Origin of the sequence: Archangium minus (assembly GCF_044360475.1) — a bacterium.
GTDB classification, from domain to species: domain Bacteria; phylum Myxococcota; class Myxococcia; order Myxococcales; family Myxococcaceae; genus Archangium; species Archangium minus.
Genome location: NZ_CP043494.1, coordinates 2,870,382 through 2,927,496, shown reverse-complemented (window position 1 = coordinate 2,927,496; position 57,115 = coordinate 2,870,382). Strand labels below are relative to the sequence as shown.

General features: G+C 66.2%; 49 protein-coding genes and 1 pseudogene (2 of these 50 only partly in view). 19 read left to right on the top strand and 31 right to left on the bottom strand.

Annotated features, from left to right (window positions below):
• A protein-coding gene (locus F0U60_RS12075) for a TonB-dependent receptor (RefSeq protein ID WP_395818269.1) crosses the window boundary here: on the top strand, positions 1–991 show its 3' end. Its footprint begins 1,109 nt before the window's first position; only the last 991 of its 2,100 coding nucleotides appear in the window; its start codon lies off the left edge, out of view; it ends in the stop codon at positions 989–991.
• 27 nt (positions 992–1,018) lie between these two features.
• Here the strand turns inward: F0U60_RS12075 and F0U60_RS12070 are convergent, their stop codons facing one another.
• The 3 genes from F0U60_RS12070 to F0U60_RS12060 all read right to left on the bottom strand — a co-directional run bounded on the left by F0U60_RS12070 (position 1,019) and on the right by F0U60_RS12060 (position 3,874).
• On the bottom strand, positions 1,019–2,173 hold the full coding sequence (locus F0U60_RS12070) for a DUF1624 domain-containing protein (protein WP_395818265.1): 1,155 nt from the start codon (positions 2,171–2,173) through the stop codon (positions 1,019–1,021).
• Positions 2,174–2,343: 170 nt separating this feature from the next.
• Positions 2,344–2,742, bottom strand: a complete 399-nt coding sequence (locus tag F0U60_RS12065; RefSeq protein WP_395818263.1) for a VOC family protein — start codon at positions 2,740–2,742, stop codon at positions 2,344–2,346.
• A 52-nt stretch (positions 2,743–2,794) separates the two neighbouring features.
• The gene (locus F0U60_RS12060; RefSeq protein WP_395818260.1) at positions 2,795–3,874 is read right to left on the bottom strand and encodes a hypothetical protein; all 1,080 of its coding nucleotides are present in this window, start codon (positions 3,872–3,874) and stop codon (positions 2,795–2,797) included.
• 220 nt (positions 3,875–4,094) lie between these two features.
• Between F0U60_RS12060 and F0U60_RS12055 the strand changes: the two genes are divergently transcribed.
• The 4 genes from F0U60_RS12055 (at position 4,095) to F0U60_RS12040 (ending at position 7,319) form a co-directional block, all read left to right on the top strand.
• Positions 4,095–4,718 (top strand): hypothetical protein, encoded by a 624-nt coding sequence (locus tag F0U60_RS12055; protein WP_395818257.1) that lies wholly within the window; start codon positions 4,095–4,097, stop codon positions 4,716–4,718.
• A gap of 63 nt (positions 4,719–4,781) precedes the next feature.
• Positions 4,782–5,432, top strand: coding sequence for a tetratricopeptide repeat protein (locus F0U60_RS12050; RefSeq protein WP_395818254.1), 651 nt, complete (start codon positions 4,782–4,784; stop codon positions 5,430–5,432).
• A 94-nt stretch (positions 5,433–5,526) separates the two neighbouring features.
• Positions 5,527–6,555: an NUDIX domain-containing protein gene (locus F0U60_RS12045; RefSeq protein WP_395818251.1), complete on the top strand. Its 1,029-nt coding sequence runs from the start codon at positions 5,527–5,529 to the stop codon at positions 6,553–6,555.
• On the top strand, positions 6,555–7,319 hold the full coding sequence (locus F0U60_RS12040; RefSeq protein ID WP_395818249.1) for a DeoR/GlpR family DNA-binding transcription regulator: 765 nt from the start codon (positions 6,555–6,557) through the stop codon (positions 7,317–7,319). The genes F0U60_RS12045 and F0U60_RS12040 overlap by 1 nt, the downstream gene beginning before the upstream one ends.
• 3 nt (positions 7,320–7,322) lie before the next feature.
• Here the strand turns inward: F0U60_RS12040 and F0U60_RS12035 are convergent, their stop codons facing one another.
• The 7 genes from F0U60_RS12035 to kdgD all read right to left on the bottom strand — a co-directional run bounded on the left by F0U60_RS12035 (position 7,323) and on the right by kdgD (position 16,827).
• Positions 7,323–8,561, bottom strand: coding sequence for a sulfatase-like hydrolase/transferase (locus F0U60_RS12035; RefSeq protein WP_395818247.1), 1,239 nt, complete (start codon positions 8,559–8,561; stop codon positions 7,323–7,325).
• Between the two features lie 59 nt (positions 8,562–8,620).
• Positions 8,621–10,084, bottom strand: a complete 1,464-nt coding sequence (locus F0U60_RS12030; RefSeq protein WP_395818244.1) for an FAD-binding oxidoreductase — start codon at positions 10,082–10,084, stop codon at positions 8,621–8,623.
• A 137-nt stretch (positions 10,085–10,221) separates the two neighbouring features.
• Entirely contained in the window at positions 10,222–11,466 is a 1,245-nt protein-coding gene (locus F0U60_RS12025) for an OprO/OprP family phosphate-selective porin (RefSeq protein WP_395818241.1), read from the bottom strand.
• 18 nt (positions 11,467–11,484) lie between these two features.
• Positions 11,485–12,840 carry a glucarate dehydratase gene (gene gudD / locus F0U60_RS12020; RefSeq protein WP_395818238.1) on the bottom strand — a complete coding sequence of 452 codons (1,356 nt, stop codon included), beginning with the start codon at positions 12,838–12,840 and terminating at the stop codon, positions 11,485–11,487.
• A gap of 43 nt (positions 12,841–12,883) precedes the next feature.
• A complete protein-coding gene (locus tag F0U60_RS12015) occupies positions 12,884–14,221 on the bottom strand; it encodes an MFS transporter (protein ID WP_395818234.1) in 1,338 nt (445 codons plus the stop codon).
• A 65-nt stretch (positions 14,222–14,286) separates the two neighbouring features.
• On the bottom strand, positions 14,287–15,897 hold the full coding sequence (locus F0U60_RS12010; RefSeq protein ID WP_395818231.1) for an aldehyde dehydrogenase (NADP(+)): 1,611 nt from the start codon (positions 15,895–15,897) through the stop codon (positions 14,287–14,289).
• A gap of 15 nt (positions 15,898–15,912) precedes the next feature.
• Entirely contained in the window at positions 15,913–16,827 is a 915-nt protein-coding gene (gene kdgD / locus F0U60_RS12005) for a 5-dehydro-4-deoxyglucarate dehydratase (protein WP_395818228.1), read from the bottom strand.
• Between the two features lie 276 nt (positions 16,828–17,103).
• On the opposite strand from kdgD, the gene F0U60_RS12000 reads away from it, so the two are divergent.
• Positions 17,104–18,051 carry a LysR substrate-binding domain-containing protein gene (locus tag F0U60_RS12000; RefSeq protein ID WP_395818225.1) on the top strand — a complete coding sequence of 316 codons (948 nt, stop codon included), beginning with the start codon at positions 17,104–17,106 and terminating at the stop codon, positions 18,049–18,051.
• A gap of 99 nt (positions 18,052–18,150) precedes the next feature.
• On the opposite strand, the gene F0U60_RS11995 is transcribed toward F0U60_RS12000, so the two are convergent.
• The 7 genes from F0U60_RS11995 to F0U60_RS11965 all read right to left on the bottom strand — a co-directional run bounded on the left by F0U60_RS11995 (position 18,151) and on the right by F0U60_RS11965 (position 29,861).
• Positions 18,151–22,710 carry a pilus assembly protein PilY gene (locus F0U60_RS11995; protein WP_395818223.1) on the bottom strand — a complete coding sequence of 1,520 codons (4,560 nt, stop codon included), beginning with the start codon at positions 22,708–22,710 and terminating at the stop codon, positions 18,151–18,153.
• Between the two features lie 11 nt (positions 22,711–22,721).
• Complete coding sequence (locus F0U60_RS11990) at positions 22,722–23,219, bottom strand: hypothetical protein (protein WP_395818220.1); 498 nt, start codon at positions 23,217–23,219, stop codon at positions 22,722–22,724.
• Between the two features lie 402 nt (positions 23,220–23,621).
• The gene (locus tag F0U60_RS11985; RefSeq protein ID WP_395818217.1) at positions 23,622–25,340 is read right to left on the bottom strand and encodes a cobalamin-dependent protein; all 1,719 of its coding nucleotides are present in this window, start codon (positions 25,338–25,340) and stop codon (positions 23,622–23,624) included.
• An 82-nt stretch (positions 25,341–25,422) separates the two neighbouring features.
• Positions 25,423–26,553 carry a hypothetical protein gene (locus F0U60_RS11980; protein ID WP_395818215.1) on the bottom strand — a complete coding sequence of 377 codons (1,131 nt, stop codon included), beginning with the start codon at positions 26,551–26,553 and terminating at the stop codon, positions 25,423–25,425.
• Between the two features lie 207 nt (positions 26,554–26,760).
• Entirely contained in the window at positions 26,761–27,558 is a 798-nt protein-coding gene (locus F0U60_RS11975; protein ID WP_395818212.1) for a hypothetical protein, read from the bottom strand.
• Positions 27,559–27,584: 26 nt separating this feature from the next.
• Positions 27,585–28,373: a hypothetical protein gene (locus F0U60_RS11970; RefSeq protein ID WP_395818209.1), complete on the bottom strand. Its 789-nt coding sequence runs from the start codon at positions 28,371–28,373 to the stop codon at positions 27,585–27,587.
• A 585-nt stretch (positions 28,374–28,958) separates the two neighbouring features.
• A complete protein-coding gene (locus F0U60_RS11965) occupies positions 28,959–29,861 on the bottom strand; it encodes a DMT family transporter (RefSeq protein ID WP_395818207.1) in 903 nt (300 codons plus the stop codon).
• A gap of 137 nt (positions 29,862–29,998) precedes the next feature.
• On the opposite strand from F0U60_RS11965, the gene F0U60_RS11960 reads away from it, so the two are divergent.
• Entirely contained in the window at positions 29,999–30,706 is a 708-nt protein-coding gene (locus F0U60_RS11960; protein ID WP_395818204.1) for a hypothetical protein, read from the top strand.
• 86 nt (positions 30,707–30,792) lie between these two features.
• Positions 30,793–31,575: a 3-oxoacyl-ACP reductase FabG gene (gene fabG / locus F0U60_RS11955; protein ID WP_395818202.1), complete on the top strand. Its 783-nt coding sequence runs from the start codon at positions 30,793–30,795 to the stop codon at positions 31,573–31,575.
• A gap of 16 nt (positions 31,576–31,591) precedes the next feature.
• On the opposite strand, the gene F0U60_RS11950 is transcribed toward fabG, so the two are convergent.
• Entirely contained in the window at positions 31,592–32,395 is an 804-nt protein-coding gene (locus F0U60_RS11950) for a hypothetical protein (protein ID WP_395818199.1), read from the bottom strand.
• Positions 32,396–32,598: 203 nt separating this feature from the next.
• Here F0U60_RS11950 and F0U60_RS11945 point away from each other — a divergent pair, with 203 nt between their 5' ends.
• Positions 32,599–33,465, top strand: a complete 867-nt coding sequence (locus F0U60_RS11945; protein WP_395818196.1) for an SDR family oxidoreductase — start codon at positions 32,599–32,601, stop codon at positions 33,463–33,465.
• 21 nt (positions 33,466–33,486) lie between these two features.
• Here the strand turns inward: F0U60_RS11945 and F0U60_RS11940 are convergent, their stop codons facing one another.
• A complete protein-coding gene (locus F0U60_RS11940; protein WP_395818193.1) occupies positions 33,487–34,725 on the bottom strand; it encodes a hypothetical protein in 1,239 nt (412 codons plus the stop codon).
• Between the two features lie 265 nt (positions 34,726–34,990).
• Here F0U60_RS11940 and F0U60_RS11935 point away from each other — a divergent pair, with 265 nt between their 5' ends.
• The 4 genes from F0U60_RS11935 to F0U60_RS11920 all read left to right on the top strand — a co-directional run bounded on the left by F0U60_RS11935 (position 34,991) and on the right by F0U60_RS11920 (position 41,082).
• Entirely contained in the window at positions 34,991–36,790 is a 1,800-nt protein-coding gene (locus F0U60_RS11935) for a family 16 glycosylhydrolase (RefSeq protein WP_395818190.1), read from the top strand.
• 223 nt (positions 36,791–37,013) lie between these two features.
• Entirely contained in the window at positions 37,014–37,676 is a 663-nt protein-coding gene (locus tag F0U60_RS11930) for a glutathione S-transferase family protein (protein WP_395818187.1), read from the top strand.
• 349 nt (positions 37,677–38,025) lie between these two features.
• Positions 38,026–39,693: a M57 family metalloprotease gene (locus F0U60_RS11925; protein ID WP_395818185.1), complete on the top strand. Its 1,668-nt coding sequence runs from the start codon at positions 38,026–38,028 to the stop codon at positions 39,691–39,693.
• A gap of 789 nt (positions 39,694–40,482) precedes the next feature.
• Complete coding sequence (locus F0U60_RS11920; RefSeq protein ID WP_395818182.1) at positions 40,483–41,082, top strand: hypothetical protein; 600 nt, start codon at positions 40,483–40,485, stop codon at positions 41,080–41,082.
• Between the two features lie 119 nt (positions 41,083–41,201).
• Here the strand turns inward: F0U60_RS11920 and F0U60_RS11915 are convergent, their stop codons facing one another.
• From F0U60_RS11915 to F0U60_RS11905, 3 genes are all read right to left on the bottom strand, one after another.
• Positions 41,202–41,348: a hypothetical protein gene (locus F0U60_RS11915; RefSeq protein ID WP_395818179.1), complete on the bottom strand. Its 147-nt coding sequence runs from the start codon at positions 41,346–41,348 to the stop codon at positions 41,202–41,204.
• An 18-nt stretch (positions 41,349–41,366) separates the two neighbouring features.
• A complete protein-coding gene (locus tag F0U60_RS11910) occupies positions 41,367–41,792 on the bottom strand; it encodes a hypothetical protein (protein WP_395818177.1) in 426 nt (141 codons plus the stop codon).
• Between the two features lie 96 nt (positions 41,793–41,888).
• Complete coding sequence (locus tag F0U60_RS11905) at positions 41,889–43,358, bottom strand: ester cyclase (RefSeq protein ID WP_395818174.1); 1,470 nt, start codon at positions 43,356–43,358, stop codon at positions 41,889–41,891.
• Positions 43,359–43,448: 90 nt separating this feature from the next.
• Here F0U60_RS11905 and F0U60_RS11900 point away from each other — a divergent pair, with 90 nt between their 5' ends.
• Entirely contained in the window at positions 43,449–43,850 is a 402-nt protein-coding gene (locus F0U60_RS11900) for a winged helix-turn-helix transcriptional regulator (protein WP_395818171.1), read from the top strand.
• Between the two features lie 648 nt (positions 43,851–44,498).
• Here F0U60_RS11900 and F0U60_RS11895 read toward each other — a convergent pair.
• A complete protein-coding gene (locus F0U60_RS11895) occupies positions 44,499–45,050 on the bottom strand; it encodes a TetR/AcrR family transcriptional regulator (protein ID WP_395818168.1) in 552 nt (183 codons plus the stop codon).
• A 105-nt stretch (positions 45,051–45,155) separates the two neighbouring features.
• On the opposite strand from F0U60_RS11895, the gene F0U60_RS11890 reads away from it, so the two are divergent.
• Positions 45,156–46,091: an NmrA family NAD(P)-binding protein gene (locus F0U60_RS11890; protein ID WP_395818165.1), complete on the top strand. Its 936-nt coding sequence runs from the start codon at positions 45,156–45,158 to the stop codon at positions 46,089–46,091.
• Here the strand turns inward: F0U60_RS11890 and F0U60_RS11885 are convergent.
• Complete coding sequence (locus F0U60_RS11885) at positions 46,007–46,333, bottom strand: SDR family oxidoreductase (protein ID WP_395818162.1); 327 nt, start codon at positions 46,331–46,333, stop codon at positions 46,007–46,009. The two genes, F0U60_RS11890 and F0U60_RS11885, sit on opposite strands and share 85 nt — an antisense overlap.
• Between F0U60_RS11885 and F0U60_RS11880 the strand changes: the two genes are divergently transcribed.
• The gene (locus F0U60_RS11880) at positions 46,332–46,586 is read left to right on the top strand and encodes a hypothetical protein (RefSeq protein ID WP_395818160.1); all 255 of its coding nucleotides are present in this window, start codon (positions 46,332–46,334) and stop codon (positions 46,584–46,586) included. The genes F0U60_RS11885 and F0U60_RS11880 overlap by 2 nt on opposite strands.
• A gap of 2 nt (positions 46,587–46,588) precedes the next feature.
• Here the strand turns inward: F0U60_RS11880 and F0U60_RS11875 are convergent, their stop codons facing one another.
• Positions 46,589–47,527, bottom strand: coding sequence for a LysR family transcriptional regulator (locus F0U60_RS11875; RefSeq protein ID WP_395818158.1), 939 nt, complete (start codon positions 47,525–47,527; stop codon positions 46,589–46,591).
• A gap of 99 nt (positions 47,528–47,626) precedes the next feature.
• On the opposite strand from F0U60_RS11875, the gene pcaD reads away from it, so the two are divergent.
• On the top strand, positions 47,627–48,433 hold the full coding sequence (pcaD, locus tag F0U60_RS11870; protein WP_395818155.1) for a 3-oxoadipate enol-lactonase: 807 nt from the start codon (positions 47,627–47,629) through the stop codon (positions 48,431–48,433).
• A 388-nt stretch (positions 48,434–48,821) separates the two neighbouring features.
• Positions 48,822–49,040, top strand: a pseudogene (locus tag F0U60_RS11865) (NAD(P)-binding protein); the annotation flags it as partial.
• Between the two features lie 381 nt (positions 49,041–49,421).
• On the opposite strand, the gene F0U60_RS11860 reads toward F0U60_RS11865, so the two are convergent.
• The 4 genes from F0U60_RS11860 to F0U60_RS11845 form a co-directional block, all read right to left on the bottom strand.
• Positions 49,422–49,703 carry a hypothetical protein gene (locus F0U60_RS11860; protein ID WP_395826044.1) on the bottom strand — a complete coding sequence of 94 codons (282 nt, stop codon included), beginning with the start codon at positions 49,701–49,703 and terminating at the stop codon, positions 49,422–49,424.
• A gap of 393 nt (positions 49,704–50,096) precedes the next feature.
• Entirely contained in the window at positions 50,097–51,113 is a 1,017-nt protein-coding gene (locus F0U60_RS11855; protein ID WP_395818152.1) for a hypothetical protein, read from the bottom strand.
• Positions 51,114–51,419: 306 nt separating this feature from the next.
• On the bottom strand, positions 51,420–51,734 hold the full coding sequence (locus F0U60_RS11850; protein WP_395818149.1) for a hypothetical protein: 315 nt from the start codon (positions 51,732–51,734) through the stop codon (positions 51,420–51,422).
• A gap of 1,063 nt (positions 51,735–52,797) precedes the next feature.
• Positions 52,798–53,580: a PPC domain-containing protein gene (locus F0U60_RS11845; protein ID WP_395818147.1), complete on the bottom strand. Its 783-nt coding sequence runs from the start codon at positions 53,578–53,580 to the stop codon at positions 52,798–52,800.
• Positions 53,581–54,324: 744 nt separating this feature from the next.
• Between F0U60_RS11845 and F0U60_RS11840 the strand changes: the two genes are divergently transcribed.
• Positions 54,325–54,606 carry a hypothetical protein gene (locus F0U60_RS11840; protein ID WP_395818144.1) on the top strand — a complete coding sequence of 94 codons (282 nt, stop codon included), beginning with the start codon at positions 54,325–54,327 and terminating at the stop codon, positions 54,604–54,606.
• A 16-nt stretch (positions 54,607–54,622) separates the two neighbouring features.
• Here the strand turns inward: F0U60_RS11840 and F0U60_RS11835 are convergent, their stop codons facing one another.
• On the bottom strand, positions 54,623–54,802 hold the full coding sequence (locus F0U60_RS11835; RefSeq protein ID WP_395818141.1) for a hypothetical protein: 180 nt from the start codon (positions 54,800–54,802) through the stop codon (positions 54,623–54,625).
• Positions 54,803–55,074: 272 nt separating this feature from the next.
• Positions 55,075–57,115 carry the 3' portion of a glutamine amidotransferase gene (locus tag F0U60_RS11830; protein WP_395818139.1) on the bottom strand. Its footprint extends 245 nt past the window's final position, so only the last 2,041 of its 2,286 coding nucleotides appear in the window; the start codon falls outside the window, past its right edge; the stop codon is at positions 55,075–55,077.

Genomic DNA, 57,115 nt, shown 5'->3' with positions numbered 1-57,115 from the left:
CGTCGAGTGGGGCGTGGACTACCAGTTCCAGGACAACCTCCACCAGCGCTACCTCACCCGCGAGCGCGAGCGCGCCGAGCGCCCGGTGCGCGACCAGGCCTTCGGTCTCCACACCTTCGGCTCGTACCTGCAGGCGCGGGCCTGGCCGCTGGACACGCTCAAGCTCGTGGCCGCCCTGCGGGTGGACGGACTGGCGGGCCACTTCCACGATCGGCTCAAGGCGAAGGAGTATGGCATCAACGACGCCGGCCCCATCTGGCAGCCCAAGCTGAGCGCCATCTTCACCCCGCTGTACGGCCACAACCTGTACGCCAACTACGGCCGCACGTTCCAGACAGGGGTGGGCATTGGCGCCTACCAGACCCAGGCCGAGCCCCTGGCCCCCTCCCTCAACGACGGCTGGGAGGTGGGTTACAAGAGCAGCCCGTTCTCCTGGCTCACCGGGCGCGTGTCCTACTGGCAGCAGTACGCGAGCAACGAGGTCCGGCTCAAGTTCGACAACTCGGGCGACTCGGAGAACGTGGGCCAGACGATGCGTCGGGGCTTCGACGTGGAGCTCAACCTCCAGCCGCTGGAGCCGCTCCTCGTCTGGGGAACCTTCAGTCGCCACGTCTCCGAGCAGGTGGAGCCAGGGCCGGCCTTCCCCGAGCGCAAGGGCAAGGAGCTCAACAACGTGCCGGACTTCAGCGCCAAAGCGGGCGTGGACTACCGGCCTGTGCCTGCCCTGCGCACCTCGCTCTGGATGTACGCGCAGGGGAACTACTACCTGGACAAGGAGAACGCCCTGGGCCAGTACGGCGACTACCTGACGCTCAACCTGGACGTGTCCTATGAGGTGACGTCCTGGCTCCAGGTGGCAGCCCAGGTGAAGAACCTGCTCGGTACTCGGTACTACTCCTCCATCTGGTACCGGGACTTTGAGGGAAGCGCCGTCCTCTACAACCCCGCCGACGGGCGCTCCTTCTACGTCTCCACCACGGCGACCTTCTAGCGGTCGAAGTGCCTCAGGCCCCTCGTTTCACAGGTAGCTCATCCAAGCGCTTTGGGTCCGCGCCTTGACTCCCACGAACCAGCGGCAGGCGAACCACAGCGGAAGTGAAACGAGCACGGCCAGCACCCACAGCGAGAGAACATTCGGCACGCTGAAGAGCGACCCCTGATTGGGACCGAAGAGGGCAAGCGCCACGTTGTTGAGGCTGTGCAACAGATAGAGGTGGACCAGATAGAAGAACAGCGGGGCCGCGCCGAAGGTGGTGAGCAGTGTCTGGAGCCCTGACGGCAGACGCTCCAGCGCCGCGAGCAGCAGAGCCCCCACCCCCAGCGTCAGCAACAGGAAATCCAGCGAGGGGGGATACTTGGTCAGGTTCAGGAACGAGATCAGGGTGAAGAGCGGCGTTGCGCCTTGCGTCCAAGGAACGGGCTCTCCATACCCATTGGCCAACCGCAGCAGGACGAAGAGCGTCAACGCCGCCAGACCCAGGGCGTACAACCTGAACCGGCGGGCCTCCGGGCTGAGCTGACGGGTGAACCAAGGGCCCAGCCCATGGCCCAGTGCGATGACTCCGATCCAGGGGAGGACGGGATAGGACGTGCGCGCGCGGGCGCCCCAGGGCAACTCGATGAAGCTGCGATCGTGGAGGATCGCCCACAAGGTGCCCCCCGGTGTCCCCGCCTCAACCTCGATGGGATCCAGCAGGTTGTGTCCAAAGACGATGGCCAGGCCCACGCCTATCAGCACCGGCCTCGGCAGCCACAACAGTCCAGCCAGCGCGATCATCGACAGACCAATGGCCCAGATGACCTGGAGGAAATAGGTCCGCGGGGTGAGCGAGAACGTCCAGGCGAAATTGACGAACGTGAGTTCCAGCAGGACGAGGAACAGCCCACGCTTCAGCAGGAATTCGGAGGCGGCCCGCCGTCCGCCCCGGCGCTGACCGTAGAGCCACGCCGAAAGCCCGGTCAGTGCGACGAACACCGGCGCGCACAGGTGAGCGGTGAGTCGGGTGAAGAAGAGGCTGGGCGGAGTGGTCGCCACGTTGACGGGATCGCTGACCTGCGCGTGCAGGTAGAAGAACTCGCGCGCATGGTCGACGAGCATCAGCAGCATGACGAAACCGCGCAAGGCGTCGATGGTGACGATCCGTCGCGCTGGAGCAGCCTCAGCCTGCCCCATCACCCTGGCTTCCGTTGGCACTCTCTCGCCCCTTTCGCAGCGGAACGTTGCAACAGCACACCCGCGGCCTATGGGCCGGAGGGGGGCCGTGTCGAGCGCGTCGCGCCGTCCCCATGCGGGGCAGAAGAGCGCTGCTGAAAGGGGCTATAAGGGCCGTCCCAGGAGCTCCGTCAGAGCGGCTGGACAACTTCGATCAAGTGGCCTTCTACATCGGTGACAAAGGCCACCTTCAACCCGAGGTCAGCGGCGGTATAGGCAGGCTGAGCCACTGCGCCGCCGGAGGCTTTCGCACGCTCGACGAAAGCCTCGATATCGTCCGTCATGAACCCGAGGATGACCTCGTCGTTCGTTGGCTTTGGGGCTTCAAGGAACTTCAGCAGGACGAGCGTCGCGCCCCCATCGTGACTGGGCGCAAAGAGGATCTCCCGAATCTTCCGGCCTGCGATGGCCGCATCCACACGCCCTGTCTCCACCAAGCCACACACGGACTTGTAGAAGGCAGCTGACGCCTCGAGGTCGTCGACGAGGAGCTTCGTAAACCCGAACTTCGTGTTCGACGCACTTCTCAAGACACTCTCCTGGTTGAGGCCGTCACTGCCATGTTCAAGTCGCGGAGGGAACTCAGGCCGCGGTACGAAGCCGCGACACTGGCGCCTCTGGCGGATAGATCGTTGGACGACCGATGTCGTACGCCGAGTTGATGGTACGAATGAACACGGGATCATGCAGCGGATCCGTAGGCGTCTCGACATGGATGCCCTTGGAACGTACGTCTTTGATCAGCGTGTCGAAGACCTGATCGAAGGTGAGGTCCGCGGTGTGGTCCATGTTCTTCTTCAGCTCCGCGAAGTCCTCGAACACCTCGGCCGACCAGTGGACCAGGAAGCGCAGCTCGTCCGTATGGTAGCGCGCGATCACCGCGTCACCGGTCTTCACAACCCAGTGGTCGCGACTGCTGGGGTCTCCGGCGAACACGCTGGAGAAGTCCAGCCCCGCCGGGAACTGCTGCTCAACGGGCCCATTCGCCTCACCGCGATGGACCATCATCTCGTTCTGCACGAGAACGCCGCGGTTGTAGATCGGCGGCTTCAGGCGCTTGGGTGCCGCGCGCGGCCCGTCGGGCCAATAGGTGAACCCGCTACTGGGGTCATACGAGAACCAGGTGATGACCTGGGCCATCTTGATGAGGTAGTCGCGGAAGAGCCCCGACTTCCCCATGACGCTGCAGAGCCAGGTCGGCGAGTTCTCGTAGCGGACGCCGCGGAAGCTGGGCGAGTCCAGGTGCCCAGGGTCCGTATTGCCGCACGGGCCGTTCACATTGAAGAGCATCATCTGGGGCTTGGCATACCTGGCTCCCCAGTAGCTCTTCGCTAGCTCCAGGAACTTGTCGTTGTAGAAGCAGTCACTGATTTCAGGAAAGAGGCAGGTCGAATAGTTCGCGTAGAAGTTACGGAACGTGGGCGACAGGAACATGTCGAGCGTCGGGGTCACGCCCTCCGGAACGCCACCCGCGGAGGTCGCGATGAGCTCCTCGGCGGAGGCAAAATGCTGCGCGATGATCAGCTTGTGTGGCCCGCTGCTCCGCACCACCCCTAGCAAACGCTGCAACTGGTCCTGCGTATAGACGTTGTCCAGCTCGCGCGGCGGAGCCACTGGGCGAAGGATCCGTGCCAGATCATCTTTCTGTGCGTCACTTAGCATCACTTTGCTCCTTGGAATCTCCGTCGAGCCGCTTCATCGGCGACCACGATGATTTGTTATTAAGATTTGTCATTGAGGAGCGTGACGCACAACCAACAATGCCCGGCGGGACGCCGCTTACTCGACACGCGCCCGCAGGTGTCGAGGAAGTCCGCCCACAAGGAGCACGCTCAGCCGGCGAGCATGTAGGCCAGCGGACCTTGTACAGTGTGCTCCTGCCATGTACCTCCTGACGAACTACGTCCCCCACCTTCGAGAAGAGTTCCCGCTCCTCCCGTTGGACGCCGCGCCCTGGAACATCGTGGCGAAGCTGCCCCTGGCGCTTCCGCAGTTCCTTCAGCAGTTGGACCTCAAGGACTACGAGGACAGGGCAGGCGTCTACATCCACCGCTCCGCCCGAGTGGAAGACGGGGCGATCCTCAAGGGACCGGCGCTGATCCGCGAAGGCTGCTTCATCGCCGCCCATGCCTACCTGCGCGGCGGCGTCATCCTGGGCCCTCAGGTCACAGTAGGCCCGGGGTGTGAGCTCAAGACCAGCATCATCTCCAGCAAGTCGGTGCTCGCTCACTTCAACTTCGTCGGCGACAGCATCATCGGCCGGGGTGTCAACCTGGAAGCCGGCGCCGTGGTTGCCAATCACTGGAACGAGCGGACCGACAAGACCATCCGCGTTCACATCAACGGACAGAAGATCAGCACGGGCTGCACCAAATTCGGTGCGCTGATCGGCGATGGCGCGCGCATCGGCGCCAATGCCGTCCTGTCCCCCGGAACCCTCCTCCCTCCCGGCGCGGTGGTGCGCCGACTGCAACTCGTCGAGCAGGATGGGGCGGAGCCAGAGTGAGAATTTCCGCTCGCGTGGCAACGCACACAAGCGACCCTGGGCTGCGGTACCATGGGTTGCACCATGCTCTTCGGAAAGAAAGAGCCACCCTCGCGCTCGGAGTTGATTGCTGAGGCCGATCGCGCCCGTGCCAAAGGCAATCTCAAGAAGGCGATTGCTGGCTACCGCAAGGCGCTGGAGTCAGAGCCGAAGGATCCGGTCGTCCACGGGAAGCTGGCGCCGCTGCTGGCTCGGGTCAACGAGCCCGAGGCTTCGCTCCGGAGTTTCCGCACCGCGGCGCAGAGCCACCTGGACAAGGGCTTCTCCGACAAGGCGCTGTCCGTCTACACACAGGCAGCAGAGACGTTCCCAACCCAGGTGAACCTCTGGCAGCAGGTGGTGCAGATGTACCTCGCGCGGGGGCACCGGGCGGACGCGGTGCGGATGCTCCTGCGAGGCCGGATCTTGCTGCGGAACAAGAACGAGCGACGCGAGGCCATCACCCTGCTCAAGGAGGCGCTCGCACTGGAGCCCACGCTCTTCGAGCCCAGACTGGACCTGGCGCGGCTATTGGCGCAGCAGGGGCTGAAGTCTGAAGCGATGGCGCTGCTGGAGCCCATGGCGGAGGACTTGAAGGGCGGGATGCTCCGGCAGGTGCGCGGAACGATGCTGAGGGTCTCCCCCAGCCTGGGCGCGGGGTGGCTGTGGCTGCGTGCCGCGCTGACCGGGCGTTAGGCGAACGGCACCGTCATGCCCGCCTTGTGCGAATCTGCGCGTATCTGCTCTTTTTGTTGCGAAACCGCCGGCTTTCGTGCACTTTTCCCGAGCTATGACAGCTCCTGCGCCCCAGATGGTCCTCGTGGCGGGCCCCTACCGGTCCGGAACGGGGGATGAGCCCGCGAAGCTCGCCGCAAACGTGCGGGTGATGAACGAGGCAGCACTCGCCGTCTTCCGAGCGGGCCACCTGCCCATCACGGGCGAGGCCCTGGCCCTTCCAATCATTGAGCTAGCCGGGAGCAAGGCCGTCGGAGACAGCGTCTTCAATGAGATCTTCCATCCCATCGCCCGCCGACTCGTCGCGCGCTGTGACGCCGTGCTGCGCGTCGGAGGGCCCTCGGCGGGGGCGGACGAGATGGTCAGCCTGGCCCGGGCCCACGGCAAGGCGGTGTACCACGGAGTCGACGAGCTGCCCGCGGTGGGGGGAGAGGCGCCGCCGCGCCCGGTGACTCGCGATCCGGGCGGCTTCCGCGACCCGTCAGCCGGGCCCTCGCGCAACGACGACGTGCGCATCACTGACGTGCAGGTCCTGTCCTCCAACTGGTACGTCCTGCGCAAGGTGACGTTCGACTACCGGCGCTCGGATGGCACCTGGAGTCAGCAGAGCCGCGAGGCCTACGACCGGGGGAACGGGGCCACCGTCCTGCTCTATGACGCGTCGCGGGGGACGGTGCTGCTCACCCGCCAGTTCCGTCTGCCGGCCTACGTCAACGGCCACCCTGACGGAATGCTCATCGAGGCGCCCGCGGGCCTGCTCGATGGCGACCACCCCGATGTGGCCATCCGCCGGGAGGCTGAAGAGGAGACCGGGGTGCGCATCGGCGAGGTGCGTCCCGTCTTCGAGTCCTTCATGAGCCCGGGCTCGGTCACCGAGCGCCTGCACTTCTTCGCCGCGCCCTATACTCGGAACGATCGCGCCTCGGACGGCGGTGGGCTTGCGTCCGAAGGCGAGGACATCCAGGTCCTCGAGCTCTCGCTCTCCGAGGCCCTGCGGAAGATAGACACCGGAGAGATCATGGACGCGAAGACCATCATGCTGCTGCAGTGGGCCGAGCGGCACGGCATCCTCGAGGGTCGGTGATGCTGAAGGACGAACGCCATCGCCGCATTCTCGAGATCCTCGGCTCCGAGGGGCGTGTGGTCGCCGGTGAGCTGAGCGCGCTGCTCGGGGTCTCGGACTATACGATCCGCCGGGATCTGGACGAGCTCGCAGAGGCACGCCGTCTGCGCCGGGTGCATGGAGGGGCGGTGGCGCGCTCTCCCGTGGCGCCCACGTACGCGGAGCGCGAGCAGCAGGGAGTGTCGGGGAAGATCGCCACGGCACGCGCCGCCGCGACGCTGCTGGAGCCGGGACAGGTCGTCATCCTGGATGGCGGAACAACGGCCCTGCACCTCGTCGATGCCCTGCCGCCAGACCATACCGGAACGTTCATCACCCACAGCCCGGCCGTCGCCACGGCCTTGGCCCGGTATCCCGGCATCGAGCTCGTCGTGGTGGGAGGCACATTCGATCGGCGGGCCATGGTGGCGGTCGGAGCCAACGTCATCGAGACCTACCGGCGCATCACCGCCGACGTATGCTTCCTCGGCGTCTGGAGTGTCAACGCCACCAGTGGCATCAGCGGCCCCTACTACGAGGAAGTGGAGGTGCGCCGGGTGTTGATCGAACGCGCGGATCGCGTCGTCGGCCTTGCCTCTCGCGAGAAGCTCGGCACCGCGGCGCCGTTCTCCATCGGTCCGGCCACCGCGCTGACGCATCTGGCGACCGAACCGGACGTCCCTGAGGAGATGCTCCGCCCCTTCGTCGAGCTGGGAATTCACATCCTCCAGGGCGGAGCGCGTTAAAGTCTACCAGCAGCCCTCGGGCGCCTTCACCGGGGGCTGCTGACCGGCGGGCGTCTCTTCCTCGGCGATCAATCCGCGGATGCACTCCAGCGTGGCGTCGTTGTTGGACACCAGGTTCTCCAGCGACCCCGTCTGCTTCCACTCCATGATGCGGTCGACGCCGTAGAAGAACTTCTTCCCGTTGTAGGAGTTGTAGAGCTGCATGAGCGCAACATCGAAGCGCGGGTGCTTCGGGCTCTCCTTCACCAGGTGCGCGAGCAGCCGGTTGTACTCGCGGACCCCCGCGTTGAAGCGCTTGATGAGCTTGGGGACCGCGGGGGCGTCGACATCGGGCGCCAGCTCGCGCAGCACCCGGCCGCTGCCACCATCCGGATTGGGGTGCTCCACGCCCATGAAGTCAGCGATGGTCGCCGTCACGTCGATGTTCTCCGCGTAGGGAATCACCTTGCCCTGAGCGATTCCCGGCCCGTGGAAGATCAGCGGAATCCGCTCGGAGTCCTCGAACTGAATGGGGTGCCAGCCGTAGACCGAGGCCCCATCGGCTTGCAGGATGAACAGCGTGTCCTCCCACATGTTCTTGCTCTTGAGGAAGGAGATGAACTCGCCCAGGAGCGCATCCGCCTCACGGGCCTCCTTGATGAAGGGCGAGCCCTCCGCGTAGAGGTTGTTCTTCCAGGGCGTTCCAGACTTGGCGAGGGCAACCGGTGCACCGCCTCGGTCATTGGTGTCCTGGAACACGATGCGCATGAACACCGGATCCTCCTCGGTCAGCACGCGCTTGGCCTCTTCCAGGATGTGCTCGTCACGGAGGTTGGGATCGAGCTTGGAGTACGTGAAGCCCGCATCCAGCGAACGGTAGGCTCTGGAGTTGGCGATGTGCGCGGTGAACCGGCCCCCAAAGCTCTGCTGAATCATCTTCGGGGTCTCGGTGAGCATCACCGTGCCCGACATGGTGACCGGGTTGGGCAGCGAGGTCAGGTGATAGCGTCCGTATTCGCCCGTGGTCGGGTGCCAGGGAATGATCACCACGGCCTCTTCGACCCGTGTGCCCTCAGCCGCGAGCGCGAGGACGTTCTGGAGCTGGAGCCTCTCCGGAGCCTGGTAGTGCAAGCCGTCAAATTGAAAGAGGATCGTCCGACGGGGCTTGGTGGGTGCGGCGGTGTCATTCCCTTCGGATGCACGAGCACTGGAGCAGGCGCTGAGCGCGAGGAGCGGCAGGAACAGCAGAGAACGCATGTTCATGAGGTGATTTCCTTTCGCGGCGGGTAGCAGGTGGAGCTGAGACACTCACTCTCGGGGATTCAGTCGGGAAGGACCTTTCCTGGATTCATGATGGCCTTGGGATCGAGCAGGCCCTTGATGGAGCGCATCAACTCCAGCTCCAGGTCGCTCTTGTAACGCACGATGTCCTGGCGTTTGGATTGGCCGAGGCCGTGTTCGGCGCTGATGCTTCCCGTGAATTGAGCGACGACGTCATAGACAACCCGGCCGATGCGACCTGCCTGGGCTCGGAAATCCGCATTCTCGCTGTCCGGCGGCTTGGACAGGTTGAAGTGCAGGTTGCCATCGCCAACATGGCCGTAGCAGACCAACCGGATGCCAGGAATCTCATTGGACAGGGCGGCAGAGGCCTTATCGATGAAGCCGGGAATGGAACTGACCGGCACGGAGATGTCGTGCTTGATGCTCGGCCCTTCGAAGTTCTGGGCCTCGGAGATCCCCTCGCGCAGCTTCCACAAAGCGGCGGCCTGTGCCTCATCGGCGGCAATCACCGCATCCAGGACCTGGCCGTCCTCCAGGGGGCCCATGAGCCCGGTCTCGATCAACTCTCGGAGATTCGCGGTCGGAGAGGAGTCGGTCAGCTCGATGAGCAGATACCAGGGATGGGGCTCCGCCATCGGATCGGTGCAGCCCGCCATATGCCGGAGCACGAAGTCCAGGCTCATGCGCGACATCAGCTCGAAGCCGGTCAGGCGGGGGCCGCACAGGGAGCGGAGGTGCTTGAACAGCTCGATGGCCGCCTCGGGCGAAGGGAGGGCGGCGAAGGCGACAGCCTTTTCGGTGGGCAGGGGGTAAAGCTTCAGCACGGCGGCCGTAATGACCCCGAGCGAGCCCTCTGAACCAATGAAGAGGTGTTTCAAGTCGTAGCCGGTGTTGTCCTTGCGCAAGCCGCGCAGGCCGTCCCAGATCCGCCCGTCGGGCAACACGACCTCGATGCCGAGAGTCAGGTCGCGCATGTTGCCGTAGCGCAGCACGGCGATACCGCCGGCATTGGTGGCGAGGTTGCCACCGATGGTGCAACTCCCCTCGGAGCCCATGGACAAGGGGAACAAGCGGCCCACTTCCCTCGCGGCGTTCTGCACATCGGCCAGGATGCAGCCGGCCTCGGCGACCAGGGTGTCGTTCGCGGCGTCGATGTTGCGAATGCGGTTGAGGCGGTTCAAGGACAGGACGATCTGCCGCCCCGAGGCATCAGGCATCGAGCCGCCGCACAGGCCGGTATTCCCTCCCTGGGTGACCACCGGAATGCCTTCCTGGTGGCACAGGGCCAGAACGCCCGAGACTTCCGCCGTGCTGGCGGGCCGAACGACCAGGGCCGCCTTGCCCTTGTAGGCGCCACGCCAATCGGAGAGATAGGGAGCGGTATCCGCCGGGTCGGTCAGAATGCCTCTTTCGCCGACGATGTCGCGAATCCGGTCGGATACGCGCTGGGGCAACTCCCGGGTCAATGGGTTCAACGTGTCATTCCTTTCCACGGACTCCATTGCCACCCACCTGGCGCGGACCAGGCGGCAAGCGAAGCCCGACGACTATGGGAGAAAGCACGAACCGCGTCTAAGTCAGAGTGCGTATCGACCGATACCACGCATGCATCGATGCGCCCTTTTTGCAGGGACGATCCCTAGAACTCCAGCTGGACCCGCGCCGTCACGGCGCGCGTGTCGTCCAGCGCGGTGGCATTGAGAGGGTCCTCAACCGTGGCCAGGATGCCATTCAACGTGAGGCGGACACGCTCGTTGACGTACCAGTTGACCCCGCCTGTCGCGGCACGGACCTCTGTCCCGCTCGACACCCCATCCGCGAGCGTTGTCAGGCCACGCGCCACGTCGTAGCGGACCGCGAGCTCCACGGCACCGAGTCCACCACGCGGGGTGAGGCGCTGGAAGCGGCCACGCCCGGCGTCGTAGGCGCGGCTCTCGCCCGTCAGGAACCCGCTGACCTGCACGTACCAGGAGTTGAGCCGGCCCTTCCCGCTCCGGCACGCGTAGCGCCCCTGGGCAACCTCCGCCTGCAAGGAGAGAGGACCGTAGACGCCAGCGAGCTCGAGTACGCCCTTGGTACTGTTCACGGGGGAGTTGTCATTGAGGCTCATGAGCAGGAAGCGGGAGCCATCGGCGAGGTGGCCGGCCGTGCGCACCCGCAGCGTGACGCCGGGCTGCTTGCCATCGCCCATCAGGTCCGTGTGCTCGAGTGCCACCGCCGCGCCCACGTGCAGCACCCTCCCCTCCGTGCGCCAGGGCGCGAACGTCAACCGGCCGGACCCTCCGTACCCCCGGTCATGGCTCGCGTTGTTGCGATCCAGGTTGTACAGCGCCGCCCCGTAGGTGAAGGCCCCGACATCGCCCGCGTATCCCACGCCAATCTGGAAACCGGGCGCCAGGGTGCTCGCGAGGAAGCTGCGCTCCTGCATGACGACGTACAGGTCGCTCGTCTGGTCCTCCACGGAGAAGGCGGGTTTGAACTGGCCGATGGTGAGCTGGCCCGGCCCTAGCGTCCTGGCGATCCACAGGTCCTGAGCCTCCACCCCATCTCCAGCGAAGTCCACTTCCACCATGTAGCGCCAGCCGAACGCCCGCCCCGCGGCGCCCAGCCGCGCGCGCCGGAACTCCGTGCCACTCACGTTCTTGGTGCCCAGCGCGTCGTTGTGGAACGCGCCACCGTCCACCTGGATACGCCCTCTGAGCGTCACCTCGAATTGGCCATTGCTCGAGGTGACGTTGAGGCCGCCCGAGGATGGCATGGTGATTTCGCTCGACGCCGCCGGTGGTGTGTTGGCCGGGGGTAGAGTCTCGTTCGCGCGCACCGGAGCGGCGAAGGCCCACATCATCAAGCTCGCTGCCATCCAGCTCCGCTTCATGATCCGCATGGCCTGCTCCTGGGTTCCTCACCGCATGAGGCATGGGCGCTTGGGGTCGAACTTCCACCCCGGCACCAGGTACTGCATGGCGGCCGCGTCGTTGCGCGCTCCCAGCGCCTGGGAGCGGTAGAGGGCGTGGGCACGCTCGAGCTGGTCCGGGTCCAGCTCCACGCCCAGCCCGGGGCGGTTCGGGACCGTCAGCTGCCCGCCGGAGATGCGCAGCGGCTCGCGCGTCAGGCGCTGGCCGTCCTGCCAGATCCAATGCGTGTCGATGGCGGTGATGCGCCCGGGCGCCGCCGCGGCCACATGGGTGAACATCGCCAGCGAGATGTCGAAGTGGTTGTTGGAGTGCGAGCCCCAGGTCAAACCCCACTCGTTGCACATCTGCGCGACGCGTACCGAGCCCTGCATCGTCCAGAAGTGCGGGTCGGCCAGCGGGATATCCACCGAGCCCAGCTGAATGGCGTGCCCCATCTCGCGCCAGTCGGTGGCGATCATGTTCGTCGCCGTTGGGATGCGCGTCTGACGGCGGAACTCCGCCATGACCTCGCGGCCCGAGTAGCCCTTCTCCGGGCCACAGGGGTCCTCGGCATAAGCGAGCACGTCGGCACGGCCGCGACAGAGCCTCACCGCCTCCTCCAGCGACCAACAGCCGTTGGGGTCCAGGGTGATGCGCGCGTCTGGAAAGCGCTCGGCGAGCGCTGTCACCGCGGCCATCTCCTCCTCACCCCGCAGCACGCCGCCCTTGAGCTTGAAGTCCCGGAAGCCGTAGCGCTCGAACGCGGCCTCGGCGAGCCGCACCACGGCCTCCGGCGTCAGCGCCTCCTCGTGGCGCAACCGCAGCCAGTCATCCTTCGCGTCCGGCTCGGACCGGTAGGGCAGCTCCGTCTTCTTCCGGTCGCCCACGTAGAAGAGATAGCCGAGTACGTCGACGCGCTCGCGCTGTTGCCCATCTCCCAGCAGAGCCGCCACGGGCACATCGAGGAACTGCCCCAGCAGATCGAGCAGGGCACACTCGAGTGCCGCCACGGCGTGGATCGTCACCCGCAGGTCGAAGGTCTGCAGCCCGCGTCCGCCGTCGTCACGGTGGGCGAAGCGCTGGCGCACCGAGTTGAGGACGTTGCGATAGTTGCCCAGGCGCTGCCCGACCACGAGAGGGATGGACTCCTCGAGCGTCTGGCGGATGGCTTCCCCGCCGGGCACCTCACCCACGCCCGTGCGGCCCTCGCTGTCCTGGAGGACCACCACGTTGCGAGTGAAGAAGGGAGCATGGGCACCGCTCAAGTTCAGGAGCATCCCGTCGTGCCCCGCCACCGGAATGACGCGCACCTTCGTCACCGTTGGCGCCTCGTTGCGTCCCACTGTCATCGGCTGTGTCTTCATGACGCGTGCCCTTCTTGGATGACTGCTCACGACCAGGGGACCTCTATGCCTGCTTCAGCTCCAGGCGCCGGATCTCACCGACGACCAGCAGGTAGCAGACGATGGCAAGCAAGGCGTTGGCGCCCACGAACACGAGCGCGGCGGCGAAGGAGCCGCTCTCCTTCACGAGATAACCGATGACGATGGGCGTGGTGATGCCCGCCAGGTTGCCGAACGTGTTGAAGACCCCGCCGCTCAGGCCCGCCACCTGCTTGGGCGCGGTGTCCGACATCACCGCCCAGCCCAGCGCCCCCACGCCCTTGCCGAAGAAGGAGAGGGACATGATCGCGACAACCAGCCACTGCGAGTCCACGTAGTTGCACACCACCATGCTCGTGGACATCAGCATCCCGATCACGATGGGCGTCTTGCGCGCGAAGGTGAGCGAGTGGCCGCGGCGCACCAGGCCGTCGGAGATCACACCGCCCAACACGCCGCCGATGAACCCCGCCACCGCCGGCAGCGACGCGACGAAGCCCGCCTTGAGGATGGACATCCCCCGCTCCTGCACCAGGTACACCGGGAACCAGGTGAGGAAGAAGTAGGTCAACGTGGTGATGCAGTACTGGCCCACGTAGATGCCCATCATCATGCGGTTGGCGAGCAACTGCTTGAGGGCCCCTCGCTGGAGCGGCGCCTTGGCCACCGCCTTCTGCTCGAGGCTCACGAGCCCGCCGCCGCGCTCGATGTGCTCCAACTCCGCGCGGCTGATGCGCGGGTGGCTCTTGGGATCGTGGATGACGACCAGCCACACCGCCGCCAGCACGAGGCCCAGGCCTCCCATCACGAAATAGACGCTCCGCCAGCCATGGGCATGGGTGAGGTACGCCATGAGCGGCGCGAAGAGCACGGTCGCGAAGTACTGCGATGAGTTGAAGATGGCGGCCGCCGTGCCACGCTCGGCGGTGGGAAACCAGGCCGCCACGAGGCGGCTGTTGCCCGGGAACGACGGCGCCTCGGCGAAGCCGACCATCAGTCGGCAGAGGAAGAAGGCCCCCGCCAAGACAGCGACGGGCAGCGCGCCCACCACCCCCTGCAGCAGCGTGAAGAACGACCAGAGGGCGATGCTCCACGCATAGACGGTCTTGGTGCCGAAGCGGTCGAGCAGCCAGCCGCCGGGGATCTGCCCCGCCACGTACGCCCAGGCAAACGCGGAGAACAGATAGCCCAGTTGCACCGGATCCAGCCCCAGCTCCTTCTGCATCGACGAGCTGGTGATGGAGAGGGTCGCGCGATCCGCGTAGTTCAGCGTGGTGACGACGAACAACATGAACAGAACGAAATAGCGCACACGGCTGCGCGTCCGTTCACCTGCGGAGCTCACGGCGGATACGTCTTCCATGGGAAGCCCTCCTCGCTGCGGGGTGCGGGTGAAGCCCAGGCGTCAGGCCTGAGGGGACAGACGGGTCAGCGGCGTGGCGTGGCAGGTGGCACGAGTTGCCCGTCCACTCGCCGCCACAGCTCGAGCGGGTTGCCATCGCGCAGCGCCTCGGGGAGCAGCGCCTGCGGCATGTCCTGGTAGCAGACAGGGCGCAGGAAGCGTCGGATGGCGAGCGAGCCGACCGAGGTGGCACGCGGGTCGGACGTGGCCGGGAAGGGCCCGCCGTGCACCATGGCGTGGCCCACCTCAACGCCCGTGGGGAAGCCGTTGACGAGGATACGCCCTGCCCTGCGCTCGAGGACGGGCAACAGCTGACGCGCCACGGGAAGGTCGGCATCGTCCATCTGGAGCGTCGCGGTGAGCTGCCCCTCCAGACGCTCGGTCACGGAGCGCAGCTCCTCCACGCTCTTGCAGCGAACCACCAGGGAGGAGGCACCGAACACCTCCTCCTGCAGCACGGGCTCGTTCAGGAAGCTGTCCGCATCGGTCGCGAAGAGGGCGGCACGACCCTGGTTCGGCCCACTCGTGGCCACTCCGCGCGCGATCGCCGTCACCTTGGAATGGGACACCAGGCGTTCCACGCCCTCCTCATACGCCGCGTGGATGCCAGGCGTGAGCATCGTCGCACACGGACTGTCACGCAGCACCGTGGCGGCGGCCTCGAGGAAGGACTCGAGACCGGGGCCGTCGACCGCGAGCACCAGCCCCGGGTTGGTGCAGAACTGCCCCGCGCCCAGCGTGAGCGAGGCCACGAACTTCCGCCCAATGTCCGCTCCGCGCGCAGCCAGGGCAGCCGGCAATAGGTACACCGGGTTGATGCTGCTCATCTCGGCGAAGACCGGAATGGGCTCGGCGCGAGCGGCGGCGACCTGCATCAGCGCGATGCCTCCACGTCGCGAGCCGGTGAAGCCCACCGACTTGATGCGCGGGTCCGCGACAAGCGCGGCACCCACCACGGTGCCCGAGGCGAAGAGCAGCGAGAAGACGCCCTCGTGAAGGCCGCAGTCGGCAACCGCCTGACGGAGCGCGCGCCCGACGAGCTCCGAGGTGCCCGGGTGGGCGTTGTGTGCCTTCACCACGACGGGGCAGCCCGCCGCGAGCGCGGACGCGGTGTCCCCACCGGCCACCGAGAAGGCCAGCGGGAAATTGCTCGCGCCGAACACCGCCACGGGCCCCACCGCAATGTGGCGCTGGCGCAGGTCAGGGCGTGGCGCGGGCTGGCGCTGCGGCAGAGCGGAATCGATCCGCGCCTCAAGCCACTCGCCCCCGCGCACGACCTCCGCGAAGAGCCGCAGTTGGCCGACCGTGCGGCCACGCTCGCCCTCGATGCGCCCGCGCGGGAGTCCCGACTCCGCGCAGGCCCGTTCGATCAGCGTGTCCCCCAGGTCGAGAATGCGCTGGGCCGCCGTGTCGAGCAGGCGGGCGCGCGTCTCAAGGTCGGTGTCGCGGAATGCGTCGAACGCCTCCCACGCGAGGGTACACGCCCGCTCCACGTCGGCCGGAGCACCGCCGCCGTAGACCGGCTCGAGCCATGTGCCACGCGCCGGATCATGTGCACGGAACGTCCCTGCCGTGCCGCGCACCCGCGCCGCGCCGATGAACATCTCTCCCGTGAGTGCCTCGGAATGGGTCGCCATGGGTAGGTCCTCGTTTCAAGCGCGCCCAGCGATGAGGGCCTTGAGCTCAGCGAACTCGCTCTCGGTGAGGTCCGTCAGCGGAGGACGCACGGGTCCAGCGGGACGGCCCACCGCGCGCATGCCCGCCTTCACGATGGAGACCGCGTACCCCTTCTTGCGGTTGCGAATCCCGATGTACGGGAGCACGAAGTCGCGCAGGCCGGACGACACAGCCGCGAGGTCGCGTGCACGGACGGCAGCGTAGAAGCGGAGGGCGAACTGCGGCAGGAAGTTGAAGATCGCCGAGGAGTAGGTGGTGACGCCCATCTCCAGGTACGGGAGCGCGAAGGTCTCCGCCGTCGGCAGTCCTCCAATGTACGTGAGGCGGTCTCCGATGCGCTGGTGGATGCGCGTCATCATCTCGATGTCGCCCACCCCATCCTTGAAGCCGACCAGGTTGGGGCAGCGCTCGCACAGGCGCGCGAGCGTGATGTCATCCAGCACGGCGTTGGAGCGGCTGTAGAAGATGACGCCCAGGCGAGTGGAGGCGCACACCGCCTCGACGTGCGCGGCGATGCCGTCCCGGTCACACTCGGTGAGATAGGGCGGAAACAGCAGCAGCCCGTCCGCGCCCGCGGCCTCGGCGGACCGGGCCAGGTCGCTCGCCATGGCGGTGCCATAGCCGCACGGAGCGAGCACCGGGACCTTGCCACGCGTCTCCTCCACCGCCGCCTTGACGACCCGGTTCACCTCGTTCGCCGTGAGGGAGAAGAACTCGCCCGTCCCGCCAGCCGCGAACAGGCCAGCCACGGGGTACTCGCTCAACGCGGCCAGGTTGGTGCGATAGGCACGCTCATCGAAAGCGAGCGTCGCGTCGAAGTGCGTGACGGGAAAGGAGAGCAGCCCCTTACCAATCTGCCCTGCCATCTCCTTCGGGGTCATCTGCGTCATGGGCATTCGTCTCCTCGGGTCGGCCTCGATTCGCGGTCCGTCCCACGCAAACCAAGGTACGTGTCGACCCGATGCCGCTCCAAACCAAAGAGGGCATGTACCCATGCGCGAAGTGGATGGATGCGACGCGCCGCGCAACACGCGCGCCGTAAAGGCGCGATGCGTCAACGTTCAGTCCCGAGCGTCATCCGCAGGGCACCGCGCGCGTCGGGATGAAGGCCCGGATGAATGCCAGATAGACTTCGGACAGGCTTCTTCCATGCCCGGGACGCATCAATGTTCGAGTTCAGCCAACTCCGTTGCTTCGTGGCCGTCGCTGAGGAACTGCACTTCGGGCGTGCGGCCACACGGCTCAGCATGACCCAGCCGCCTTTGAGCAGGCAGGTGCAGTTGCTGGAGCACAACCTGAGGACGCAGCTCTTCGAGCGCACGAGCCGCACCGTCAAGCTGACCCCCGCGGGTCGCTCCTTCCTCCCGGAAGCGCGCCGACTGCTGAACCTGGCCGAGAGCGCCGCGTTCAGCGCGCAGCGTGTGGCGAGCGGTGACGCCGGCACACTGACCCTGGGCTTCACCGCGGCCTCGGGCTACAGCTACCTGCCGAGCCTCATCTCCTCCCTGCGCTCGCGCCTGCCCGGCGTGGATCTGGTCCTCAAGGAGTTGGTGACGGCCGCGCAGGTGGAGGCCTTGATGTCGAAGCAGCTCGACGTCGGGCTGGTGCGCGTGCCGGTGAACCATCGGGACTTCGCTTCGCGCTGCGTGCTGCGCGAGCCCCTCATCGCCGCGATTCCGCGCACGCATCCGCTCGCCTCGCAGCCGTTCGCGACCCTGAGGGACTTCGAACACCAGCCCTTCATCATGTACTCGCCCTACGAGGCGCAATACCTCCACAACCTCGTCCTGTCGCTGTTCGGCAGGGCAGGCGTGGCGCCTCGGTACGTGCAGAACATGAGTCAGATCCACTCCATCCTGGCGCTGGTGCGCGCGGAGATGGGCATGGCGCTCGTTCCAGAGGCTGCAGCGGCCCTCAACTTCGATGGGGTCGTCTTCAAGGCCGTGGAGATGGAGCCGGCACGACCCGTCGAGCTCTTCCTCACGTGGAGCCGCACCAACGACAACCCCGTGCTCGGCGCCTTCCTCGAGACGGTGTTCGCCACGTCGGGTGCGGAGCCGGAGGCCCGGAGCGGGACCGCCGGCGCGACGCGGTCCGCCTCACGCGCCAGCTAGGCGATCAGAACGCTCGAGCCGCCCGAAAACGACGGGGCCCGTCTCCGCCGCGTGGCGAGGACGGGCCCCGGAGTGGGACTCAGTGTCCTCCCAGTCTTCCTACAGCGCCGAGGGCATGCAGAAGGCCTCTCCACCGTTCTCATCGTCGTGCCGGCACAAGTGCATGTCCCTCGACACGGGCAACTCGTAGACGTACTGCAACACGTCTCCGCCGGCCGACACCGCCACATCGATCGCCTGCGACTGGCCGGGCTCGATGAACATGGTGCTGTACTTCACCTTGCCCGTCTTCGACACCTGCACAGCCGTCGCCGGCTCGGGCGGAGGCGCAATCACCGAGCGCGTCTGGTAGCGCGCGTAGCCGGTGCTCTTGTCGAAGAAGGCCGCCGCGCAGTTGGGAGCGCCGGAGATGTAGTCGCCCTGGAAGAGGCGGGCCTGGTTGCGGGATGCGCCCGAGCAGGGCCCGCCGCTGGTGGTGGGTGACGGGTACATGGAGTTCCAGACGGCGCAGCTGGCCAGCACCGCCGCGCCACTGGCCGTCTTGTGCTCCAGTCCCTCGTACTCGTAGAACCAGCCGGCGTCCTCCGGGCCCGACATCAGCTTGGTGTCGCACTGCATTCCGCTCGCGCACGTACAGACGCCCTTGGCATCGCACTGCACGTTCGTCACGTTGACCAGATCACCCGTGCCCGATGCCTTGCCTGTATCCGTCAGCCGCCGCGCATCGAAGTCCTTGGCCCTGTTGGACGACCCCCCGCTCATGTCCTCGTCGAACGTGCGCTCCGGCATGTCCTCGGGACCGCCATAGACCCAGACGCCGTAGAAGCGGTTCTCGCCGAGCGTGCTCGAGGTGCTGGACGCGTTCACGTCCAGGTCGTTCATGTTCAGTGGGTTGCCCAGGTCGGATGACAGGCGGCAATCGAAGGTGGAGCCCGACGAGTCCTGGCCGCACGACACCTGGGGGCGGGAGAAGTCGTAGCTGAGCGTTCCGGCGCCACTGGGCGAGGGGCACGTCAAGGCGTTGCGGGACTCGAACTCAGCCTTGAGGAACGTGTTGCCTGGCGAGCCGCAGTAGTCAGTGGGCGCCGAGCCGCTGAAGGCGGTGTAGCGGCCGAGCTTGTAGGCACGGTCCGTCCACTCATTGCTCAGCCGCTGGTAGTCCGTGCCGCGCGTCGTCTTGTAGGCCACCTGCGTCTGGGTGCACCCCAGCTTGGAGCACGTCTGCGGGTTGTCGAAGCGGCAGATGCCAGCGTTCTTGTCGAGCAGCGAGTAGCGGTTGCCCGTGCCCACGTAGGCACGCAAGGCCTTGTTGGACGGCTGCACCGCGAGCGAGGACATGTAGTAGTAGGGCGCGCGGGAGCGGATGCTCTTGGGGTTGCCCGCGGCCACGCCATCCCGGTCCATCGAGAAGGAGCGTGCACCACTCCAGTTCCTGACGAGCCCGGTCGCGTTGTCGATCACCCCCGGCTGGTAGAAGCGCAGCGTCCAGAGTTGGCCGCCCAGGTCGCCCACCACCCCGGTGTCGAAGAAGCCGTCGAAGCCCGCATGGCCGTTGGCGCCGTAGTCCGCCATGGCCACCGGGGCCACGAAGCCATACGTCATGGCCTTGCGCGGATCATCCGGGTTGGAGGGGGTACCGTTGGGCCCGGCATCCACGAACTCCCACTTCCACAGCAGGTTGTCGCGGCGGCCGTTCACCGTGCCGTTCCACACGTCCACCATGTAGATGCCCCGCCCCTTCTCGTTGCCGGGAGACCAGCCACCCGACAGCATCGCCACCCAGCGCTCCTCGCTCTTGGGCCCGTCCGGGCCATGGCGCTCCTGCCCGTTGTCGGACTGCAGCAGCACGGGACCGATGGGCGGCGGCTTGGGGCTGAGGCTCAGCAACGTCTTGCCGAAGCGCTGCGCCTCATCCGTGCACGGCTGCGGGAACATCCAGCGGAAGGAGGGCACCTCCGCATCCGTCGTCGCAGTGCCGTCCAACTGCCACTTCAGCTCCAGGGCGAAGTAGTGGGTGCCTCCGCGACCCTCGGACACCACGGCCATGGTGCGGTACTCGTCCCAGTCCTTCTGGCCGTCCCCGTTCGAGTCCGCCCAGATGTCGCGGACCATGATGTCGCCATCGACGAGATAGCTGTGGCCCTGCAGCAACTCCTGCAACCGCGGGAGCGCGTCCGGCGGGATGAAGGCCCATACCTCCCTACCGACATCCTCCTCCTCGCCCGTGTAGTCGTAGTCGCACGTCTTGGCGTCCTTCAGCACGCCCTTTCCATCGCTGAAGGCATGCAGCATGCCGTCGTTGGCGCCCACCAGGATGAGGCGCTCGCGCTGGCGATTGAGGAATTGGTAGTACTCGTAGGCGTCACGGGGCTTGGACTCCGTGGCACCGCTCTCGCACGTGGCGGGCAGATCCTCGGGTGGAGTGCCCATCGGGGTGGCCCCCTGCTTCATCTGGTGATTGGGGACGGAGTACAGCGTGCGCACGCACTGGTTGCCGACGCCGAGGTCGCACACGAACTTGTCCGCCGGAGGGTCCACCATCACCGGAGACGAGTGGAAGATGTCGCCCAGCACGGACGGCCGGGTGTCGAGTCGGTTGCCGTTCGCGTTCTCGTCGAGGATGTCCTGCCCGCGCACGTACTGCATGACGAGCGCCGCGCACAGCAGATCATAATGCTGCTGGGTCGTGAGGGTGGCCGGCAGCCCCGTCACGGAGAGCAAGCCCGTCGAGGTCACCGCTCGCGCGAGGTCCACCTGCTGGAACATCTGCATCCGGGTCAGGAGGAGGCCCGGCTTGTAGGTGCTGCCAGTCCCGGAGGGACACAGCGGAGCCCCGCCCACGGCCAGGTACTGACGCAGCTGGCCCAGATTGGTGAGGGAGAAGGGGAGGAGCGCGTCATTCTGGTTCAGCAGTCCGTCCCTGTTGCTGTCCGTGATCGTCAGGATGTTCCGGCCCGAGTGCCTGGTCTCGTACAACCTGTTGCTCGCCTCCCAGTAGGCGGTGGCGGGAGCGCCGAAGAGGGGCGTGCCGTCGGGGTTCTGGCCCACCACCTTGCGGTAATTGCTCGAGCTGTCCTCCGCGATGACGCTCCCCTCCTTGTCAACGAGCAGCACGTCCGAGCGGTCGCCATCGCCATTCTTGTCCAGGTCCTCGACGAACTCGTTGAACAGCCGGTAGCGGAACAGCTTGCCCGTCCAGGCGTTGTTCTTGGAGGGCTGCATGCGCGGGACGATCGCCGTCAGCGCCTCGCTCTGGGTCTGCAGCGTGCTGATGGACGACACGGAGAAGGACGTGTTGCGATCGTTGACGTCATCCACGATGGACAGGATGGCGCGCTTGAGCTCGCTGGTGCTGCGGGCCTGGAAGAACTTGCCGCCGCCCACCTGGGCCGTCGTGCGCAGCAGCGCGCTGTCGGCCGCGTTATCAGAGAAGCCAATGGTATACGTGGCCACGCGCTGCTCGCCCGCCATGTCGAAGCGCAGGTCATTCTCCCACAGGAACCTGGCCACCTTGTGCAGGTTGCTCGTCTTCGTGGGGTTGGGGAAGCAGCCGTCGCAGTCCACCGGCTCGCTGGTGATGGCGGAGGGCAACGAGACCACGTCGCCCTCTTCCTGGAAGCTACCGTCCGTCAGCAGGATGATGGCGTTGAAGCCACACTCGAAGCACACCGCGTCCGTGATGTTGAAGTTGGTGCTCGTCGGGTGGGCGCCCAGGTAGGTGGAGAAGGGAGTGGGGGCCGTCTTGGACTGGAAGTAGTAGCCCGCCGCGTAGAGCGAATCCGCCAGCGGGGAGGCACAGCCGCCCCAGCCCAGGCCGTTGTTGTTGTTGGCGTTGACGTTGGTCAGGTTGTTGAGCAGCGAGTTGCGGTTGTTCTCCACCGCGCTGGCGTCCAGCGGGTAGGACTTGGCGCAGCTGGGCCCCGAGTCCTGCTGGATACACAGACACTGGTTGCCGTTGCTCTGCTTCTTGCCCCAGCACGTCCTGCCGGCCCTGGTCTGGAGGCCGAGGACTCCGAGGCGCACCTCGCGCAGGTCGCGAACCACGTCCGCCAGCACCTTGACGGCACCCGAGTCGCGCGGCGCGTAGAAGTTCAGGAAATTGCCCTTCACCCGGCGATTGTTGCCGTCGTGGATGTAGTAGCCCTGGTTGTCCAGACACGCCTGGCAGGTGGACAGGTCGGCCGTGCCAATCCCATTGAGGGACGAGCACGCGGTGGACGCGCTCGTCCAGGTGCTGGCGGCCGGGGAGCCACCGAAGAGCACTCCGTATCCTTGCGCGGGCGCGTCGTAGTACTTCGTGTTGTCGAACCAGTTGCTGGACTGGCTGCTGACGCCCGTCCACAGGCGAGCGTATTGGGTGTTCTTGTCGTAGCCCAGGCTGTTGATGAACGGGTCCGAGCAGCCCCGCGTGCTGGACCAGGCCGTGGGCCAGGCGCGCATCGACGCGGCGGTATCCACGACGAAGAGGATGTTGGGAGGACCGCCGGCACGCGAGAAGAACTTCTCGTCGCTGCCCTTGATCGGGTTCATCAGGGCATCCAGCCGCGACGTGGTCGGAAGACAGCAGGCAGCCTGATCAATCGCAACCGCGGTGTCCGCCCGGAGCGCGACGGCTCCTACGAGCAACATGACAAGGTTGAGCGACAGCTTGCGGAACATGGCGCAAATCCTCACAGACCGTAACGGAAGAGGAACTCGACCTCTGACTCGCGGCCCGAGCTCTCCTGGCACTTGACCACCACGCGGTAGTACTGGCCGCCCAGGAAGCCGCCACCCGCCGGAACGCTGTTGACGATGTCGCGCACCTGGCGGTCCGAGGCCCCCATCTGCTCCGGGCTCACCAACACCACCGTGGGCTGCGCACCCGCCGAGCCGTAGTGGCCCGTCACCATCGACGTGCGCGCCTGGGGATCCGCATCATCGAGGAGCTTTGTGTCCAGCAACTGGAAGATCGAAGACGAGCCGTACAGCTTCAGGCGCGACAGCAGGTGCCGGCGCGCCACGTCCGCGCAGGCATTGACGCCATCACCCCGCAGCTTCTCGGTCGAGGCATCGCGATTGAAGCGGGTGAACTGAATGGCCCCCACCACCAGCACCATCAACACCGCGTTGGCGATGAGCACCAGCAGCAGGGTGTTACCGCGGGGGAAACTCGTTCTCGAAGTCATGATGGGTCAGCGTCCGCACACATTGCCGGCGGGCGCTTCACCACCCACCGGAAGGTTGAAGGCGAAGCGCGACAGCACGTTCGGCACGCGCACCGGGGTGCTTGGGGCTCGTCGGTGAGGCGTTTCCGCACACTGTGGTCGGAGAACATTCGGGAGTCCGCGTGGGTTGTCGTACATGTTGAGCGCTTTTCTTAGCCAACACTGTAATCTCGTTTTGCGAGAAAATGCTACCCCACCTCCCCCCACCTGGAACGGGGCTCGCCTGCCCAGCTCAGGGCTTGCCCCTTAAACCTGGCTCATGAAGAGGGAGCGAGCTCGAGCGCACTCATCTCAGGGGTTCCGGGGACCCACCTTGAACTCGACGGCCTTCGACAGCTCAGCCAGGCCGTGTAGCGCTGCACCTCACGCCGGCTGCAGGAAGCGCCCGTCAACGAGATGCTCGATGACCTCGCGAGCCGAGTGCGGGTCGAGCTTCAACTTCGCCCCCAGCTGCGCCACCGCGCTGGCGACCGTCGTCGGCTGCTCGAAGGTGGCCAGGGTGGTCAGGAGGATCTTCCCGTCCTCGCCCTGATCCAGCGTCGGGTCAGTGAACTTTCGCGGGTTGACCGACGGTGCACAGGCCAGTCCCGTTCCGTTCACCGACCGGACGACGGTCACCTGTTCCTGCGCCACCTTCGCGGGGACTCGATGCGCTCCCAACCAATCACCGAGCTTGAACCGAAGCGTCGAGGGAGCGGTGTTCTTCAGGCGCGTGCGTCCGTTGAGCGCGATCCGCTGCTTCTTCTCCTCGTGCTTCCTTGCGAGGGCATCCACGTGCTCCGACGTGCGCTGCACCGCCCGCTCGAGCGCCGCGTCGCGAAAGCGCAGCATCGGCACCGACACATCGCCGGGCTCGCGCTGCTCGAAGTACTCGAGGAACTCCGTGAACGTTCGCGCTTCGCTCACCATGTCGAACCGAGCAGGGTGCTCGGTGGCGAGCGCACCGGGCTGCGCTTCGAGCCGCTGATAGCCCACCAGGCAGTCGAGGCTCATGACACGCTCCACCAGGCGCACTTCCTCCTCGAGCGTGGCGGCGCTGGCGAACGGCAGGCCCGCGATTCCAGAGACCTCGATGTCCAGGTTCTTGTGGCGGCGGCAGCCGTCGATGAGCTCCAGGAGCTGCTGGTCCGAGGCACACGGCTTGAGCAGGCCACGACGCATCTGCTCGTGTCGCTGCTGCTCCGAGAAGCAGCCGATGTCGAGCACCATGTGGACGTGCTCGAAGGTCTGCGCCAGGGCGTCGATGAGCTCCATCCGGGCTACCCCCCACAGGAAATACATGCAGGAGTGGCGTGAGAGATCGACCCCCGCCCAGGTGCCCTGAAGAAACGCCGCCGAGCTTCCCGAGAAGTCGTAGCGGAACTGCCACGTCCGCTGGGCAATCTCCTGGTGATCGCGGCGCACACTCTCCTCGGAGCGCAGAAACGGCTTCGCGCGTCCGAATGCCGCCTTCTGGTTGCCGCGGGCCCCACCGCAATAGAGGCAGTTCTCGCCACACCCCTTGCCGGGCGCGACCCACCCGGAGAAGGCATGGCGATCCTGGTGACTCAGGAAGATGTCATGGAAGTGCGAGTAATAGATGTCCTCGCTGTTCGTGGCGCCTTGCACATACTCGAGTGGCAACCGTCGCGGGGTGCCATCCGGAGCCTGGGTGACGCAGTTGGGCGGAGACGGCTCTCCCTGGCAGAGCGCCAGCAACGGCCGCTCGCCGTCACCCAGGATGATGTGATCAATGCAGTCGAACGCGTGCAACTCCCGCCACCAGAACGACGCGGTGTTGCCGCCCACGACAATTCGGATGTCGGGGTCAATCTCACGCAGCGTCCGCGCCAGGAGCAGCGCGCGGTGGACGTGGTGGAACCATTTGAGGCTGATTCCGACGAGCCGGGGGCGCACGCGGGCCACCAGCGCTTCGAGCGAGCGCGAGACCTCTTCCTCGGTCTCGTCCCCGTCGTAGAGCCGGACGAAGGCCTCGATCCCGCCGCGTCGCAGGTAGCCTGCGAGATAGAGAATCCCGCAGGTGGCCTCGCCGGTTCCGGCGCCGAGAAGCAAGACTGGAGAGAGGACACGACGGCCATGCATGAGACGAACCCCACCCTTCCGAACGGCGTGAGTATAGAGGGTCCCACGCCGGGAAGTCCGCCCGGGGCTCAGGGGCGAGCCGTCACTGGCCGAACGCCTTCGAGAAGAAGTTCTCGAGCCGCGACTTCTCGGGCTGCACCACGCCCGAGGACGAGGCCACACCGGACGCGGTGGCGAAGCTGGGGCGCAGGCCCGCCGCGATGCCGGGCTTGACGTGGTGGCGCAGGTCGAGCGCGGCGTCGGTCGAGATGTGAGTGCCCACGCCCATCGCGGCGTTGACGTCCGCGGAGTGCTTGAGGAAGCCGTTCTCCAGGCCGAGCTTCCCGCCCGCCTGGGCAGCCACGCCCGCCACCGCGCCCGCGGTGACCGAGCCGTGCAGCCGGCCCAGGTGCCCGCCCGCCGTGCCATACGCCCCCGCCGTGGCGGCCGCGCCCACCTGGCCCGAGAGCATCGCCGTAGCAGTCCTCGGGTCCAGGGTCGCCACTCCCTCGGCGTAGGCGGTGGCCGAGGCCTTGCCCTCTCCCTTGAGGTACCCGCCCACGTGCCGGTTGAAGTCGTGGCTCACGCTCGCCCCGACGCCCACGCCCGTCTCCGCCTTGCCCGTCAGCGCGGCCGTATACGCGTGGCCCTTCGTATCCGCCGAGACGCCCGCCTGGGCCTGCGCCTTGAAGGCGTTGGCCTCGGCGGTGAGCTGAGCGCTGGTCACGCCCAGACGGCCCGCGTGAACCTTCTGCATTTCATAGGAGGCGTGGGGCCCGCTGAGCTCCGCCTGGGCCGAGTAATGGTGCAACCCCCCACCGTTGTAGCTCGCGGTGGAGGCCTGCATCGAGCCCAGGCCGCCGCTCACCTTGCCCCCGAAAGCATCCTTCTGGAAGGGGTTGCCCGGCCTGTCGATGAGCATGTTCTGCTTGGCGCCCGGCGGAAGAGTGAGCTTGTTGCCGCCGCCGCTCACCATCACGTCCGAGGCCGCGCCCGTGGTCTTCGACCAGGGGCTGTACGTGGGGCCGCCCTCGGGCAGGCCCGGGTGTGTCACCGGCTTGGGCTCGGTGGTGATCGGCGGGCGCACGGCGGGCCTGGCCACGGCGGGCGGGGTGGGCGTCGAGGAGGGCAGCGAGGCCGGCATCGTGGAGGCGCGACCCAGAGGCTTGGGCTGGGACGCCGAGGGCGAGGGGAAGGTCGAGGAGCGGTGGAGAGAGGGACGGATACGGGCCATGGGGAGCTCCTTGGGAGGTGCGGCGGGGACGGGTGCGAAAAAGCAACACCCTGTCCTTCTGCACCCGACATGCCACGCCCATGTCGCACTTCGTGGGCAAGAGCCCCCCTGTAATTTCAAGAGGTTAAGAATCGGGAAGCGAGATAGGAGCGCGGGGGGTGGTGAGTGCACTCACCAGTCGCGAGACAACTGTCACCACCTCCAGCCCTACTGCAACCCGAGTTCCTGGTCCCAGTCATACAACAGCCCGATCAGCTCCCCAGTGAGCGCACCCGACACCCGTTCGAAAGAGCGCGCGTCGAGAGAGGCGAGGCGCTCACGCTGGAAGGCCGGGTCTGCCACCACCTCGCGGTGCTTCAATTTGCGCGCGAGAGCAAGGGCCCGAGGCATCTCCCGAAAGATGGCCTCGATGCAGTCCTCTCGCGTCGCTCGCGCCATGCGCTCCGCCGCCCCCTCCAAGCGCGAGCGCACCGAGGCATCTCCCACCGGGCACCACGCATCCATGGCCCAGCCGCAGGCGGCCACCATCACCTCCTCCAAAGTCTGTGGCACGCCCGGTTGATTGAAGAGGTAGCGCGCGCACTGGAGCGGCTCCCAAAAGCGCAACACGGCCTGGAGGCGCCGCGCCGTACGCTCCGCGCTCACCGCCCCCATGTGCGTTGTCGCGAAGAACAGCGCGCCCCAGGCCGTCTCCCGGAAGAACGCCTCATAGTCATGCCTCACGGGGAACGACTTCTGCCCATCCTGGGCAAGGTCGCCCATGACATGCGACACCATGTACAGCCGCCAGGCTGGGCGCTCACGCTGGAAGTCCACCACCTCATGCGCCACCACCACCTCGCCCGGGGGCAGTTCCACCATCTGCCGAGGGGAGGGAAAGGTACCGTCCTTCCGGTACTGCTCTCCACACCGTACCCCCTCCTGGTGCGTCTTCTGCTGCACCGAGCGGAAGGTGCCATGCAGGAAGGACGGCAGTTGCAGCGACGCGCTTTGTCCGGGTGGCATGAGGCGCGTCCTAGCAAAGCAGCCCCTCAGCGAGGAAGCGACATGCCCGCGGCGACCGGCGCCTGTGCCGGGGGCGCGGCGGGTGGAGGCCGCGCCGGAAAGGGAATGACCTGTCCACCACCCTGAGTTGGTGGCTGCCGCGCCCCCGTGCCAGCCCCCATCTGTCCCATGATGGAACCCCACAAAACCGTCGTCGCAACCCCTCCGACCAGGTCGATAACCATTCCCACAGTCCCGCTGATGGTGGCGAGCTTTTCACGGCTGCTCACCATTCCATCCACAGCCTGACTCACCCAGCCACCATACTGCCGCAACTCGTTCTCGGTGAGCTCTACCCACTGTCCGGCCTTGTCAGCCGCCGCCTGGGACTCGAAGCGTTGCTGGCTGCGCGTCCACTTGTACTGGACCACTCCAGACTCGGGATTCCTCCACTCCAGGCGCCAGATGTATTGACCGCCCTCGAAGCGGACGAGGATTTCACCTTGGAAGTCCGTACCACCGGTAAACCGTCTGCCAGACAAGATGGCCCGATTCAGTGCGGCCAGGTACTTGCGAGCCTCCTCTCTGCCTTCCTGGAGAGCCAACTCATCCCAGGGCTTGATTTCGAAGAGGGCTCGGAGGGTGAAGTCGGTGATATCCGGGCGTAACTCGCGCTCGTTTGGCAACAGAAGGGACGCGTCTCCGACTTCCGTGTCATCAATAATGAACTTGATCGACTTAGTATTGTAATAAACCCTGTTGCCCGGATGGTTGACGCCATACATGTAAGAGATGAGCCTGTGTGAGGCATTGCCCATGTAGAACTCCCAGGGCATCCGCGAATCCGGTCTGCGACCGGGAATGTTGTAGCCCTGGAGGCCCGGACCGAGGGACTCACCTCCCACCGAATGCCCACCGCTCATGGCCAAGAGAGCGCCTGGAGGCGGAACAGAACTGGGCGAGCCGTACCGTGGCACATCCTGGCGCCAAGCAGAGGAAGACCCCTCGCCAGAAACCGTGGCGCAGGATGCCAGCACCGGCATGAGGCACAGGACCACGCACCGCGCAGCCCAAGACAAGGATGGACAGCCGACGACGGCACTCATGTGCGCCTCCCGCTCCGCTCGCACCAACAGGCGCGGAGTCGGCCAGCAGTAGAAATGGGGCCTCGCGAGAAACCCAGGCCCTGTGCAGTCAAGTCACTCGGGAAATCCCGCCCGCCGCCGTCAAGTGGCGACAGGTAGCGAAGCTGGAAATGGAGCAGACCGGCGCAACCGCGGTGATGCTCGATGCGAACACGGCCCTCGTGGCCGGCGGACTCGAAGAAGAGACTTCGTTGATTGAAGTTCGCGAAATCTCACCGTGATGACAGCGTGAAAGGCCTTTGCTCCTGAGCTCGACTACGTACCGGGCCAACTGCTCTACTGGGTTCGAGCCGCCTCACGGGCCCACAGGTCGCGCGAGGCGAGCATCGCGCCACCGATAATGAAGAGGCAGGCCAGCGCCAGCGTGACACTGGGCCGGGTGCGACCGGCCACAATGAGCAGCAGCGTGGACAGCAGCGGCGTGGAGTAGGAGAGGCCAGCGAGCGCCTTGATGTTCCCGCGCTTCATGCCGACGTCCCAGACGAAGAAGGCCAGCCCCGTGGGCCCGGCCCCCATGAGGAACAGGGCGAGCCACTCGCCCGGCCCCGGCCAGACGGTCCGCTCGAAGACCAGGTGGCAGAGCGCGGCGAGCACCGCCGTGACGCCACAGAAGCCGCCGACCGTGTCGGTGGGGACCTCGCCGAAGCGGCGCGAGAGCACCGAGTAGGCCCCCCACGTCACGGCGCAGGCGAGCGCCGAGGCGTAGCCAGCGGCGTACTCGGCACGGAAGGTGACCCGGCCTCCGTCCGTCACCAGGAGCAGCGTGCCACACAGGCCCAGCACGGCTCCGGCCACGTGCCACCCACGCAGGCGCTCTCCGGGCAACAGCGCCGAGAAGAGCACGATGAGCAGCGGCCACAGGTAGTTGATGAGGTTGGCCTCCACGGGCGGCGCCGTCTTCAGGGCCAGGAAGTAGAGGAAGTGGTAGCCGAACAGCCCGCCCACGCCCGTCAGCCACACCGCGACCGGCTGGCGCAGGTGGCGCCCGATGTCCTCGCGCCGCACCAGCCACTTGCCAAGCGTCAGCAGGGAGGCGACGGCGAAAGAGATGGCCACGGTCTCGAAGGGAGGAACGCTGCCCGTGTACGTCGTCAGGAGCGCCAACGAGGCCCAGAGCAGAATGGCCACCGTGCCGATGGCCGTGGCGCGTGCCGTGGAGTGGGAGGAGGAAGGGGCCATGCTGCCTTCGTAGGCCGACTCAGCACGAGCGACAAGAACCGGCCCCACCGTGCCCATTTGACCTCAACTCAACTTGAGGTTGCAGCATGGTCGCCGAGTCGATGCACAGCACCCGCCTGAACCCCGAGAGGCTCACCATGATCACCACCCCTGGCCTTGTCTCCCACCCACTGCCAGACGTCACCCGTCCCGATGCCGGCCATATCCTGATCAGCGAGTGGATGACGGACAGCCCCGAGCAGCAGCGTGCCGCCATGGACGCAACCCTCGACGCCTGGGAGCAGCACCCACTGCCCACGGAATTCCTCTCCCGCCTGTGCTTCGCGGGCACCGACGGACGCACCATCCTCAACTACGCCCAGTGGACCCGCCCCGAGGCCCACCTCGCCTTCGCCCAGGACCCGAGGAACCAGGCCACGTTGGCTCAGCGCATCACCACCGCCGTCGGGGAAGTGGGCAAGCCCGGCAGTTACCGGCTCTACCGCAGCATGCTCCTGGCCGGACGACACGGGCAGGTGCCCGGCTGCATCGTCGGCGTCTCCTTCGATACCGACGGCGAGGACACGGCGCGGAGATTCATCGACACGCTGGTCAACCACTTCTCGGGCACCCAGCCCACCGTTGCCGGCGGCGGCATTGCCTCTCACTTCCACATCCGAAGCGATGGGAGGCGGGTGTTCAACTTCAGCGAGTGGACCACCGCGGAGGCACACCAACGAACCGTCGAGACGCAGCTGCAGGCGGGCGGCGAGGTGGCCAACCTCATCGCATCCATCCCGGGACTGCGCCCACTCGGCTTCAAGCGCTACCTGCCCTACCGCGGCCTGGTACGCCCCCTCCCCTGATGGGGATTTGGGCATGGTACAGGTCCACCTCCTATACTCACCCGGAACACAAGAACCTGGAGTACAGGAACCGGAGGAAGCGCACCATGTTGGCGGAATCGCTCAAGGGAAAATCAGTCATCGTCACCGGCGCCAGCAAGGGCATCGGCAAGGGGATCGCCCGGGTCTTCGCGCAGCACGGCGCCAAGGTGCTGGTGGTCGCGCGCGATCTCCAGGCAGCCGAGACGACGGCGCGGGAATTCGTCGCGGCCGGTGGCACCGCCAGCGGCTTTTCCGCCGACGTGACCCGGTTGGAGGACCTGGAGAAGATGGCCCAGGTGGCGGCCGAGCGTCATGGCGGAATCGACGTGCTGTGCGCCAATGCCGGCGTCTTTCCGCAGGTGAAGATGGAGGACATGTCGCCGGAGACCTGGGACGAGGTGATGGCGACCAACCTCAAGGGCACCTTCCTCTCGGTGAAGGCCTGCATCCCCTACCTGAAGAAATCCGACCAGGGGCGCATCGTCATCACCTCATCCATCACCGGCCCGGTGACCGGCTTTCCCGGGTGGACTCATTACGGCGCCACCAAGGCGGGGCAACTGGGCTTCATGCGCACCGCCTGCATGGAGCTCGCGAAATACCGCATCACGGTCAATGCCGTGCTGCCCGGCAACATCATGACCGAGGGCCTCAAGGATCTGGGCCCGGAATACATGAAGGGCATGGCGGCGGCGGTGCCGCTCGGCACACTGGGCGAGGTCGAGGATATCGGCCATGCCGCCCTGTTCTTCGCCAGCCGCGAGGCCGGCTACATCACCGGCCAGACGCTCATCGTGGATGGCGGTCAGGTCCTCCCTGAATCGCCGGATGCGCTGAGGCAGATGTAAGGGCTGTCATCCACGCTCAGAGCACACCGCCCGCTAAATCCAAGACGGTCGACTTTGAACCAGTCCGGGCGTACTCCACCTGGTTGTATACAGTGTTGAGTACGTCGAGGTTTTTAAAGGTGACGCTCCATTGCCGGGCGTGCAAATGTGATTCGTGCGAACTCACTTCCTTGTTGCGGAAGTCTTTCACGTGGGTGGAGAAGGAGAATTTACAGGCCGAGAGCAGGTCGATCCGATTCGGGTGCTTGGCGTTGCGGTGGATAGCGACAAAAGTGTCGCTCTTGCTCCACTCGAAGTCGGACGAGGAGCGCTCTTCCAGAGATTGGAGCGAGTCATCGTACCAAGCCGTGAGCTGCTCGCTGTCGATGGCGCCTTGCTTGCCCTGGCTGATGGACGTCGCGAGAATGAGGGCACCGTCGGCGAGGGCGCGCAGGATGGAGCCCACTTCGGAGGCCCTGAAGTCCCGGCTCATCTCATAGGAGTCGACGGCGTAGAGTCCGTGCCTCGTGACGAGGTCATGGTTCGTGATGATGACCAGAAGCTTGTGGATCAGATTCTGGTCATCGGACACGGTATACTCATACCGGCGGGCGGTCTGCGCGGTCCTGGCCAGAATGTGGTTTTTGGCGGAGCCCGTGTTCCCCTGGGAGAGCCGCGCCTTGAATTGGCTGATGTAGCCCGCCATCTTTTCGGGGGTGTTCTCCGAGCAGTTGAGACCCAGGCTCGCGAGCTTTTGTGAGAGGCGCTGGGAATCGACGGCTGTCGATTGTGCGGCTGCGAGGATGTTCAGAGGGAACGCTTCGGAATCAGCAACGCTCATGGTCTATCCCTCAGGATAAGCAAGGCGGATGCCGGTCAACGTCACAGGGGGGCCCGGCGCGCGCCAGGGGGGTTGACGCGTCAAGAGCGCATGCTGACGCGTAGGTCCGTAGCACTGACGCGTCGACGAGGCCGCTTGCCCTCCGCCAGGCAGCGAATCAGGTCTTGACCTCAACTTCTCTTGAGGTTGCACGCTTGTGACCCATGACGATCCAACCTTCTCATGATGTGTCAGATGTCATTCTGGTCACTGGCGCGACTGGCAATGTCGGCCGGCATGTCGTCCAGCAGCTGCTCGCCGCCGGAGTCCCGGTCCGGGCGACCAGCCGACGGCCTGAATCGGTGAACCTCCCCGGGCAAGTGGAGGTCGTTGGCGCCGACCTCACCCAACCCGCGACTCTGCCCGCCGCGCTGGCGGGTGTGCGCAAGGTCTTCCTCTATGCCGAGCCGCGGGGCATCGACGGCTTCGTCGCCGCGGCCAAGGCCGCCGGGGTGAAGCACGTGGTGTTGCTGTCCTCCAGCTCCGTCGTGGCGGCCGACGCGGAGACGAACCCGATTGCCCGGCTCCACCTCGACGTGGAGCGCCCGCTCCAGGCATCCGGGATTCCCTGGACGTTCATCCGGCCCGGGGCCTTCGCCACGAACTCGCTGATGTGGGCGCACTCGATTCGCTCCGACAGCGTCGTCCGGACGCCCTACCCCGAATCGCACAGCACGCCGATTCATGAGGAGGACCTCGCCGAAGTCGCGGTGCGGGCGCTGCTCGACCCCGGACACGAGAACGCGAGTTACGTCCTCAGTGGGCCGGAGTCTCTGACCCAACGGCGCCAGGTGGAGCTCATCGCCGAGGCAATCGGTCGTCCGGTGCGGTTGGAGGTCATCACCCCCGCGCGAGCGCGCGAGGAGATGAGCCGCGTCATGCCCCCCATGGCCGTGGACGCGCTGCTGCGGTACCAGGCCCTGTCCGACGGTTCCCCCCTGCCCGTGCAGGCCACCGCACGTGATGTCACGGGGCGGCCCGCACGCACATTCGCTCAGTGGGCCCGAGACCACGCCAGCGACTTCCGCTAGGGCCCACAGCCCCCTTCCCTGTTACCTCAACAGCCGCGGCCACCAGCGCCAGGCGCACTGATCCGCGGCGGGGATGGCCAGTTGGAGCTGCTGGATGACCGTCCCATCCAGGGCAATGCCGGGCCGCCCGAGGCAAGTGCCCGCGCCGAAGGGCAGTACGAGCTCGCCACAGTCCGTCCCATCACTGGAGAAGAGTCGGATGGACTCACGGCAGCCCGAGCCCTCGACGAGCGTGGGCGGTGGCACCAGGGCGTAGGCCCGGCCATTGCGGATGCGGTACAGGTCGGAGCCGGGGTGAGCCGCCAGCCACGCCGGCGCCGGAAGCGCCTCGGCCTCCTCACTGGGGAACCGCAGCACCCACTCCCCTTCGACACGAAGCGCCAGTCCGCCCTCCACCAGCGGCTCGAGGACCACGGAAGACGCGTCTGCGGGAAGCGGCACCGCGAAGGGCTCGGTGAGCGCAGCTCCGTCTCGCTGCAACCACTGCCCTACCCAGGTGTCGCTCCCGGGCTCCCGCAGCAGGAGGAGCACACGCCCCCGTGTGTCAACGCCGGCGATGACGGAGCGCTCCTCGCTCCGAGGCGCGCTCCGCAGCACGACGGGCTCCGACCGCGGTTGCCCCCTCGTATCGAAGAATTGGAACCGCAGCACCTGGGTGTCCCCCTCACCCGAGGCCCACTGAGCGACCAGCACCCCCCCCCGAGGATCCTCGGCCACGTCGAACGGCACGTTTCCCGCGTCGGTCAGGGGCACCGTGCGCAGGAGCTCCCCCCTGGAGGAGTACACCGTCAGCGTCGCGCCGCCGGGTGGAATCCGGACGATGTGGAATCCGCTCGGCTGCGGTATCACGCCTAGGGCCAGGTCCCCGCCTGTCAGCAGGTTCCCCGTGTCGGTGCCATCACGAAACACGACATTCCAGGCCTGCGCACCAAACTGTCCGGCATTGTAGAGCGCCAGGTAACCGGCACCATCGCCCGTTCCAGGTCCGCAATCCGCCTCGGGAGCATTCGCGCGGGTGATGAAGCTCCTGCTCGGGCCCAGCGCAGCCGGTCGGATCTCCTCGCACGAGAGCGCGGGCCCTCGCCCCCACGGCGCCGATTCGCTCCTCTCCGGTGCGAACGACGCGTCCTCCCCCACCTCCCCCACCTCCTGCTCCGGAACGACCGGGACGCGCTGTGAGTCCTCCGCACATCCAGCCGCTGCATGGACGAGCACCGCCGCGATCCACACCCCTCTCCAATGCCTTCCGTACTCTCTCATGACCCCTCCTCTGTCGTGTTGCACCCGGAAGGATGTGCATGTGCTCACCTGTTCACGAGCGGCCAAGGGGGTGGGTTGTCTGTGCTTCGCGAACACATTGTCGGCCTGGCGCACAAACAGCATCCATGCGCCTCCCCTCCCTGTGGGGATCGCAGCGCTCCTGGCGCATGCCGTCACCCTCAATCAGAACCAGGACTCCTCGTCTTTCATGTTTTACCAGCTTGTGCTATCTCTCATCATCCCACCGCCTGCCCCAGGAGGTTGCATGAAGTCAGGTACACACTGTCTTCACGCGGTATACGCGGCACTGCTCACAGCCCTGACCCTGGCGCTGGTCCCGCTGACGGCCGCTGCGCAGCAGGCATCAACCGTGCTGCGGCTCGGAACACCGAGCCTGTCCGCGCAGCCCGGGCAAACCGTGACGCTGGCGATGCGGTTCAACGCCGTGCCCATGGCCGAGAACTATTACGTCTTCGTCCACTTCGTGGATCAGAACGGCGTGCAGCACTCCACCCTCAACGCCGACCACCTCCCGCCCGTGGGCACCTCCCAGTGGAGCGGCGCCATCGCCTACAACGTGAGCAGGACGCTTCCCTCGAACCTCGCGGCGGGGACGTACTCGGTTCGTGTGGGGCTCTACTCCATGGCCGCCCCCAACAACCGCATCCCGCTGACCCCCGGCAGCGGTGTCACGGCGGATGGCGAGGGCCGCTACATCGTCGGGACGCTCACCGTCACGGGCGGGACGCCAACGTCCGGCGGGCCCGTGGGCCAGGACGCAAGCGCCTATGTCCGGACGTTCTCCGAGGAGTTCGACAGCGGCTTCAACACGAGCAGGTGGAACGATCACATCTGGTACGGAAGCTCGGATCCGGTCATCAACTACAAGGTCAGCAATGGCTCGCTGAAGATCTGGCCCGCGGCCGGGTTCGTCAACCGGACCCTCGACACCGATGGGAAGTTCTCGCAAACCTACGGCTACTTCGAGATGGAGGCGAAGCTGCCGGTGGGCCGAGGCGTCTGGCCCGCGTTCTGGCTCTACGCCCACCCCGGTGACGACCGCCCCGAGATCGACATCATGGAGGCCTATCCCGGCGGCGGTCCCAACTCGGGCTGGGGCGATGAAAACCTGCACCCAGTCAACTACGGGATCACCTTGCACAAGGCCAATGCGGATTACTCGTACCACGAGACCCCGTATACGGCGACGCTGCGGAACTTCGCTCCCTACGGCAACGGCGTGGACCTGTCCGCCGCCTTCCACACGTACGCCGTGAAGTGGGAGCCGTCGGGCATCACGTTCTACTTCGATGGCCAGCAGTTGGGGCCGAAGTACCTGGACACCGACCGTTATTACAACCGACCCATGTACATCCTCCTGGACCTCTGGTTTGGCAGCGCGAGCGGCTCCCCCGACGGGTCGACCCCCACCGGCGAGGGCAACTCGTTCGAGGTCCGGTACGTCCGCGCCTGGCAATTCAAGACACTCCAGGCGCAGACCGTCGACTACTACGGGGACTCGACGGTGTGGGGCTACAAGACCCACGTGGGAACCCGCGTCGCGAAGCCCGCCCCCGCGGCGTTCGCCGAAGCCCTACCCCAGGTCCAGGTGCGCAACGAAGGGGTCAGTGGCTCGACCGCCTGTGGATTGCTCCAGGGCACCGATGGTGTCCATCCCGCCTGGAGCACGCAGATGGCCAACAGCAATGCCACGGTCGTCATCCTCAACCATGCCATCAACGACCAGTGGACCTATGACCTCGCCACCTACAAGTCGTGCCTCACGGGCCTGGCGCAGGGAGCGAAGAGCCGGGGGAAGAAGGTGATTTTCGAGACGCCCAATCCCACCCGTGACAGCGGCGGCGGGCTGGAGACGTATGTGGCGGCCATGAAGGAGGTCGCCGCGCAGCAACAGCTCCCGGTCATCGACCAGTACCAGTACCTGCTCAACTACTTGAACGGCCGAAGCCCCTATGACATCTGCCCGGATGGGCTCCATCCCACGGACGAGGTCTACGTCATGAAGGGGAGGTACGCGGCCGACGTGTTCAAGACGCTGCCTTGAGGCCCCTGCGCCGGTCTCACGGTGTCTTCACCCCAGGCCGTGCACCTGCGGCCATTTCAACGCTTCCTCTGGGCCAGCACTCGGAGGAAGCAGGCGCGGTTGAAGGTATTCACGCCCCCCTCTGTTCTACCCTGCGCATTTCTCTACAGCAGCGACAGCGCTGGACCGAGCTGGACGGATCCTCTCCTCGACAGCGGGCGGGCACGGCATCAACAATGCTGGAATGCTCACGCTCTACGGCTTCGGCCGCGTCAACTCGAAGGTAGTGGGTCTCACGCGCGATTTGCGCGTCCTGTGGACGCTCGAGGAGCTGGGCGTGCCCTACCGGGTGCACGGCCTGGATCATCCCGCGGGGGAACACATGAGCGAGGAGTACCGGCGGCTGAACCCCTTCTCTCAGGTGCCGGTGCTTGACGACGACGGCTTCGTGCTCACCGAGACGGGCGCGATCCTGCTGTACCTGGCGGAGAAGACGGGCAGATTGATACCCGCGGATCTCCAAGGCCGCGCCCAGGTGACGCGCTGGTGCTTCGCCGCGCTCAACACCCTGGAGCCCCCGCTGTTCCAGATCGTGATGATCGATCTGTTCGGCGCCGCCGATCCCACCGGCGCGCAGCGGCGTCCTGAACTGGTGCAGTGGGCCGGGCGCGCGCTGACAGCGCTCGAGGACTGGCTTCGGGAGCGTCCGTATCTCACCGGCGAGGCGTTCACCGTGGCGGACATCCTGATGACCACGGTGCTGCGCGAGGTGCGCAACGCGGGAGTGCTCGACGGCTTCCCCCGGGTCTCCGCCTACCGCGAGCGCTGTGAGGCACGGCCCGCCTGGCAGCGGACGCTGGAGGCCTATGAGCAGCGCCTCGGGGCCCCGGCGGGCAGCGCGCGCTAGCCGCGTCTGGATTTCAAAAAGGTCGTAATACCTTGCCGTAATCATGGCGTCCTCGTGGCGAGCTTGTTGAGTTGGGAGCCGGGCGTACATACATCCCTTGCAATCTTGTCGAGCTCTTCCAGGAGCTTGGCTCGACACTCGGATTGAGTCCTGCAAATCCCAAGCGCCCGACGGCTCGCGAGCCCACAAGGTGCATCCGACCTCCTAGCCAAGCGTTTGTTGCAAAATCAAATTTTACATGTTTTCCTATTATTAGCCTGGGGTTGCTCAGGGGGAGGGCGCGCAGTCGCTGATGGAGCCCCCAGGCGGCGACGTCCACCTCTTGTAGTCCTTCGAAAAGGAAGTCCCCATGCGGAAGCTTTCCATGGCGTTGATAGCCAGTGTCACCCTCGTCGGCTGCGGTGTCGACCCGGAGGCCGAGAACCAGGAGATCGTCTCCAACCTGATCGAGGCCGGGTTTCCGGCCAACGACATCCTGGTTGCCGACGGTGCCGTGTACGTGGGCCGCGACGCTCACGTGACCCTCGAGGCGTCCCGCGAAATGCTCCAGGCCCCCGCGGAGAGTGCTGAGCAGTACCGCACGACCAACCTCGTCGGCTCGAGCGTGACGAAAATCTGCGTCAACCCCACTTCCACGTTCAACAGCTACACCCACTTGAGCCAGGGTCTCGACCTGGCCATCGCCAACTACAATGAGCGGGGTCTCCGGATCACCTTCGCGCGTGGCCCGACCACCGGCTGCACCGCGAACATCACCGCTCAGACCATGTCTGGCACCGGCGGCTCCGCGGGATTCCCCTCGGGCGGCCTGCCCTACGGGACCATCAACATCGGCACCGGCCTGGAGAGCTACAGCGTTGACGTGAACGAGCACGTCATCACCCACGAACTGGGCCACGCGATCGGATTCCGCCACTCGGACTACTACAATCGCAGCATCAGCTGTGGCAGCGGCGGCGACGAGGGCGAGGCGGGTGTGGGCGCCATCCACATCCCAGGGACGCCGACCACGGCCACCGTGGGCGGGTCGATCATGAACTCCTGCTTCAGTTCGACCGAAACCGGCGAGTGGACCAGCTCCGACATCACCGCACTGAGTGCCCTCTACTCCAGCGGCGGTGCAGTCGCGAGCTGCTCGAGCTACAACTTCACGTCCTACCGCGGGCAGAACGGGACGAAGATTACGTGCAGCTGTGAGGCGGTGAGCGGCGGGTCGGTGTGGGGCACGGACATCTACACCGATGACTCGAATGCCTGCGCGGCCGCGGTGCATGCCGGTGCGATTCCCGCCACGGGCGGAACGGTGGTCGTCACCATCCAGCCGGGACAGAGCAGCTACACGGGCACCACCCGCAACGGCATCACCACCTCCTCCTACGGCGCCTGGTCGGGGAGCTTCTCCGTCAGCGGCCAGACGCCAACTCCGAGCAGCTGCTCGAGCTACAACTTCACGTCCTACCGCGGGCAGAACGGGACGAAGATTACGTGCAGCTGTGGGGCGGTGAGCGGCGGGTCGGTGTGGGGCACGGACCTCTACACCGATGACTCGAATGCCTGCGTGGCCGCGGTGCATGCCGGTGCGATTCCCGCCACGGGCGGAACGGTGGTCGTCACCATCCAGCCGGGACAGAGCAGCTACACGGGCACCACCCGCAACGGCATCACCACCTCCTCTTACGGCGCCTGGTCGGGGAGCTTCTCCGTCAGCGGCCAGAGGCCCCCTCCGACCAGCTGCTCGAGCTACAACTTCACGTCCTACCGCGGGCAGAACGGGACGAAGATTGCGTGCAGCTGTGGGGCGGTGAGCGGCGGGTCGGTGTGGGGCACGGACCTCTACACCGATGACTCGAATGTCTGCGTGGCCGCGGTGCATGCTGGTGCGATTCCCGCCACGGGCGGGGCGGTGGTCGTCACCATCCAGCCGGGACAGAGCAGCTACACGGGCACCACCCGCAACGGCATCACCACCTCCTCCTACGGCGCCTGGTCGGGGAGCTTCTCCATCGGCCCGTGGTAGCCACGCCGGCATCCGGCAGCCGGAACGAGGGTCGGTAGTAGAAGGGCGCCACCTGGTCCTCGTCACGGACATGGCCCTCTGGGGGCAACTGCTCCCGGGGGCCGTGCGGGCAACCCGGTAAGATTGCTGGGATCCTGAATGTGGAGGCGGCGGGAATCGAACCCGCCGCCGGAGGCTTCCGGCCAGAGCGCTCCAGAATGGTCGAGAGTTCCCCCAAGCAGCAGGAGCGGGGGAGACGAGCGTGGCGCTTGAGGCGGCGGCCAGGAAGGAGCCGAAGAAGGAGAGGACGCCGCGAGTGGACTTTCGCGGAACTCCTGAGGAAGACGTTCGACTTCGACGTGTTCGCCTGCGTGAGGTGTGGAGGCAGGCGGAGTGTGTTGGCGTACGTGAAGCAAGCGCGCGGGGTGCGAGCGATTTTGGAGCACCTGGGATTGCCCATGGCAGGTGCGCGCCTGGCCCCAGCGCGAGGGCCACATAAGGCCGCGTGGGGTTGAGGCTCAAGAGAGCCAAGAGGCCCACCTCCCCTGCCGCACCCCTCCTGGCATGACGGCCTGGGCCGGCGTGTACCCCTAGGGGATTGCGCGGCCTCTCCACCGGCCTGGCGCACCACTCGGCCGGCCCCCTTCAGCGGCCCTCCTCCACCTCTCTGCTCCAGCCCACTCCCTCAAGCAGGGCATCGCCCACATTGGCATCACGAAGCTGGCCGAGGACATTGCACCCATCACCTTCACGGCATTGAGAACGCCCCCGAAACGCCCCATCGTTCTGTTAGGCCACTGGCAGGCGGGCGTGCTGACCCTCGTCGCGAGCAAGGCCGCCGAGGTGTTCAGCCGTGTCGACTCCATCCAGGTGGCGGGGCTCTTCGACGCTCGTGATCCGATTGGCCCGATGACCGCTGGCGATGTCGAGCACTTCGTCGGCCGGGCGCTGCTACGTGAAGCCGGGAACTGGGCCTGGGTTGACGCTACGCGGCACGCGAGACCTGTTCGTCTCTCGGATGAGAGCGTCGTACAGGGTGTTCCGATGTCCGTACTCGACGTGCCGAGCCTCGCGGCGATCACCGGCGCGGCGAACGTCCGCTTCGACTTCCTGCAAGGCGAGTCCCTTGGCACTCGCGCCGGACGCCAGGCCTCCCATGACCTCTACATCGACATTGAGGGGCTCCTGCGGGACGGTCAGCGGGCCAGTCGTCGGACGGTGGTGTCCGACCCCTCTGGCAATGCGCATCTCACGGCCCTGGGGGTGTTGGTCGCCATCGAGCGCGTGCTGGGGTTGGACGGTCGGCCCGCCGCCAGTGGCGGACTGCATCTTCCTGAAACGCTCGTGGCTCCTGACGAGGCGCTCGCACGGTTCAAACAATTCGGCGTTCAAGTCGTCGGCGATGTTTGAGGCGCACAGCCCTCTTGGCACCCGTCAGCAGCCCTCCTCGACCCCTTGGCTCCAGCCCTCTTCCTCAACACGGCCCCCCTCCCGCCTCTACGCCTTGAACCGGGCGCGGGCCTCCCTCACTAGCCGTCGACGTCCTGGCCGTCCTCGATCTGGGTCTCCTGGATGCCGGTCCTCACGTCGCCGGTCGCGTCGGTCTCGGGGTGGATGTCCTCGTAGGCCTGGACCTCCTCGAGGTACGCGTCGATGTACCCCCGAGGAAGTGTCAAAGAACTCGTTGCGCGACCTCACGCTCCCCGAGTCGTACCTACGAGTCGTCTGATACCTATCTCCGGCTCTCGCCGGTAGGCGGACGTCGTGGCTTCCTGGTCGAGCTGCTGGAGGCAGCGCTCATGAACGCGCTCCAGCCGCACGCTCGGGCTGCTCGTCGGGTCCTGGAGCATCTGGGCGGGCCATTCCAGCTCGGTGTCGAAAGACCACCCAAAGCACGCCGCGAGTGCCAGATAGCGAGCGCAGTCCCGACGCGAGGTGATGCCATACGTGGCCGCGAGGCCAAGACAGCCCTCGATTTCCTCTCCCAGCTCCCAGTCGGGCAATGACGCCAGCTCTTCCGGGAGATGGGTGCGCAGGTGGGTCATCATCTCCAGGACGAACTGCTGGAAGCGGGTCCGCTCGAGGACCCTGAGTTGCGCATCGCGAATCTTCATCATCATGGGCGAGCGCCTCGCTGACGGTTCCCCTGGAGTCCGTGCATCCAGGAAAAACACTGAAGCCTGGACTTCCAAGCGATAAACATCGACAGCGCTGGGTCAGTTCGAGTCCAATACTCCCCCCGAGAAGGCAATCAGTTCATGGTCTAGCTGGCGGTGCAGCGCGGCATGGTCTTCCACGTGCCAATTTTCCACAATGCGGCCGTCGGAGATCCGCATGATATCGGTGGCGAGATAGTCGATACGCTGGCCACGGCCGTACACCCCGTCCCGGCTTCCGAAGAAGCGCCCGGTGACACGCAAATGACTCACGACCCGATCGCCCGCGATGATCTGTTGGAGCACGTGCACGCGGCCGTTGGGAAAAGCTTCGCGAAACCTACGCTGCGCTCCAGCCAGGCCTTTCGGACCCTGCGCGCGCCCCGCAGGGAGGGTGCGGTCGACGTAGGCCGAGGAGACAGTGTTTTCGAACAAGGCCTCACTGCCGTTGTTCCAGGACCCATAATAGCGCTGTGTCAGTGCCGCGATTCCGCCGACCCCGGGCTCTGGGGAGAGCACCAGCGCCTCCGGCAGTGCCATTCGGATCGCTCTCTCATCGCCAATCTTGCGCTCCTCCCATTCAGGAGGTGGCTCCCCGTCGAAGTCGCGCCAGCGCCGCAGCCATGTTGCGAGGTCCATGACCGCCAGAGCTCGTTCGGAATTGAACGTCTGCTCCTTCGGCCATGCGACGCCGTCTTCACGCGCGAACGCGAGTCGATACTTGCGCATCGTATCCTCGGGATGCGCCGCAACGCCGGCCTTCAGGGCCGGCACTGTCCAAAGGACCCGCTCGACAGTCCGGCCGAGAACCTGGTCCACCGTGTCAGCAAGTTCGTGATAGGTGAAGGTGTCGCCGGCGACGAAGATTACCTGATTGTCGACGGCGGGACGCGAGGCGAGCGCCAGGGCGGTCAGACGACCGATATCCTCGGGCGTAGTGACGGTGAGCCGATTGTCCCAGCTTCCGAGCGCATGCACCTTGTTCTGCTCGAGGTCCACCAGACCGAAAGCGGGCAGAAAGACGAAGCTGGTGAACATGCCGGTCGAGATGATCGTCCACCGGACCCTGGATTGCGCTCGCAGCATGTCCCTGATGTCGAGCTGCTCGTCCCAGACCTCCTGCCCACTGCCCCTGCCGACGACGTCGTAGTCCACCCCGAACTGCCAAGGCACATAATGCTCAACGCCGGCCTGAATGACCGCGGACGTGATCTTGCGTTGTGTGCCCGGGCCACCAACGAAGCCAGTGCAGCAGACGATCTGCGAGAACCGTGAAAAGATGGCGGCGAGATCTTTGGCCGTTGAGGTGGCGAGATCGGCTTCGACGACGCCTGCTCCAAGGGCGCGAACCGCTTGCGATTGGTTTCCGCTCGAGGCTGTCGAGTTATCCCGCGCTGGGCGCAGCAACACGGAGATCGGCGGAACCCGTCCCTGAGCGCGAAGCTGCGCCAGTTCGCGCACCACTGCCATGCCGAGCTCGCCCGCCCCGAGCACGAGGATGCTGTCGTTCGGATTGCTACCATCTGGCATCTGTGGCTCCTTCTTGTTATTGCGAGCCGAGCAGATACTCAATTACTTGACGGAGCAGAAGAAGGCACACCGGTGATACCGCAAGAGCGCATGACCTTTGATGAGCTTATCCGGCGCTCGCAGGAGGCGTGCGATGCGCTGAGCGAGGCAGACGACGGGCTCAAGCGTGAGATACTGGCTCACGCCGGCAACCGCTGGTCGCTGGGGGTGGTCCACGCTCTGGGCGTGGCAGGAACGCTGCGACACTCCGACCTCGCGCGTAGATTGGAGGGCGTGACCCAACGAATGCTCACCCGAACGCTACGGCAGCTTGAGCGCGATGGCTTGATCTCGAGGCACGATCATCGGGAGGTTCCACCTCGTGTCGACTATAGCCTGACCGACCTGGGGCGGGGCCTGCTGACAGGCATGATGCCGTTATGGGCATGGGTGATCGACAACGCCGAGAGCTTTCGGGACGCGCGAAGCCGGTTTGACCGAGAGCAGGCCTGATAGCGGGAAGGTATGGCGGAATGGGGGCCCTGTTGCGCGACGGGGGGCTGGAGCAGGGAGGCGGAGGAGTAGGCGGCTGGGACCAACAAGGTCGTGCGCGGCGCAGCAGCAGGAGCGGGGGAGACGAGCGTGGCGCTTGAGGCGGCGGCCAGGAAGGAGCCGAAGAAGGAGAGGACGCCGCGAGTGGACTTTCGCGGAACTCCTGAGGAAGACGTTCGACTTCGACGTGTTCGCCCGCGTGAGGTGTGGAGGCAGGCGGAGTGTGTTGGCGTACGTGAAGCAAGCGAGCGGGGTGCGAGCGATTTTGGAGCACCTGGGATTGCCCATGGCAGGTGCGCGTCTGGCCCCAGCGCGAGGGCCACATAAGGCCGCGTGGGGTTGAGGCTCAAGAGAGCCAAGAGGCCCACCTCCCCTGCCGCACCCCTCCTGGCATGACGGCCTGGGCCGTCTCGATGAGCTCCCACGGATAGCCACATTGGATGCAATTCTCGCAAACTGCCGCAGGCATAGGGTCGACGCCACTGTCAGCGCGGAGAATGGAGAACACGGAGGGTGGGTGCATCCGGATGGGACGTACCGGCTCACTTGAGTTTGCTGGGCGCAGCCCGGTTCCGGCATGGTGCCCACGGCGTCGACCTTTCACGGCGCTCACGGCCGTACGCCGGTGAGCGCGAGGCGCAGCACCCGGCGCGCGGTGAGCGGATCGTCTTCGTTGGCGACGGCGATCGCGTTCGCCAGCATCATCAAGTCCTCCGATGTGGCACCTGCGTGAATCGCGCCCGCCGATGATGCCCGCGCCACCAGAACGTTCAACACGTCGAGCAGCATGTCGGTGCAGCAGATTTCTTCAGCCGAAAGGCCCTCCGGGCCGGCCAGCAGCGCGACGGCAAGCCCGCGATGGGTCGCGGTGTAGACCGTCACGTCCTCGAGCCAGGCCGCCAGCTCGGCGACGGGGTCCTCGCCCGGTTGCGCGGCTCCCCGCGCGCAGAGCTGCGCGACACCATCGCGGAAGACCGCCTCCAACAACGACTGCCGCGACGGGAAGTGTCGGTGCAAGGTCGCCGACCCTACCCCCGCCCGCCGCGCGATCTCCTCGAGCGACGCCTGCGCTCCATCCCTGCCGACCAACTCCGCAGCCGCCTCGATAATCCGCTCCCGGTTGCGCTGCCCGTCCGCACGCAACGACTTCACACGCTCCACGGCGAACTTCTCCTCACCTGAACCTTCGTTGACAAACGGGGTCCCCCTCCGTATTTAACCACGAAACTAAACGGTGGGGTCCCCCACTTACGAAAGGTCCTGCCCATGAGCAGCCACACTCCCGTTCTCGTCACCGCGGCGACAGGGCGACAGGGCGGCGCCACCGCCCGGGCGCTGTTGGCCGAAGGCTCCACCCCGGTGCGCGTGATGGTGCGCGATCCGGAGGCGCCCAACGCCAAGGCCCTCGCGGCGGCTGGCGCCGAAGTGGTCGTCGGGGACCTCGACGAGCCGGCGTCGCTGCGCGCCGCTTGCGCCGGGGCGCGGGCGGTCTTCTCGATGCAGTCCCCCATCTTCTCCGCGACCGGTGTCGACTACAGCAAGGAGGTCCAACAAGGGAGGAACCTCGTCGAGGCCGCGCTGGCCGAGGGCGTCGAAACATTCGTGCACACCGCGACGTCCGGCGTCGGAGACCACCGCAGCGTCGAGGGCTGGGCGGAGGGGCGCTGGAAGTCGCACGAGGTATACTGGGAGAACAAGCTCGCCACCTGCGACCTCGTACGTAACGCAGGTTTCAAGCACTGGACCCTCATCCTCCCCGCCACCTTCATGGATCATCCGATGTTGGATCCGGCCGGCTTCCACGATGGCCGGTTGCTCACGGTGATCAAGACCGATCGGCCCATCCCGCTGGTCGCGCCGGAGGACATCGGCAAGGCGGCGGCGGCGGCCATCAACGATCCCACGAAGTTCCATGGCGTGACGCTGCAACTCGCGAGTGATCTGCTCACGCTTCCCCAGATCGCCGAGATCCTCTCCCGCATCGACGGCAAGGAGTACCGAGTCCAGTCCTGCACGATCGAGGAGGCCGCGGCGGCCGGTCTACATCCCGACGTGGCACGAGGCATGACGTACATGAACGTCGCCCCGGTGCTGGCGCGGCCCGAAATCGCGCGTTCCTACGGCCTTTCGCCCACGAGCTTCGAGACCTGGGCGCGCCAGCGCCGCGAAGTACGGGCGACGGCGCCCTTCGATGCCGCGTAGGCGGCGATCGTCGGCAGGGCGTAGTAGCAGGCGTAGGAGCCGACGTTCACGATCGACCCGCTTCCCTTGGGGATCATCACCCGCAGCGCCTCGCGCGCATGGACGAACATCCCGCGCGCGTTGACCGCCATGATCGAGTCCCACTCGTCGACGGTCATGTCGACCGCCAGCTTGTTCAAGATCCGGGCGGCATTGTTCACGAGGATGTCGACCTTGCCGTTTAGTTCGAGCAGTAGGGTCATGGACGTTACTGGAGAAGTGGGTACTTCGGCTATCAACGAGCAGCAGGTCCATGAATTCCTCTCCGGCCTCTTCGCGGAGGACCTCCACGTCAAGTTGACGGTGCACAAGTCCACCCTCAAGGGCCAGCGTAACGACGTGGAGGACACCGTCCTGTTGCGCCTGCGCGAGCTGATTCCTCGTGAGGTGAAGGTGGGCTACGGCAGCCCAGTGGACTTTGAGCTTGCGGCCTTACCGCAGAAGTTGGCATCTTGATCCTACTGTCCACGTAACCGGGGCAAGCCCACGCGACCCCGTGCCGGCCTGAGCACGGGGGCGTGGCGTGCCAAGAAGTCCCATAGCCGATTGGCCACGGGCCCGTGGGGCCGGTCGCGCCGGCGCGCTGCCACGAGCTCCTCGATCACGCCGGGAAAATGCCGTCCCGTGATGGACAGCAGGCGTCCGTCGCGCAACTCGGCGTCGACCATGAACCGCGGCAGGTGGCCCCAGGCCATGCCATGCAGGATCAGCTCCTTCTTCATGAACTGGTCCGGAACCGAGCACTGCGGCGCGCCTTCCACCAGGAAGTGGCCCTGCTCCAGAGGGCGCCGCGCCGAGTCGCGCACCACGCACTGCGTGAAGCCCTGCATCTGCTGCGGCGTGATGGCTGTCGTCGGCTGGAAGGGCAGGAAGTCCGGCGCCACCACCGGCACCATCGCGACTCTGCCCAGGTCGATCCACTCCATTCGCACGTCACCTTTGGGAACGCGGTGCACGATGAGGTCGGCCTCGTCCTCCAGCAGCCGCTCCCAGGGACCGGTCACCGCCTCGAACTGCAGATGCAGTCGGGTCTGGGGGCATTGCCCGAAGAAGCGGCTCAAGAGGCCCAGCACCGGCGGCAGCGGACACAGGTCTCCCAGCACCACGCGCAGCTCGGCCTCCTCGCCCATCGCGAGCTGCTTCGCATGCGTGCGTAGTTCTTCGGCCTCGCGCAGCAGCGACCGGACCTTGCGGTGAAAGGACCGTCCGGCCTCGGTGAGGCGCACTCGATAGCCCGTGCGGTCCAGCAGGTTCAGTCCCAGCTGGTGCTCGAGCTTGGCCACCGCCGCGAACACCGAAGGATGCGAGCGGTGCAGCAGCTCGGCCGCGGCCTGGAAGCTCCCGCCGCGCACGACGGCGTCGAAGCACTGCAACTCGTGAAGCGTGAAGCTGGCCATTGTCGACTCACTCTACAAAGCTATTCCAAACTTTGTAGTATCATCCACGCACCCGGTTCCTAGGATGAATGCGTCCTGATCACATTCCTGGAGCCTGTCATGGAATCTCACACCACCTCTTTCATCACCACCGGCGATGGCGTGCGCATCGCCTACCGCTTCGATGGCGCGCCGGGCAAGCCGGTGCTGTTGCTCTCCAACTCCATCGGCACCGACCTCCACATGTGGGACGCGCAAGTGCCGGTGCTCACCGAACACTTCCGGGTGCTGCGGTACGATGCGCGTGGCCACGGCGCCTCGGACGTGCCTTCGGGCCCGTATTCGCTGGACCGGCTGGGTCGCGATGTGGTGGAGCTGCTGGACGCGCTGGGCCTGGAGCGGGTGCACGTGCTGGGCCTGTCCCTCGGTGGGTTCGTCGCGCAGTGGCTGGGGATCCACGTGCCCGAGCGCGTCGACCGCCTGGTGCTGTCGAACACCGCGGCCCACCTGGGCCCGGCCGGACAATGGGACCGCGCGATTGCCGAACTGCTGAAGGCGCCTGACATGCAGGCGACGGCCGAGATGTTCCTGCGCAACTGGTTCCCCGCCCGGATGCTGCAGGCGAACGACGTCGTCGTCGAGGCATTCCGCCGCACGCTGCTCGCCACGCGACGCGAAGGTGTGGCCGGCAGCTGGGCCGCAGTGCGCGATGCGGATCTGCGCCGCACGATCGCGCTAATCCCGCGCCCGACGCTGGTCATCGCGGGCGAGCACGACACCGTCACCTCTGCACGCCACGGCGAGGAGATCGCCTCCACCATTCCCGGCGCACGGCTGCGGGTGCTGCCTGCGGTGCACTTGTCGAACGTCGAACTGCCGGGGGATTTCCTGGACGCCGTGGTGACCTTCCTCACGGAGCGGCGCTGAAGCCTCCTGACCCCCGGAACCAGCCTCGCGCCCGGGGCGGTGGTGGGCCGTCTGCAACTCGTCGAGCAGGATGAAGCGGCGCCCTCGGGGATAGGGGCCCGGCCCTCGTCCTCCCTACTGCTTGTCGACGCAATCGGCGAAACGTTCGAGCAAGGAGGTGAGTTCGCGCGAGCAGAATCGTCTCAGGTGGACACGGGCCACCCCAAGCCTTGAGCAGGTACTACAAGGCACCCAACCCAACCCGGCGCTTGGCTCTCCATCTCCGAGCTTCCATGGCACTGGTATCAATTCCGAACCCGAAGAAATCCGTGTCCCCAATTCGAGCAGTTCCAACCTGGCCGTGAGCCCGAGGAGCCGTGCCGCGCCGTGGGCGGTCGTGCTCGGCGCGATGGCGCTCCTCGTCGCAGCGGGCTGCAAGGTCCATGACCCAGCGACGACGCGCATCGCGGCAACCGAGCGGCGCCCCCTCTCGTGCGAAATCAGGCTCGTCGGCGGTGGCCCGGCCGGGACCTACATGGCGTACCGGCTGGCGCCACGCTTCGGCGCGGGCGTCTGCCTCTTCGAAAAGGAGGCCGAGGTCGGCGGGCGCTTGCGCGACGAGACGCTCGGCGGTGTGCGGGTCGGGTGGGGTGCGCGTCGTGTCAACGACAGCCAGGGCTACGTGAAGGAGCTCCCCCAAGCAGGAGAGGAGGAGGCGAGAGCGGGGAAGGAGGCAGCGGCCAGAACGGAGCGGATGAAGCAGAGGAAGCCGCGAGTGGACAGGGCCGAGTTGCAGAGGAGGACGTTCGACTTCGACGTGTTCGCCTGGGTGAGGTGTGAAGGCAGGCGGCGGGTGCTGGCGTATGTGAAGGCAGGGGGGTCTACCCCACGGGGCTGCGCGGCTTCTCCACCCGCCTGGCGCACTGCTCGGGCGGCCCCCGTCCGCGGCCCTCCTCGGCCCCTGCTCTCCAGCCCTCACCCTCCACAGGCCTTCTCTTCGCCCTATGCGTCAGACGCAGGTGCCATTACAGCGGTAGTCGCGAGTGCAGGGCCTGCCGCAGGCCGCAGTGCAATTCGCCTCGCTGCCGTACCACTGGCTGTAGTTGCACGTCCACAGCATCGAGCAGATGGCCTGCTGCGTGACGCTGCCCTCGGGGAGCTGCTCATCGGCGGGGGCGGACTCGGTCACCGGCGCCTGCTCGAGCTCGTATGTGCCGCCGCAACCCGACACCGAGACGACGAGACTCACGAAGGCAGCAACGAGGGGGAGAGGAATTCGTATGGGGGACACGCTCCTGGGTTCCACGGGTGGGACTTCGACACGCTCGGCCATGCCGCGTCCGGTCACCCCCGAGGTGCAGGCGGCACCACCTATGGCGTGGCCAACCTGCACTCCGTGCGCGACGCGGACTGCGCCGGCGGCCTCACCATAAGGAGTCCAATCCCGCCACTGGCGCCGCGCACCAGCAGATGGTCGGGCAGTGCGACCAAGCCCAAGGCGTCGGTCGCGATCGGCCAGCCGAACACGGAGCGATAGAATTCAGACGCATGCGTATTGGCGCTCCACCTCGTCTTGAATAGGTGGCGGCAACGGCTCGAAGTGCACGCCGCCCTCCCTCTGCACGAAAGCACCGTCTGGCACCAGCGAGCGGAAGTGCGGCGTCACCTGCAAGGCCGAGCCAGGCTACTTCGTGAGCTTGTAGACCTTGTAGAACTGGGACCAGTAGATGCCCGAGTCATCCACGGCGATATCGCTCGTGGAGTAGGTCTCCGTGGTCAGGACCTGATCGCCGCTCCCATCCTTGCACGTGGCCGTGAGGACTTCGTCCTTGATCCAGTAGAGCCGCTCGCCATCGACGGCGAGGACAGTCCCGGGATCGTCCGCGTAGGCGATGTTCGTCACGGCGCCGCCGCTCTTGGAGATCTTGTTGAGCCCGGTGTAGTAGTCGAGGAAGTAGAGGGTGTCCGCGTCCATGGCGAACTTGTGGAACTTGCCCGCCTGGACGAAGAGAAGCTGGGTGGGCGCGGCCCCGCCGTTCTTCGGCGCCTTCCAGAGGATCCAGCCCTTGCCATTGGCCGGCCGGTTCACCCAGTAGAGATTCTCCTCGTCCACGAGGGCCTGGAGTGGCTTGCTCGGGAGGCCGCTCTGCGCGACCACGGTGGGTGTGCCCCCCGCGCGGGGCACCGTGTAGAAGTGCCCATCGTCGTTGTCGACCCAGTAGAGGTGGGTGGCATCCCCCGTGAAGAACCGCGGCCTGTTGGTCGAGGGCGAGGTCGGAATGGCCGTGAAGGAGCCGTCGGCGTTCAAGCGGTTCACCCGGCCCGGCAGGGGGTGCGCGGCACCCAGGACATAGAGCTCCCCGCCGGCCTCCTCGACGGCTGGGATGGTCGCGAGATTCGTGAGGAAGCGTGAGGCGGAGCCACCTGACTTGGGGACCCGGCCCACGAAGCCGTTCGCGATATACGGGTAGGCGCCACCGGCGAAGTACACGTCATTGTCCTTCAAAGCGATGGACTCCGTGGGCCAGAAGTCCGCGATCTGGACGGGGGTGCAAACTCCGCCCGTGCACAGCGGCGCGCATCCCGAGCGGGCGGGGGCACTGTGGCTTCCTTCCGCCAGGCTGGCCGTGGCGAGGAAGACGGCCGACGTGGCGGAGACGATGGTCGCGGAGGAGTGAATCGCCTTGAGCAGTTTCTTCATACGTAACACCTCATCATCGCGGACTTGACACGCAAGACACGTATGGAACCCAGCGAACAGCGGGAGGGCGTATTCCACGGTTTTGGTTTTAGATCAAACGTAAATACTATTAGTCGTGCTTTCCGCTTTTCTGTATTCTTTAAGAGAATGAGAAATGACGCGGTGGCTCTGCTTCGCCAGGAGGATGGCGCATGGCGGAATCCGCAGAGTTCCACTGACAGGTTTTTGGGGGGGGCATGGCTTCCAGGGGCATCCAGGCCGCATTGCGTGTCTTGGTTTCGTCACATAGGGGCGCTGGCGCGAGCCCTACGGCAGAGCGCTGACAGCGTGAGGCTGTATGCCTTCACCTTCACCTCCAATCACTTGGGCATGCCTCCACGCGCCAGGCGCTGAAGGAGTTGCGCGCACCCAGCCGTGGAAGCGAGCCCTTCCGCTCATGGCGTCGCAGATGCTCCCGACGGTCATGTTGTTGGCCTGCACCACGAAGGTGCTGCCCTTGACGGCGCAGGTGAACGGGTTGGCCTCCGAGCCGGTGCGCTGGCCCACCGACACGGTGCCGTCCGGGTGCAGCTTCACCGCGGCGAACTGGCGGATGGAGCCCTCCGGGTCCACGGCCAACACGTTGTCGATGGCGGCCTGGGGCGCCTCGCCCTTGTCGATGCGCGCGATGATGGCGCCCTCAAGCAGGTGAGGAGGAGGCGAGAGCGAGGCAGGAGGTAGCGGCCAGCAAGGAGCGGATGAAGGAGGGGACGCCGCGAGTGGATTGGGCAGAGTTGCTCAGCAGGACGTTCGACTTCGACGTGTTCGTCTGCGTGAGGTGTGGAGGCAGGCGGCGGGTGCTGGCGTATGTGATGGCAGGGGGTGGAATGCGAGCGATTCTGGAGCACCTGAGCCTGGCCCCGGCAGATGCGAGGCTGGCCCCGGCACGAGGGCCCCCCAGTCCGCGTGGTGTTGAGACTCGAGTCGCCCCAGCCTGGAGAGCCAGGCCCCTGCCGCGCACCTCCTGGGAGGGCGGCCTGGGCTGGCGTGTACCCCAACGGGCTGCGCGGCTTCTCCACCCGCCTGGCTCTCTGCTCGGGCCGCCCCCGTCAGCGGCCCTCCTCGGCCCCTGCTCTCCAGCCCTCTCCCTCTACAGGCCTTCTCTTCGCCCTATGCGTGATAGCGGCCCGCCCAGGCTCTGGACAGGCCGCTGGGACGCACTTGGTTGGAATCAGGGCACTACCAACTTCCGTCGTCCAGACACGTGCAATTCAGCACCCATCCAGAAAGGGCGAGGAGGGTGGCAGCCCGAGGCAACGCACGCCTCAAGGGCACAACCATCTCCCGTTCGAGCAGCCGCAGCTAGCGGTCCTGCAAGTGCTGCCGTCGTACCAGGAGCACGTCGTCGTGCCGCTGCCCTTCCCGCAGGTCGTCCAGTTCAGGGTATCGCAATCCGGCGCAACACAAGTGCAACTCCCATCGGCGCACACGGCGGCTTCGGCGGTGCCCGCAGGCTCATCGACCATCGCGGGGCTTGAGTTGGAGGACTCACCACAGGCAACCAACAGTAGTCCGGACAGCAAGGCCAGAAGCGTGGAATTCTTCATGTTGCGTGGCTTCTCCATGGAGTGGGTTTGCGCTGGAGCCGTGCGTGTGTCGGAGGACTCGTAGCGCTCGAGCGAGTCCTTCGACACCTTCCCTGAGGCTAATTATAGGTGCCCTTCATGATCACGCCCGCCATCGGGTAATCGCCGTACGAGCACGCGAACCAGGTGCCGGCGGCCGGGTTGTTGATGGTGCAGGTCCCGAGCCCGAAGTCCGGGTACTGCTGGCAGGTATAGGTATTCGTGGTGGGTTGCTCGCCGTACCTCACGTACAGATACGGGGGAACATTCCAGCTGCCTCTCGTGAGCCTCTCGTTGAAGACGAGTGAGGTCTTCCCGCTCGGCACGTCCAGCGTGAAGCACTTCCACACGCCTCCGGTGTACTGGTACGGAGCCGTCTCCACGCCGTTGGTCAGCACGCTATCGCTGGGGATGCCCAGGGTGTACGTGCCCCTCAGTTCCATGCCCGTGACGGGGCCGGAGTTGGTGCTGAGGAGCTTCACGTACCAGGTGCCGGCCCGCGGGCGGAGGAAGGTGCAGTTCGCATCGATCCTGCCCGGATAGCAGTCGTACGTGTCTTCGGTCGGCTCGGCGCCATAACGCACATACGTGTAGGCACTACCCCTGCCACTTGCCGAGCGGAGCGTGTCGAACGACAGTTTGCCCGCGCCCTCGGGCACCTCCAGCGTGTAGGTGCAGCTCCAGGCATCGGTATCGACGGAGATGCCCGTCACCGTCACACCATTGGAGAGCGGGGTCGAGCAGGCCGTCAGGGCGGACTTCACGTCGGTCGCGGTGCTCTCCGTCTGCTCCGCGTTTCTACCTTCCACTCCGCACGCCACGAGAGGCAATGCGAGGAGCGCGGTCAAGATTTGATGACGCATCACGGGGGGGAAACCTCCTGCTGGCTGGTGGCGGGGGTACCACCGAAGCCGCGCCCTGATACAAGCAGAAGACGGTGATTCAAGAAATGATATTCATCAAAGATAGAGCAGCTTTCCAGGTGCTCACCTCTTCCAGGATCGTTACAGAACGCCCACCGGATTCTCCAAGAAAATGAGAGGCTTCCTCTTCCTGTCAGAGCCGTCTGATAATGACAAGGGATTGGCCTTGGAAAGGTGCCTCACGGCAACCCCTCGGAGACGATCATGAAACATGCCTCGAGAGATCGACGTCCGACCTGGTCCGCCATCACGCGCCGCAATCTCCTGGGAGGAGCTCTCGCGGCGACCCTGGCGGCAAGCGTGCTCACCGCCTGCGACGGTGACGACAAGGTCACCCACTGGTACGGAAGCTGGAGCGCTTCACGGCGGCCTGGGCTGGCGTGTACCCCAACGGGCTGCGCGGCTTCTCCACCCGCCTGGCGCACTGCTCGGCCGGCCCCCGTCAGCGGCCCTCCTCGGCCCCTGCTCTCCAGCCCTCGCCCTCCACAGTCCTTCTCTTCGCCCTATGCGTTACGCCGCCCCTGCCCCTCCGTCCAGACGCCCCAGCCCGCCACGGCGCCTCGGCCGTCGCAGCGCGAGGCAATCTCCCACTGAAGGCCACCGGTGCATCGGCTGCACGCGTTTGCAGTAGTTATTGCCCCAGAGTCGTGAGAGCCTTGCGAAGCTTCACAACTTGGAGGGCACATGCGAGGAATCATCAGAGTCGTGTTGTCTGCGTGCTTGCTGGCGGGTTGTGGTGGTGTCGAAGCAGACATGGATGCCGCGCCGCTTGGTACAGAGCAGCCGGGTGCCCATGAGACAGGCGAGGTCAGTGCCTCGGCGTTGCTCTACTGCAACGAATTGGATGGTAGCTCCTGCCCATCGGCTGGAGCCAACCCACGGACGTGCAAGATCGGGGATGTCGGTCACGCCACGTGCTACTGCGACGGGGGCGAGGAGGCCTCGTATTGGCGTTGTTACTACTAAGCACCCCGCCCTGAGCTCAGCGGAAGCTGACGCCCACGGAGCTGACCACGTCGTCCCAGGGGCCGCCGGCGACATTGCCGGCGTTGCTCACGGCCTGGGACGTACTGACGCAACGGCCGGTCTGGTTGTCATGCTCACAGAAGGTCCCCAGGTACGGGCCGATGATGAGGATGGAAGACAGGACGTCGCAACGCACCTTCAAAGTGGACGTCTTTTGCTGTCCCAAATGCGCAGGCAGGCGGCGCGTGCTGGCTTGGCTTACCCAGGGCGCCGTCCTGCGCCACCTCCAGCTGCCCGAACTGCCGCCGCCACTGGCCCCCCGCGCGCGGACGAAGATCCAGGTACAGCGCCACGAGCGCGGCCAGCTCGTCCGGCTGCCACTGGCGGCTTCAGAGGCGGCAGGAATCGAACCCGCGTCCTTCCTATACCCTCACCCCAACCCTCTCCCAGAGGGAGAGGGAGAGTGGTTCACACGTAGCCGAAACGGCGGCGCAGGAACCATTCGGTGCCCAGCAACCCCACCAGCGCTACCAGGTAGTACCAACGATCCCACAGCGGTTTGTCCTTCGCCCGGCCCACTTCCACCACCGGCGGGTCCAACAGCGGCACGTCATCCGGCAACCCACTCATCGGCAGCCGGAACGCCTTGCCTCCTGTGAACTTCGCGATCTGCTCCATCAGCTCCGGCCGCACTGATGCATCCGACAGCTCCGGGCCCACCGCTCGCACCGCCACCGCGTCCTCGCCCTTCCCCAAATCCGTCTCGCCCTTCTTCGCCGTGGCCACCAGTTTGTATGGGCCCGGTGCCGGTGGCGCGAACTCCAGCCTCACCACTCCATCCGGCCCTGTCAGTCCCGTCTGCACCGCCACCGGCTTCTGCGTGTCCACCGACACCAGTTCCACACGCACCTGCGCGTCCTGCGCCGGCTGGTAGTCCGATGTCCTCGACGACACCACCACTCCCACCGCCTTGCCCGGCTCCACCGATGGCGGGTCCGCTGTCACGTTCAGCGTCGTCAGGTCCGGATCCCTCACCAGCCAGCGCAAGGCATTGCTCCAGAAGCGCTCATACGTGCGGCTCGGCGAGCCCTGCTTGTGCGCCGTGAAGGCCCAGTACCAGCTCGCGTCCGTCGCCATCACCAGCGCCCTGCCCCGTCCGTAGTCCCACACCGCCACCAGCGGCGCGTTCTTCCCGTCCACCGTCATGAATGGGTGGTCCATCAGCACCGTCGCCCCTGGTTTCGCCCTCGTCAGGTTCGCTCCCGGAATCGCTGGCAGATCCGCCCACGCCGTCTCCGTGCTCGCCCCTCCCGACACCATCGCCGTCACCGGGTGACGCTGTCCCTCCGGCGTCAGCCGCGCCTTGAAGGACTCGGGGTTCGCCGGGCCCGCTCCCTCCACCGGCAGCGCCTCGTACAGCGTGGGCATGTTCGCCCTTCCCTCTCCCAGCACGCTGTCTCCGCCAATCATCACGAAGGCCCCACCATTGTGCACGTAGCGCTCCAGGTTGCGCTCGTACTGGGCGATCGACAGCGATTGGTCCGTGTGGCCGAAGTTCTGGAAGATGACGACGTCGAACGTGTCCAGCTTCGTGTCGAAGATCTCCTCCATCGGGAAGGGAATCAGCGACAGCTCGCGCTCCTGGCTCACCACGCCCGGGTCATCCGACATCGTCCGTAGGATGTAGAAGGACACCAGGTCCACGTTCGCGTCCTGGCGCAACAGGCCTCGCAGGTAGCGCTCGTCCCACGAGGGCCGTCCCACCACCAGCAGCACGCGCACGCGGTCTCGAATCACCTTCAGCACGAAGGAGCGGGTGTTGTTGTCCCCCACCGCCTCGTCTGGGAAGACGGGCATGCTCACCGTGTACACGAAGCGCCCCGTCTGGTCCGGCGTGAAGGTGAAGCCCACTGGCTTCACGTCGTCCGAGGACTCGAAGCGCACCGACTTGCTCGCCACCACCTTGCCTTCCTGCTTCAGCACCACCGGCACGTCCTGTCCGGAGAAGCCTCGGCCGTGCACCTCCACCTCCACGGTGATGGAGTTGCGCACGAAGGCGAAGTCATCCACCTTCACCCGCTCGACGGCCAGGTCCTTCAGCGCCTCCTTGCCCACGAGGAAGGTCGACACCGGCACGTTCAGGTCAGCCAGCGCCGCGCGCGCTCGGCCCACCGCGCCGCCCGCGAGCTCCACGTTGTCCGCGCCGTCGCTCACCAGCAACACGCCGCCCAGCTTCTTCGCGCCCTGCGCCCCCGCGCCCACCGAGCGCAGCGCCGACAGCAGGTCCGACGAGCCCGCGCGCGCCGGCTCCTTCGCGAGCGCCTCGGCCGTGGTGGGCGACAGCTCCGGGTCGAAGCCGTACACCTCCACCGTGTACCGGTCCTGCAAGGCCGCCAGCCCCGGCGCCGCGTTCTCCAGGAAGGCCGCCGCCTGCGCTGAGCGCGTCATGCCTCCGGGCTCCACCGGGAAGTTCATGGACGCCGAGCGGTCCACCAGCACGGCCAGGCGG

What these genes read in the sequence shown, in the direction of transcription:
- F0U60_RS11855 (WP_395818152.1), bottom strand. Translation starts at nt 51,113, where the DNA reads ATGAAGAAACTGCTCAAGGCGATTCACTCCTCCGCGACCATCGTCTCC.
- F0U60_RS11985 (WP_395818217.1), bottom strand. Translation starts at nt 25,340, where the DNA reads ATGCATGGCCGTCGTGTCCTCTCTCCAGTCTTGCTTCTCGGCGCCGGA.
- F0U60_RS11950 (WP_395818199.1), bottom strand. Translation starts at nt 32,395, where the DNA reads ATGAGCGTTGCTGATTCCGAAGCGTTCCCTCTGAACATCCTCGCAGCC.
- F0U60_RS11930 (WP_395818187.1), top strand. Translation starts at nt 37,014, where the DNA reads ATGCTCACGCTCTACGGCTTCGGCCGCGTCAACTCGAAGGTAGTGGGT.
- fabG (WP_395818202.1), top strand. Translation starts at nt 30,793, where the DNA reads ATGTTGGCGGAATCGCTCAAGGGAAAATCAGTCATCGTCACCGGCGCC.
- F0U60_RS11935 (WP_395818190.1), top strand. Translation starts at nt 34,991, where the DNA reads ATGAAGTCAGGTACACACTGTCTTCACGCGGTATACGCGGCACTGCTC.
- F0U60_RS12025 (WP_395818241.1), bottom strand. Translation starts at nt 11,466, where the DNA reads ATGCGGATCATGAAGCGGAGCTGGATGGCAGCGAGCTTGATGATGTGG.
- kdgD (WP_395818228.1), bottom strand. Translation starts at nt 16,827, where the DNA reads ATGACGCAGATGACCCCGAAGGAGATGGCAGGGCAGATTGGTAAGGGG.
- F0U60_RS12010 (WP_395818231.1), bottom strand. Translation starts at nt 15,897, where the DNA reads ATGGCGACCCATTCCGAGGCACTCACGGGAGAGATGTTCATCGGCGCG.
- F0U60_RS12060 (WP_395818260.1), bottom strand. Translation starts at nt 3,874, where the DNA reads ATGCTAAGTGACGCACAGAAAGATGATCTGGCACGGATCCTTCGCCCA.
- F0U60_RS12045 (WP_395818251.1), top strand. Translation starts at nt 5,527, where the DNA reads ATGACAGCTCCTGCGCCCCAGATGGTCCTCGTGGCGGGCCCCTACCGG.
- F0U60_RS11880 (WP_395818160.1), top strand. Translation starts at nt 46,332, where the DNA reads ATGGACGTTACTGGAGAAGTGGGTACTTCGGCTATCAACGAGCAGCAG.
- F0U60_RS12055 (WP_395818257.1), top strand. Translation starts at nt 4,095, where the DNA reads ATGTACCTCCTGACGAACTACGTCCCCCACCTTCGAGAAGAGTTCCCG.
- F0U60_RS12000 (WP_395818225.1), top strand. Translation starts at nt 17,104, where the DNA reads ATGTTCGAGTTCAGCCAACTCCGTTGCTTCGTGGCCGTCGCTGAGGAA.
- F0U60_RS11925 (WP_395818185.1), top strand. Translation starts at nt 38,026, where the DNA reads ATGCGGAAGCTTTCCATGGCGTTGATAGCCAGTGTCACCCTCGTCGGC.
- F0U60_RS11975 (WP_395818212.1), bottom strand. Translation starts at nt 27,558, where the DNA reads ATGCCACCCGGACAAAGCGCGTCGCTGCAACTGCCGTCCTTCCTGCAT.
- F0U60_RS11840 (WP_395818144.1), top strand. Translation starts at nt 54,325, where the DNA reads ATGCGAGGAATCATCAGAGTCGTGTTGTCTGCGTGCTTGCTGGCGGGT.
- F0U60_RS12050 (WP_395818254.1), top strand. Translation starts at nt 4,782, where the DNA reads ATGCTCTTCGGAAAGAAAGAGCCACCCTCGCGCTCGGAGTTGATTGCT.
- F0U60_RS12040 (WP_395818249.1), top strand. Translation starts at nt 6,555, where the DNA reads ATGCTGAAGGACGAACGCCATCGCCGCATTCTCGAGATCCTCGGCTCC.
- F0U60_RS11960 (WP_395818204.1), top strand. Translation starts at nt 29,999, where the DNA reads ATGATCACCACCCCTGGCCTTGTCTCCCACCCACTGCCAGACGTCACC.
- pcaD (WP_395818155.1), top strand. Translation starts at nt 47,627, where the DNA reads ATGGAATCTCACACCACCTCTTTCATCACCACCGGCGATGGCGTGCGC.
- F0U60_RS11905 (WP_395818174.1), bottom strand. Translation starts at nt 43,358, where the DNA reads ATGCCAGATGGTAGCAATCCGAACGACAGCATCCTCGTGCTCGGGGCG.
- F0U60_RS11910 (WP_395818177.1), bottom strand. Translation starts at nt 41,792, where the DNA reads ATGATGATGAAGATTCGCGATGCGCAACTCAGGGTCCTCGAGCGGACC.
- F0U60_RS11885 (WP_395818162.1), bottom strand. Translation starts at nt 46,333, where the DNA reads ATGACCCTACTGCTCGAACTAAACGGCAAGGTCGACATCCTCGTGAAC.
- F0U60_RS11980 (WP_395818215.1), bottom strand. Translation starts at nt 26,553, where the DNA reads ATGGCCCGTATCCGTCCCTCTCTCCACCGCTCCTCGACCTTCCCCTCG.
- F0U60_RS11845 (WP_395818147.1), bottom strand. Translation starts at nt 53,580, where the DNA reads ATGCGTCATCAAATCTTGACCGCGCTCCTCGCATTGCCTCTCGTGGCG.
- F0U60_RS11890 (WP_395818165.1), top strand. Translation starts at nt 45,156, where the DNA reads ATGAGCAGCCACACTCCCGTTCTCGTCACCGCGGCGACAGGGCGACAG.
- F0U60_RS12015 (WP_395818234.1), bottom strand. Translation starts at nt 14,221, where the DNA reads ATGGAAGACGTATCCGCCGTGAGCTCCGCAGGTGAACGGACGCGCAGC.
- F0U60_RS11965 (WP_395818207.1), bottom strand. Translation starts at nt 29,861, where the DNA reads ATGGCCCCTTCCTCCTCCCACTCCACGGCACGCGCCACGGCCATCGGC.
- F0U60_RS11875 (WP_395818158.1), bottom strand. Translation starts at nt 47,527, where the DNA reads ATGGCCAGCTTCACGCTTCACGAGTTGCAGTGCTTCGACGCCGTCGTG.
- F0U60_RS11990 (WP_395818220.1), bottom strand. Translation starts at nt 23,219, where the DNA reads ATGACTTCGAGAACGAGTTTCCCCCGCGGTAACACCCTGCTGCTGGTG.
- F0U60_RS12035 (WP_395818247.1), bottom strand. Translation starts at nt 8,561, where the DNA reads ATGAACATGCGTTCTCTGCTGTTCCTGCCGCTCCTCGCGCTCAGCGCC.
- F0U60_RS11945 (WP_395818196.1), top strand. Translation starts at nt 32,599, where the DNA reads ATGACGATCCAACCTTCTCATGATGTGTCAGATGTCATTCTGGTCACT.
- F0U60_RS11940 (WP_395818193.1), bottom strand. Translation starts at nt 34,725, where the DNA reads ATGAGAGAGTACGGAAGGCATTGGAGAGGGGTGTGGATCGCGGCGGTG.
- F0U60_RS11995 (WP_395818223.1), bottom strand. Translation starts at nt 22,710, where the DNA reads ATGTTCCGCAAGCTGTCGCTCAACCTTGTCATGTTGCTCGTAGGAGCC.
- gudD (WP_395818238.1), bottom strand. Translation starts at nt 12,840, where the DNA reads ATGAAGACACAGCCGATGACAGTGGGACGCAACGAGGCGCCAACGGTG.
- F0U60_RS11900 (WP_395818171.1), top strand. Translation starts at nt 43,449, where the DNA reads ATGACCTTTGATGAGCTTATCCGGCGCTCGCAGGAGGCGTGCGATGCG.
- F0U60_RS12030 (WP_395818244.1), bottom strand. Translation starts at nt 10,084, where the DNA reads ATGGAGTCCGTGGAAAGGAATGACACGTTGAACCCATTGACCCGGGAG.
- F0U60_RS11970 (WP_395818209.1), bottom strand. Translation starts at nt 28,373, where the DNA reads ATGCCCTGGGAGTTCTACATGGGCAATGCCTCACACAGGCTCATCTCT.
- F0U60_RS12070 (WP_395818265.1), bottom strand. Translation starts at nt 2,173, where the DNA reads ATGGGGCAGGCTGAGGCTGCTCCAGCGCGACGGATCGTCACCATCGAC.